47 protein-coding genes and 5 pseudogenes (1 of these 52 cut by a window edge) are annotated in these 56,783 nt (G+C 72.0%); 27 read left to right on the forward strand and 25 right to left on the reverse strand.

The genetic code is table 11. From position 1 onward, the window contains the following. A partial coding sequence (locus ACF059_RS04740; protein WP_392053152.1) for a hypothetical protein occupies positions 1 to 188 on the forward strand: 188 nt, incomplete at its 5' end. Positions 189 to 265: 77 nt separating this feature from the next. Here ACF059_RS04740 and ACF059_RS04745 read toward each other — a convergent pair. After that, a pseudogene (locus ACF059_RS04745) lies at positions 266 to 519 on the reverse strand (transposase); the annotation flags it as partial. 203 nt (positions 520 to 722) lie between these two features. Further along, positions 723 to 2,171 (reverse strand): argininosuccinate synthase, encoded by a 1,449-nt coding sequence (gene argG / locus ACF059_RS04750; protein WP_392051338.1) that lies wholly within the window; start codon positions 2,169 to 2,171, stop codon positions 723 to 725. A 171-nt stretch (positions 2,172 to 2,342) separates the two neighbouring features. On the opposite strand from argG, the gene ACF059_RS04755 reads away from it, so the two are divergent. Next, complete coding sequence (locus tag ACF059_RS04755; RefSeq protein WP_392051342.1) at positions 2,343 to 3,161, forward strand: hypothetical protein; 819 nt, start codon at positions 2,343 to 2,345, stop codon at positions 3,159 to 3,161. Positions 3,162 to 3,232: 71 nt separating this feature from the next. Here ACF059_RS04755 and ACF059_RS04760 read toward each other — a convergent pair whose 3' ends face one another. Then, positions 3,233 to 4,549 (reverse strand): LCP family protein, encoded by a 1,317-nt coding sequence (locus ACF059_RS04760; RefSeq protein WP_392051345.1) that lies wholly within the window; start codon positions 4,547 to 4,549, stop codon positions 3,233 to 3,235. Between the two features lie 191 nt (positions 4,550 to 4,740). Between ACF059_RS04760 and ACF059_RS04765 the strand changes: the two genes are divergently transcribed. After that, positions 4,741 to 5,988: a serine hydrolase domain-containing protein gene (locus tag ACF059_RS04765; RefSeq protein WP_392051348.1), complete on the forward strand. Its 1,248-nt coding sequence runs from the start codon at positions 4,741 to 4,743 to the stop codon at positions 5,986 to 5,988. A gap of 151 nt (positions 5,989 to 6,139) precedes the next feature. Then, positions 6,140 to 6,967, forward strand: a complete 828-nt coding sequence (locus ACF059_RS04770) for a dienelactone hydrolase family protein (protein ID WP_392051351.1) — start codon at positions 6,140 to 6,142, stop codon at positions 6,965 to 6,967. Positions 6,968 to 7,034: 67 nt separating this feature from the next. Here ACF059_RS04770 and ACF059_RS04775 read toward each other — a convergent pair whose 3' ends face one another. Next, positions 7,035 to 7,865: an IclR family transcriptional regulator C-terminal domain-containing protein gene (locus tag ACF059_RS04775; protein ID WP_392053054.1), complete on the reverse strand. Its 831-nt coding sequence runs from the start codon at positions 7,863 to 7,865 to the stop codon at positions 7,035 to 7,037. Positions 7,866 to 8,740: 875 nt separating this feature from the next. Further along, positions 8,741 to 9,319 carry a sigma-70 family RNA polymerase sigma factor gene (locus tag ACF059_RS04780; protein WP_360891964.1) on the reverse strand — a complete coding sequence of 193 codons (579 nt, stop codon included), beginning with the start codon at positions 9,317 to 9,319 and terminating at the stop codon, positions 8,741 to 8,743. Between the two features lie 486 nt (positions 9,320 to 9,805). On the opposite strand from ACF059_RS04780, the gene ACF059_RS04785 reads away from it, so the two are divergent. After that, entirely contained in the window at positions 9,806 to 11,710 is a 1,905-nt protein-coding gene (locus ACF059_RS04785) for a hypothetical protein (RefSeq protein WP_392051354.1), read from the forward strand. Positions 11,711 to 12,255: 545 nt separating this feature from the next. Here the strand turns inward: ACF059_RS04785 and ACF059_RS04790 are convergent. Further along, positions 12,256 to 12,894: a hypothetical protein gene (locus ACF059_RS04790; RefSeq protein ID WP_392051357.1), complete on the reverse strand. Its 639-nt coding sequence runs from the start codon at positions 12,892 to 12,894 to the stop codon at positions 12,256 to 12,258. 135 nt (positions 12,895 to 13,029) lie between these two features. Here ACF059_RS04790 and ACF059_RS04795 point away from each other — a divergent pair, with 135 nt between their 5' ends. Together ACF059_RS04795 and ACF059_RS04800 are read left to right on the forward strand one after the other, a co-directional pair. Then, entirely contained in the window at positions 13,030 to 13,707 is a 678-nt protein-coding gene (locus ACF059_RS04795; protein WP_392051360.1) for a response regulator transcription factor, read from the forward strand. A 133-nt stretch (positions 13,708 to 13,840) separates the two neighbouring features. Further along, the gene (locus tag ACF059_RS04800; RefSeq protein ID WP_392053057.1) at positions 13,841 to 15,202 is read left to right on the forward strand and encodes a sensor histidine kinase; all 1,362 of its coding nucleotides are present in this window, start codon (positions 13,841 to 13,843) and stop codon (positions 15,200 to 15,202) included. Between the two features lie 45 nt (positions 15,203 to 15,247). Here the strand turns inward: ACF059_RS04800 and ACF059_RS04805 are convergent, their stop codons facing one another. Beyond that, on the reverse strand, positions 15,248 to 16,135 hold the full coding sequence (locus ACF059_RS04805) for a thermonuclease family protein (RefSeq protein WP_392051363.1): 888 nt from the start codon (positions 16,133 to 16,135) through the stop codon (positions 15,248 to 15,250). 175 nt (positions 16,136 to 16,310) lie between these two features. Between ACF059_RS04805 and ACF059_RS04810 the strand changes: the two genes are divergently transcribed. The 3 genes from ACF059_RS04810 (at position 16,311) to ACF059_RS04820 (ending at position 19,361) form a co-directional block, all read left to right on the forward strand. Next, positions 16,311 to 16,445 (forward strand): hypothetical protein, encoded by a 135-nt coding sequence (locus ACF059_RS04810; RefSeq protein ID WP_392051367.1) that lies wholly within the window; start codon positions 16,311 to 16,313, stop codon positions 16,443 to 16,445. A 140-nt stretch (positions 16,446 to 16,585) separates the two neighbouring features. After that, positions 16,586 to 18,658, forward strand: a complete 2,073-nt coding sequence (gene fusA / locus ACF059_RS04815) for an elongation factor G (RefSeq protein ID WP_392051370.1) — start codon at positions 16,586 to 16,588, stop codon at positions 18,656 to 18,658. Positions 18,659 to 18,818: 160 nt separating this feature from the next. Beyond that, on the forward strand, positions 18,819 to 19,361 hold the full coding sequence (locus tag ACF059_RS04820) for an FABP family protein (protein WP_392051373.1): 543 nt from the start codon (positions 18,819 to 18,821) through the stop codon (positions 19,359 to 19,361). Here ACF059_RS04820 and ACF059_RS04825 read toward each other — a convergent pair. Further along, complete coding sequence (locus ACF059_RS04825) at positions 19,330 to 19,821, reverse strand: SRPBCC family protein (RefSeq protein ID WP_392051375.1); 492 nt, start codon at positions 19,819 to 19,821, stop codon at positions 19,330 to 19,332. The genes ACF059_RS04820 and ACF059_RS04825 overlap by 32 nt on opposite strands. Positions 19,822 to 20,181: 360 nt before the next feature. Here ACF059_RS04825 and ACF059_RS04830 point away from each other — a divergent pair, with 360 nt between their 5' ends. The 7 genes from ACF059_RS04830 to ACF059_RS04860 all read left to right on the forward strand — a co-directional run bounded on the left by ACF059_RS04830 (position 20,182) and on the right by ACF059_RS04860 (position 28,559). Continuing rightward, the gene (locus ACF059_RS04830) at positions 20,182 to 20,898 is read left to right on the forward strand and encodes a response regulator transcription factor (RefSeq protein ID WP_392051378.1); all 717 of its coding nucleotides are present in this window, start codon (positions 20,182 to 20,184) and stop codon (positions 20,896 to 20,898) included. 5 nt (positions 20,899 to 20,903) lie between these two features. Beyond that, positions 20,904 to 22,304 (forward strand): ATP-binding protein, encoded by a 1,401-nt coding sequence (locus ACF059_RS04835; protein WP_392051380.1) that lies wholly within the window; start codon positions 20,904 to 20,906, stop codon positions 22,302 to 22,304. Between the two features lie 198 nt (positions 22,305 to 22,502). Beyond that, positions 22,503 to 23,216 carry a DsbA family protein gene (locus tag ACF059_RS04840; RefSeq protein WP_392051383.1) on the forward strand — a complete coding sequence of 238 codons (714 nt, stop codon included), beginning with the start codon at positions 22,503 to 22,505 and terminating at the stop codon, positions 23,214 to 23,216. Between the two features lie 130 nt (positions 23,217 to 23,346). Further along, positions 23,347 to 24,240, forward strand: a complete 894-nt coding sequence (gene sigJ, locus ACF059_RS04845; RefSeq protein WP_392051386.1) for an RNA polymerase sigma factor SigJ — start codon at positions 23,347 to 23,349, stop codon at positions 24,238 to 24,240. Positions 24,241 to 24,681: 441 nt separating this feature from the next. Further along, the gene (locus ACF059_RS04850) at positions 24,682 to 26,682 is read left to right on the forward strand and encodes an RICIN domain-containing protein (protein WP_392051389.1); all 2,001 of its coding nucleotides are present in this window, start codon (positions 24,682 to 24,684) and stop codon (positions 26,680 to 26,682) included. Between the two features lie 181 nt (positions 26,683 to 26,863). Further along, positions 26,864 to 27,463, forward strand: a complete 600-nt coding sequence (locus tag ACF059_RS04855; RefSeq protein WP_392051392.1) for a hypothetical protein — start codon at positions 26,864 to 26,866, stop codon at positions 27,461 to 27,463. Between the two features lie 118 nt (positions 27,464 to 27,581). After that, positions 27,582 to 28,559, forward strand: coding sequence for an endonuclease/exonuclease/phosphatase family protein (locus ACF059_RS04860; RefSeq protein ID WP_392053059.1), 978 nt, complete (start codon positions 27,582 to 27,584; stop codon positions 28,557 to 28,559). 137 nt (positions 28,560 to 28,696) lie between these two features. Here ACF059_RS04860 and ACF059_RS04865 read toward each other — a convergent pair whose 3' ends face one another. Then, on the reverse strand, positions 28,697 to 29,971 hold the full coding sequence (locus ACF059_RS04865) for a glycosyltransferase (protein ID WP_392051395.1): 1,275 nt from the start codon (positions 29,969 to 29,971) through the stop codon (positions 28,697 to 28,699). After that, positions 29,968 to 30,612, reverse strand: coding sequence for a tetratricopeptide repeat protein (locus ACF059_RS04870; RefSeq protein WP_392051399.1), 645 nt, complete (start codon positions 30,610 to 30,612; stop codon positions 29,968 to 29,970). The genes ACF059_RS04865 and ACF059_RS04870 overlap by 4 nt, the downstream gene beginning before the upstream one ends. Before the next feature lie 390 nt (positions 30,613 to 31,002). On the opposite strand from ACF059_RS04870, the gene ACF059_RS04875 reads away from it, so the two are divergent. Both ACF059_RS04875 and ACF059_RS04880 read left to right on the forward strand, forming a co-directional pair. Further along, positions 31,003 to 34,806, forward strand: coding sequence for a hypothetical protein (locus ACF059_RS04875; RefSeq protein ID WP_392051401.1), 3,804 nt, complete (start codon positions 31,003 to 31,005; stop codon positions 34,804 to 34,806). Positions 34,807 to 35,303: 497 nt separating this feature from the next. After that, a complete protein-coding gene (locus tag ACF059_RS04880) occupies positions 35,304 to 35,549 on the forward strand; it encodes a hypothetical protein (RefSeq protein WP_392051404.1) in 246 nt (81 codons plus the stop codon). 105 nt (positions 35,550 to 35,654) lie between these two features. Here ACF059_RS04880 and ACF059_RS04885 read toward each other — a convergent pair whose 3' ends face one another. Next, entirely contained in the window at positions 35,655 to 36,629 is a 975-nt protein-coding gene (locus ACF059_RS04885) for a helix-turn-helix transcriptional regulator (protein ID WP_392051407.1), read from the reverse strand. A 79-nt stretch (positions 36,630 to 36,708) separates the two neighbouring features. On the opposite strand from ACF059_RS04885, the gene ACF059_RS04890 reads away from it, so the two are divergent. Both ACF059_RS04890 and ACF059_RS04895 read left to right on the forward strand, forming a co-directional pair. Continuing rightward, positions 36,709 to 37,443 carry an alpha/beta fold hydrolase gene (locus ACF059_RS04890; RefSeq protein ID WP_392051410.1) on the forward strand — a complete coding sequence of 245 codons (735 nt, stop codon included), beginning with the start codon at positions 36,709 to 36,711 and terminating at the stop codon, positions 37,441 to 37,443. Positions 37,444 to 37,469: 26 nt separating this feature from the next. Then, a complete protein-coding gene (locus ACF059_RS04895) occupies positions 37,470 to 38,546 on the forward strand; it encodes a winged helix DNA-binding domain-containing protein (protein WP_392051414.1) in 1,077 nt (358 codons plus the stop codon). 104 nt (positions 38,547 to 38,650) lie between these two features. Here the strand turns inward: ACF059_RS04895 and ACF059_RS04900 are convergent, their stop codons facing one another. The 4 genes from ACF059_RS04900 to ACF059_RS04915 form a co-directional block, all read right to left on the reverse strand. Beyond that, positions 38,651 to 39,640 carry an NAD(P)-dependent alcohol dehydrogenase gene (locus tag ACF059_RS04900; RefSeq protein ID WP_392051417.1) on the reverse strand — a complete coding sequence of 330 codons (990 nt, stop codon included), beginning with the start codon at positions 39,638 to 39,640 and terminating at the stop codon, positions 38,651 to 38,653. Continuing rightward, complete coding sequence (locus ACF059_RS04905; RefSeq protein WP_392053062.1) at positions 39,637 to 39,810, reverse strand: helix-turn-helix transcriptional regulator; 174 nt, start codon at positions 39,808 to 39,810, stop codon at positions 39,637 to 39,639. The genes ACF059_RS04900 and ACF059_RS04905 overlap by 4 nt, the downstream gene beginning before the upstream one ends. A gap of 53 nt (positions 39,811 to 39,863) precedes the next feature. After that, the gene (locus ACF059_RS04910) at positions 39,864 to 40,292 is read right to left on the reverse strand and encodes a hypothetical protein (protein WP_392051420.1); all 429 of its coding nucleotides are present in this window, start codon (positions 40,290 to 40,292) and stop codon (positions 39,864 to 39,866) included. Between the two features lie 100 nt (positions 40,293 to 40,392). Next, positions 40,393 to 41,334, reverse strand: coding sequence for an ArsR family transcriptional regulator (locus ACF059_RS04915; protein WP_392053064.1), 942 nt, complete (start codon positions 41,332 to 41,334; stop codon positions 40,393 to 40,395). A 112-nt stretch (positions 41,335 to 41,446) separates the two neighbouring features. Here ACF059_RS04915 and ACF059_RS04920 point away from each other — a divergent pair, with 112 nt between their 5' ends. After that, positions 41,447 to 42,385 (forward strand): oxidoreductase, encoded by a 939-nt coding sequence (locus tag ACF059_RS04920; RefSeq protein ID WP_392051423.1) that lies wholly within the window; start codon positions 41,447 to 41,449, stop codon positions 42,383 to 42,385. Here the strand turns inward: ACF059_RS04920 and ACF059_RS04925 are convergent. The 4 genes and pseudogenes from ACF059_RS04925 to ACF059_RS04940 form a co-directional block, all read right to left on the reverse strand. Further along, on the reverse strand, positions 42,379 to 43,122 hold the full coding sequence (locus ACF059_RS04925) for an SOS response-associated peptidase (RefSeq protein WP_392051425.1): 744 nt from the start codon (positions 43,120 to 43,122) through the stop codon (positions 42,379 to 42,381). The two genes, ACF059_RS04920 and ACF059_RS04925, sit on opposite strands and share 7 nt — an antisense overlap. 37 nt (positions 43,123 to 43,159) lie before the next feature. Then, positions 43,160 to 45,076, reverse strand: coding sequence for a helix-turn-helix domain-containing protein (locus ACF059_RS04930; RefSeq protein ID WP_392051428.1), 1,917 nt, complete (start codon positions 45,074 to 45,076; stop codon positions 43,160 to 43,162). Positions 45,077 to 45,159: 83 nt separating this feature from the next. Continuing rightward, entirely contained in the window at positions 45,160 to 46,551 is a 1,392-nt protein-coding gene (locus ACF059_RS04935) for an MFS transporter (protein ID WP_392051430.1), read from the reverse strand. Between the two features lie 471 nt (positions 46,552 to 47,022). Beyond that, positions 47,023 to 47,452, reverse strand: a pseudogene (locus tag ACF059_RS04940) (transposase family protein); the annotation flags it as partial. Between the two features lie 67 nt (positions 47,453 to 47,519). Between ACF059_RS04940 and ACF059_RS04945 the strand changes: the two are divergent. Beyond that, positions 47,520 to 48,122, forward strand: a complete 603-nt coding sequence (locus ACF059_RS04945; RefSeq protein WP_392051433.1) for a hypothetical protein — start codon at positions 47,520 to 47,522, stop codon at positions 48,120 to 48,122. Between the two features lie 584 nt (positions 48,123 to 48,706). Here the strand turns inward: ACF059_RS04945 and ACF059_RS04950 are convergent. From ACF059_RS04950 to ACF059_RS04965, 4 genes and pseudogenes are all read right to left on the reverse strand, one after another. Further along, positions 48,707 to 48,856, reverse strand: a pseudogene (locus ACF059_RS04950) (AraC family transcriptional regulator); the annotation flags it as partial. A 284-nt stretch (positions 48,857 to 49,140) separates the two neighbouring features. Further along, positions 49,141 to 49,440: pseudogene (locus ACF059_RS04955) on the reverse strand (hypothetical protein); the annotation flags it as partial. Positions 49,441 to 49,605: 165 nt separating this feature from the next. Beyond that, entirely contained in the window at positions 49,606 to 49,938 is a 333-nt protein-coding gene (locus ACF059_RS04960) for a hypothetical protein (protein ID WP_392051436.1), read from the reverse strand. Positions 49,939 to 49,984: 46 nt separating this feature from the next. Beyond that, a complete protein-coding gene (locus tag ACF059_RS04965) occupies positions 49,985 to 50,548 on the reverse strand; it encodes a dihydrofolate reductase family protein (RefSeq protein ID WP_392051439.1) in 564 nt (187 codons plus the stop codon). Positions 50,549 to 50,734: 186 nt separating this feature from the next. Between ACF059_RS04965 and ACF059_RS04970 the strand changes: the two genes are divergently transcribed. After that, positions 50,735 to 52,252, forward strand: coding sequence for an SDR family NAD(P)-dependent oxidoreductase (locus ACF059_RS04970; RefSeq protein WP_392051441.1), 1,518 nt, complete (start codon positions 50,735 to 50,737; stop codon positions 52,250 to 52,252). On the opposite strand, the gene ACF059_RS04975 is transcribed toward ACF059_RS04970, so the two are convergent. Further along, positions 52,224 to 54,794, reverse strand: coding sequence for a SpoIIE family protein phosphatase (locus ACF059_RS04975; protein ID WP_392051444.1), 2,571 nt, complete (start codon positions 54,792 to 54,794; stop codon positions 52,224 to 52,226). The genes ACF059_RS04970 and ACF059_RS04975 overlap by 29 nt on opposite strands. Positions 54,795 to 54,967: 173 nt before the next feature. Beyond that, complete coding sequence (locus tag ACF059_RS04980; protein WP_392051446.1) at positions 54,968 to 55,090, reverse strand: hypothetical protein; 123 nt, start codon at positions 55,088 to 55,090, stop codon at positions 54,968 to 54,970. A 170-nt stretch (positions 55,091 to 55,260) separates the two neighbouring features. On the opposite strand from ACF059_RS04980, the pseudogene ACF059_RS04985 reads away from it, so the two are divergent. The 3 genes and pseudogenes from ACF059_RS04985 to ACF059_RS04995 all read left to right on the forward strand — a co-directional run. Further along, positions 55,261 to 55,333 (forward strand): annotated as a pseudogene (locus tag ACF059_RS04985). A gap of 74 nt (positions 55,334 to 55,407) precedes the next feature. Next, on the forward strand, positions 55,408 to 56,544 hold the full coding sequence (locus tag ACF059_RS04990) for a gala protein (RefSeq protein ID WP_392051449.1): 1,137 nt from the start codon (positions 55,408 to 55,410) through the stop codon (positions 56,542 to 56,544). Continuing rightward, a protein-coding gene (locus tag ACF059_RS04995; RefSeq protein WP_392051452.1) for an ankyrin repeat domain-containing protein crosses the window boundary here: on the forward strand, positions 56,541 to 56,783 show its 5' end (the start). It continues 1,425 nt past the right edge of the window; the window shows 243 of its 1,668 coding nt (coding positions 1–243); it begins with the start codon at positions 56,541 to 56,543; its stop codon lies off the right edge, out of view. The genes ACF059_RS04990 and ACF059_RS04995 overlap by 4 nt, the downstream gene beginning before the upstream one ends.

A 56,783-nucleotide genomic window follows, 5' to 3' on the forward strand; every position in this document is an offset into this window, starting at 1 on the left:
CCGGCCTCGCCGACGGACAACTCAACGCGGGCTGGACCCACATCGTCGCCCTCGGCCGTGAGCTCTTGTTCTACCGCTCCGGCAACGGCGATATCGCCACCGGCCGCATCGACACCAACGGCATCTTCACCGGCCTCGCCGACGGGCACCTGGTCCCGCACTGGAAGATCATCACCGGCATCGCATGACCGCCGTTGCGGCGCTTGTGGATTTCGCTGTCGAAGCCTGTGGGCCGGCCGCCTTGCTGCCGCACCGTTTGCGGTTCGCCTGCGAGGTCGGCGTCGGCCTGGACGGCCCGCATGATCCGGTCCCACGTGCCGTCCGCCGACCAGTGTCGGTCTCGTTCATAGACGATCTTCTCAGCTGCCGAAACGCTCAGGAAGGTCCCGCCACGGCATGCCCGTTCGGACACGGAACAGGATCCCGTTGGTCCTTACGGTGATCGTTCCAACGTCCGCCACGCTGTCCCGGCGCCGGCAGATGCGGCTCCAATCGGCCCCACTCGGCATTCGTCACCACCCCGGCCCCACGCCGGGAACAACGAGCCGACAACCCGACAGTCACATGATCCGCCGGACAGTGCCTAAGCGCTCCTACGCGGACGGGTGACCGCGCAGGCGGGTACGACGGCGCCCCGGTCCGCGCCCGCCTGGTGCAGGCGGGGTGCGGGCCGGGGCGGCCGGGACGTGCGCGGGCGGTGCCGGTATCGGTCGGCAGCGAGATCAGTCGGTGCCGAACTCCATGGCCGCGCGGTCGAGCATCTCCTCGTCGCCGGAGACCTCGCCGCGCGAGGCGATGGCCTCGGCGCCGCCCTCCGGCATCGCGCCGATCAGGCCGGTGGAGGCCGCCTGGGCGGCGCCGATGGCGGGATGGGCGGCCGTGCCGATCAGGCCCAGCCCGGCGTACTGCTCGAGCCGGGCGCGCGAGTCGGCGATGTCGAGGTTACGCATGGTGAGCTGGCCGATCCGGTCCACCGGGCCGAACGCGGAGTCCTCGGTGCGCTCCATCGACAGCTTGTCCGGGTGGTAGCTGAAGGCCGGGCCGGTGGTGTCGAGGATCGAGTAGTCCTCACCGCGCCGCAGCCGCAGCGTGACCTCGCCGGTGACGGCCGAGCCGACCCAGCGCTGGAGCGACTCGCGCACCATCAGCGCCTGCGGGTCGAGCCAGCGACCCTCGTACATCAGCCGGCCGAGGCGCCGTCCCTCGTTGTGGTACTGGGCGAGGGTGTCCTCGTTGTGGATCGCGTTGACGAGGCGCTCGTAGGCGGCGTGCAGCAGCGCCATGCCGGGCGCCTCGTAGATGCCGCGGCTCTTCGCCTCGATGATCCGGTTCTCGATCTGGTCCGACATGCCCATGCCGTGGCGGCCGCCGATGGCGTTCGCCTCCATCACCAGGTCGACCGCGGAGGCGAACTCCTTGCCGTTGATCGTCGTCGGCCGGCCCTGCTCGAAGCCGATCGTCACGTCCTCGGTGGGGATCTCCACCTGGGGGTCCCAGAACCGCACGCCCATGATCGGCTCGACGGTCTCGACACCCGTGTTCAGGTGCTCCAGGGTCTTGGCCTCATGCGTGGCGCCCCAGATGTTGGCGTCGGTGGAGTACGCCTTCTCGGTGCTGTCGCGGTAGGGCAGGTCGTGGGCGAGCAGCCACTCCGACATCTCCTTGCGGCCGCCGAGCTCGGTGACGAAGTCCGCGTCCAGCCAGGGCTTGTAGATCCGCAGGTGGGGGTTGGCGAGCAGGCCGTAGCGGTAGAACCGCTCGATGTCGTTGCCCTTGAAGGTCGAGCCGTCGCCCCAGATCTGTACGTCGTCCTCCAGCATCGCCCGCACCAGCAGCGTGCCGGTGACGGCCCGGCCGAGCGGCGTGGTGTTGAAGTAGGCGCGACCGCCCGAGCGGATGTGGAAGGCGCCGCAGGCGAGCGCGGCGAGGCCCTCCTCGACCAGGGCCGCTCGGCAGTCGACGAGGCGTGCGATCTCGGCCCCGTACGCCTTGGCGCGGCCGGGCACCGAGGCGATGTCGGGCTCGTCGTACTGGCCGATGTCGGCGGTGTAGGTGCAGGGGACGGCACCCTTGTCGCGCATCCAGGCGACGGCGACGGAGGTGTCGAGGCCGCCGGAGAAGGCGATGCCGACGCGCTCGCCGGTGGGCAGGGAGGTGAGGACCTTGGACATAGGAAGAGTATGCATGACTACGCATGATCATGCAACGCCCTCCGGTAGATCGTCTCCGGTGGCGGCCCAGGGGCCACCCTGTGTGGAGCCGGTCCGAAAGGATTGGGCCACTGTCAGCCCTGCCCAATATGCTCTGGGGGAGAGCGAATTCAGCTCGAACAAGGGGTGGGGATGAAGAAGAACAAGGCCGTCACGGGTGTCGCCGCGGCGCTGGTCATAGCAGCCGGCTCGGTCGGCTGCTCCGCGACGACGGTGGCCGAGAAAGCCGGGAATTCGGCGCAGGCGCTGGTCGAGGCCCTCTCGCGCGCGTCAGACGAGGCCTCGAAGGCCGGCTCGGCCGAGATCAACATGGTCGTGACCTCCAGCGAGACCGCCGGGAAGCCCGTACAGATGAAGGGCGTCTACTCCTGGGGCGACGGGGTCGCGATGGAGACCGAGATGCCGGCCAAGGATCTCCAGATGGAGGAGCTGGTCGCGGACGGCACCATCACCATGCGGATGGTCCAGGGGGCGTACTACTACGGGGTGGACCCCAGCCCGGACGGACCGTTCAAGGGCAAGAGCTGGCTCAAGCTCGACGTGTCCGCCGTCCTCGGCGAGCAGGGCGCGGCGGGTATGAAGGGGGCCAACAGCGACCCGACGGCGGGCCTCAAGACGCTCAAGTACGCGAAGGGGGTCAGCAAGGTCGGCACGGAGAAGGTCAACGGCAAGACCACGATCCACTACCGCGCGACGGTCCCCGGGGACAAGCTGGGTGACGCCGCCGCCATGTACGGCAAGCTGGGGAGCGCGGGCGGCGACGTCGTGACGGACGTCTGGGTCGACGACAAGGGGATGCCGGCCCGCATGAACCAGACCTTCGGCACGACCAGCATGAACCTCGACTTCCTCTCCTTCGGCGGCGCGAAGCCCATATCGGCACCGCCCGCCGGTGACACCGCCGACATCACCGAGCTCTACAAGAGCGGGCAGGCCGGCGGCCCGGCCTGACGCCCGCCGTGGTCGGCCGACGCGGGTCGGCCGACCAGGGCCGCTCGGCCTTGCTACGGCTACGGCTACGGCTACGGCATGGCGCCCGACGGCCGGCCCGCCGCTCCGGCGCAGCTCAGGCGGTCGGAGGTCACGGGCGCGCCGTCGGCGACGTTGCGGTCGTAGGTGACGCTCTTGACCTGTACGGGCTTGCTGCCGACCGTGACCTCGAAGGTCGCGCCGTGGTGCGCGACGGGCCGCAGGCGCGCCCCGGGAAGGGCCGCGGCCAGGGTGGCCGCGTCCTCCTCGCGGCCCGGGGCGTACCGGATCACCGGCGGGCCCGCAGGACGGACGGCCGGCGCGGACGCCGAGGTGTCGGTGACCGCGAACCCGCCGCGGCGCAGGGCCGCGGCGACCGTCGCGTCGTCCACCCGGACGGCGATCCCCGACGGGCGGGTGGGAGTGGCATCGGCTCCGGCGGGCTGGATGCGGGTGTCGCCCGTGACGGGCCGGTCGGCGGCCAGTGCCTTCCAGAGTGCGGCGGAGCGTTCCTCGTGCCACAGCAGGGTGGAGCCGACACCCGGCACCCGGTGATCGAAGATCCGGATCGGTACGGTCACGAACTCCGCCTGTTGCGAGCGCAGCCTGCCGAGCGTGCGGCCGATGCGGACCAGGTCGAACACGTCCGTCCCGGCGTCGGTGCGCACCGACTTCAGCAGGGCGCGGGCGGTCCGGGCGGTGTTCACCGGCCCGGAGAGGGAACCGTCCGCGGTGAGGCGGGCCAGCAGGTCCCCCACCATGCGCTGCTGCCGCCGCATCCGGCCCAGGTCTCCGGCCCGGTTGATGTGGCGCGCGCGCACGTAGCGCAGTGTGGTGTTGCCGTCCGTATGGTGGACCCCGGCGGCGATGTCGAGGCCGGAGTTCTCGTCCTGGAGGGGCTTGTCGGTGCAGACCGTCGCGCCGCCGAGGTCGTTGACGGCCTGCTCGAAGCCGGTGAACCCGGTCTCCAGGTAGTGGTCGATGTGCAGACCCGTGGCCTTCTCGACGGTGCGCACCGTCATCGGGCCGCCGCCGAGGGCGTACGCCCCGTTGATCTTGCCGCGCTTGCCGGTGCCGTCCGCGTACTCCACGTACGAGTCGCGCGGGACGGAGACGACGCTCGCACGCCGCCCGTCCTCGGACAGGTGCAGGAGCATCATCACGTCGGTGCAGTTGCAGCCCTTGCCGCCGACGTGCAGCCTCCGCTTCTCGGCGGCGGACAGGCCGGCGCGGCTGTCGATGCCGACGACCAGGATGTTCGTACCGCGTCCGCCGCCGGGGGCGCCGTCCGCCGCGGTGTGCGCGTTCGCCAGCCAGGTACCGGAGGCGAGGGTGGCCAGCAGGGTCACGGCAACGGTGAGACGGTGCAACTCAGAACCCCCAGAATCGGGTCAATCGGGTCAATCCGGACGAAGGCCGACCGTACTGGCTCCGGACCGCAGCGCCGGGCTACACGCCGCACCGCGCCTCATACGGGCGCCGGATGGCTCACCGCGCGACGGGGCAGGCCCGCGCCTACGCTGGTGAGGCTGCCTTGTCCTCGACGACAGGAGGCCGTCTCGTGAAGCCGACCCGCACACGGCTGCGCCGGGCCTGCGTGGCCGCCGCCAGCGCAGGTGTACTCATCTCCCCCGTCGCGGCGGGCCCCACGTACGGGGCCACCCCTCCGGCGCCGTCCGCCACCGCCTCCCCCTCCACCTCCACCTCCCCCTCCCCGGACGGGGACTCCGACTTCCCCCAGCTCACCCCTGCCGTCGCGGCCAAGCTGGACGCAGCGGTGCAGCGGGTCATGCGCGAGGCGCAGGTGCCCGGCGTGAGCGTGGGGCTGTGGGCCCCCGGCAAGGGCAGCTACGTCAAGTCCTTCGGCGTGGCGGACAAGGCGACCGGCGCACCCATGACGTCCGATCTCCGCGTACGCATCGGCAGCGAGACCAAGACCTTCACCGTCACGGCCCTGCTGCGGCTGGTCGACCAGGGAAAGCTCTCCCTCGACGACCACATCGGCACGTACGTCACGGGCGTTCCCAACGGGGACCGCATCACCCTGCGCCAACTCGCGGGCATGCGCAGCGGGCTCTTCAACTACAGCGAGGACGACGGCTTCAACAAGGCGCTCGACGACAATCCGGTCCGGCCGTACACCCCGCAGGAGTTGCTGGACTACTCCTTCAAGCACCCCGTGCAGTTCCAGCCCGGCGCCGAGTTCGAGTACAGCAACACCAACCTGGTCCTGCTCGGCCTGGTGGTGGAGAAGGTCACCGGCCGGCCGATCAACGAGGTCATCCAGCGCGACGTCCTGGATCCGGCCGGGCTGCGCCGCACGGTCTTCCCCACGAACGCCGCGATACAGGCGCCCTACGCGCACGGCTACTCGGACGAGACCGCCTCCGGCAAGATCGAGGACGCAACCCACTGGAACCCCTCCTGGGCCTGGGCCGCCGGTGCGATGATCTCCGACCTGCAGGACCTGCGCAGTTGGGCCCGCACCCTCGCCACCGGCACCCTGCTGACGCCCGCGACCCAGGCCGAGCGCCTGAAGACGACCCCGATGGACATCCCGGGTGCCGGCTACGGACTGGGCATCTTCAACGTGCAGGGCTGGATCGGCCACAACGGCTCGCTGCCCGGGTACGAAACCCTCACCGTGTACCTGCCGCAGGAGCAGGCGACCATGGTCGTCGTCCTCAACACCGACGTCCTGCACGACGGCCAGGAGCCCAGCACGCTCTTCGGTGAGGCGATCACCGGCATCGTGACCCCCGACCACGTGTATCCGGGGCACAAACCGACCACCCCGAAGAAGAACTGACGGGACGCAACGGCGGACCCGGAGCCGGACCCGGGCAGCGACCAGCTGCCGCGGACCCGGCCACGGAGCGACCTTCGCATGCCAGACTCGCCTCGGTCGGTGAGGGCCTCTCGGCGACCGGTTCCGGTGCGCGAAGGGGTTGAGAAGAGTCATGGCGGACCACGACCTGACCGGCTACGAACAGGGCACGTTCACCCACGAGGGGACCCAGCACCGCGTCCTGCGGCGCGGCACCGGACCCGCCGTGATCGTGATGGCCGAGATACCCGGCATCACCCCGAAGGTGCTGCAGTTCGCGGACCGGGTGGCGGCGATCGGCTGCACCGTCGTGCTGCCGGTGCTGTTCGGCGAGCCGGGCCTGGACCCCCATCCCGATGCGCACGGGCGGCTGGCCACCGCGCGGTACTGGGCTTCCACGGCCCTCAAGGTGTGTGTGAGCCGGGAGTTCACGCTGCTGGCCACGGGCCGCAGCTCGCGGGTCGTGACCTGGCTGCGGGCCCTGGCGGCCCACGAGCACGAGCGGTGCGGCGGCCCGGGCGTCGGCGCCATCGGGATGTGCGTGACCGGAGGGTTCGCGCTGGCCATGGCCACCGACGACCGGCTGATCGCCCCGGTGCTGTCCCAGCCCTCGCTCCCGGTGGCCGTCTCGGCGGGCCGCAAGCGGACGATCGACATCAGCCCCGCGGAACTCGCCGTCGTACGGGGCCGCTGCGAGCGGGAGGGCCTGCAGGTCATGGGGCTGCGGTTCAAGGGCGACTGGTTCGTACCGGGAGACCGGTTCGCCCTGTTGCGGCGCGAGCTCGGCGACGCCTTCGTCGCCGTCGAGCTGGAGGACGGCGCCGCGAGCCCCGACGGCCTGCTCCCCCCGCACTCCGTGGTGACCGAGCACCTGATCGACGCCCCGGGCGAGCCCACCCGGGCGGCGCTGGACCAGGTGCTCGACCTGTTCCGCACGCGCTTGCTCGAAGAGAAGGTCTGAGCGTCCGTCATCCGGCCGGGACGGTCCCGCCGCACCGCTGTGCGGCGGGACCGTCCAACGACCGTCTCTAGACGGTGGTGGACAGGATGCCGTTCTCCGGCCGGCGTGCGGGCGGGTGGGTGCTGCCGGCGACGATCAGGGCGAGTAAGACCGCGGCCGCTTCGCCCTGCAGGATCCGGGCGGCCTGCTTCAGCCGGCCGGGATCGGGGACGGGGATGGACAGGGCCACGCACTCCGCGTTCGGGCCCGCGGTGATCGGCACGGCCGCGCACACCGTCCCGAGCGCGTACTCCTGGAGGTCGAGCAGGGGTGCGTTGGGCGGGCGGGTGTCGAGCTGGTGGAAGAGGTCCTGGTGGGTGGTGAGGGTGTGGGGGGTGAAGCGGGTGAGCTGGTGGCGTGACAAGTGGTCCTTGCGGTCGTCGGGGCCGAGTTGGGTCAGCAGGGCCTTGCCGACCGCGGAGGCGTGGGCGGCGTCGCGGAAGTCCACCCACTCCTCGACCACCGGGGTGGCCGGCCCGTCGGCGTACTGGGTGATGGAGACCTCGCCGTCGGTGTAGCGGGCGACGTAGACACAGGCGCCGACCGCGTCCCGCACCCATGCGAGGGTCTCGCGCAGGTGCCCGCGCCCCTCCCCGTCGCCGGCTTCGGTCAGCAGCAGGGCGTTGCCCGCGATGTAGGCGTCCGGTCCGATCGGGGTGACCAGGTTCGCGCGGAGCAGCTGCTCCATGGCCCTGGCCAGGACCAGTTGCGGCAGCTTCGTCTCGCGAGCGACCTGGGTCAGGTTGACGCCGGCCGAGTAGCGGTTGATGACTTCCAGGACGCGCAGTGCCTCGTGGACGGATTCCAGCGCGGCGGGTGCCGGGCGCCCCTCGGGCGCCTTCGGGACGGCATGGGTCACGCGGGGCCGTTCGAGGGCTTTGAGGGCGCCCACGGTCGCCTCTTCCGTGAGGTGGAGCGGGCTGAGCCTCGCGTTCTGCGCGACGGCGACCGCTACCTGGGGGCCGGGGGTGAAGACCTCCCCCAGGTCGGGGTGCTCCTTGCGGGGGTGTGCCATGAGGGCGTTACGCAGGCGCGCGGGGAGCCGGACGGGCGCCCGAACGCCCCGGCCCGGGCCGCCGCTGAGGGCCGTCAGGTCCTGCGTGGTGATGGGCGGGGTCGTCCAGATCACCGAGGCCCCCAGGGCCTCTTCGAGGCGTTCCGGCATCTGCGGCAGGACCGGCAGGTGTTCCTCGGCGGGCAGGGCCCGGGCCTGGCGTTTCCAGTAGCGGGCGGTGGCGACCTCGGCGCGGGACAGGTGGTGGAGGTAGAGGCAGCGGGCCGCGGTTTGCGAGCCCGCCCCCGCCGCGTACTGGAACCAGAACTGCGCGCCCTCCATCCGGTCCGCCAGGTGCAGCAGACAGCCGAATAGCAGGGCGGAGTCCGCGCCGTAGGGCCAGGACTCGGCGTCCAGGGCGATTTCGGCGAAGGCCCGGCTCTCCACCAGGGACCAGGCGAGGTCGTCCAGGCCGCGGGCGGCCCGTACGTGGCAGGCGGCGTCCAGGACGAGGTCGTCGGTCGCGGCCGACGCCGCCGCCGACCGGCCGCGGGCGGACGGGGCCGCGCCGGCGGCGCCGCCGGGTGCCGAGCGGGCGCGATCGGCCGCGATCCGGCGGGCGATGCGGCGCCGGGCCGCGCCCTCGTCGTATCCGGCGTATTCCTCTGCGAGCACCGTAGCCTCCTCCAGGGCCGCGTCGAGTTCGCCCAGCGGCATGTCGCGGTCACAGGGCATGTCGCTCACTGGTCCTTCTCCTCTCCGGGGATCCAGTCCACCCCGAGCTTGCGGGACAGCGTTCGGCGGGCGCCGCGGATGTGCGAGCGGACCGTCGCGGGGGAGATCCCCATCATCCGGGCGACCGTGTCGGAGTCGTTCCCCAGCAGGAACGCGAGCAGCACCACGTCGTACTGCCGCTCCGAGAGGCCGGCGATGGCCGCGTACAGGCCGAGCTTGGACTCCAGCAGCTCCAGCCGCTCGCGCGAGGTGCGGCGCAGCGCGGCGAACCAGGCCGTCTCCACCATCGCCACCTGCCGGCCCAGGACCGCGAGCCGCCGCTCGACGTGTTCGCGCAGCACCGCCCACGCGAAGCCGTGCAGGCTGGCCTCTTTGAGCGCCTGGCGCCACACCTTCAGCAGGAAGGTGAAGACGTCGTCGACGACCTCTTCGGCGTCCTTGGCGTTGCCGAGTTGCAGGTGGGCGTAGCGCAGGTAGGCACGGTGCTGCTGGGAGTGGAAAGCGGTGAACTCCACCGGCAGCACTCCGGCCAGCTCGCTGGAGACCGCCTGGTCCCCGGATGGGTCGAATTCTCCTTCACTCATACGCTCCCCCACGGCTGTTCGACGCCACCCATGGGAGCGGCGGGGACCTTGATCACGAGTAGACGGACCGCGGTGGTGACTAACAGCGCGAGGGCGACCGTCTCGGCAACATTCACGTCGGCGCGAAACCTTCCAAGTGGACTGTGCGTAAGCGGCGTGCCTGCCCCCGGACCGACAGCCGTGGAGCACCAGGAGCTCCCACTCACCACCCCATCGGAAAACGAGCCCGATCGTGCAAGCCGGTCCACGGGAATCTTCAGAACGAAGAGCATCCGCTCCCCCGCGCGCCCCGGACCGCCCGCGCACGCCCCCCGCACACTCGGTGCCGCTCCTCCTGTCACACGATCGGATGTCGCTACGACCCCATCCGGCGAGGCACGTCCCCACATGCCCCCGCCCGGGGCCGGATGCCTGCATGGTGGGTCCGGATCCCGGCGCCCGGCATGTCCGCCCGCGCGCCCGTCGAGTGGAAGGGCCTGTACCCCGATGGCGTTTGCGAGGACCCTGCTGCCTGCCCTGCTCACTGTGGCGCTGACCGGTGTTCCCGCCGCGGTCCCGGCAGCCGCGGTCCCGGATCCCGCGGCCGCGGACACCGCGGCCTACGACGGGCAGGTCCGCCACGGGACCGCCCTGTTCAGCGTGAAGTCCAGCAACAACGCGGCGGCCCAGGCGTTCACGGTCAACGACACCCGGCTCTCCCGGGTGAGCATCTGGCTCGGCAGCGCAGCGGCCACGGGCAGCGTGACCGTCCAGGTCCGCCGGGTCCTGGCGGACGCGGGGTCGGTGATCGCGTCGAAGACGCTGGATCTGGCCGCGCTCGGGGGTGCCGGCGCCGGCTGGGTCGAGTTCCCGGTCAGCGCCGCCGTCACAGCGGGCACCACGTACTACCTGTTCGTCCAGGCGACCACAGCCGAGAGCGGGCCGGTCGCCTGGTACGGCACGGTGGGGTCCGTGCCGGGCTCACTGAGCAGTTGGAACTATGACAGGGCGTACTGGGGCGGTTGGCACGCGGAGGACTCCAGGCCGGCCTTCCACGTCAATCCCACCGGCAGCGAGCGCTGCGGGGAGACCGAGCCCTGCTACGTACCCTCCACCGCGCTCGCCGCCCGCACCTCGGGCCTGCTGTCCAACGGGGTGGGCACCGAAGCCGTCCTGCCCTCCTTCGCCGTCGGCGCCTCCTACGTCGACGGGAGCAATGTCCTGCGGCTGCCCTCCGGCCGGTGGCGCTACCTGCCCGACGGAGCTTCGGCGTCGGCCGTGGTCGAGGCGGGCGACCCGGGGGCCTCGGCACAGATCGACGAGAACCGCGGCTGGCTGGCCGCGGGCGAAGTGCCCGGTGCCACCGCGGTGCAGCGGTCCGCGGCTCAGCGCGCCCTGCTGTCGATGCGTGCGCTGTTGCGGCCCAACGGGGCTTTCGCCGCGGCGTGGGCGCCGGCCTGGAAGTACTCCTGGCCCCGGGACGGCGCGTTCGCCGCGGCCGCGTTCGCCGCCACCGGGCACGACGAGGAGGCGTACCGGATCCTTGGCTATGACGCGCTCACCCAGCGGCCCGACGGGACCTGGGAGGCCCGCACCGAGCTCGACGGCAGCGGGCCGCCGGACGCGCGCAAGTGGCAGCTGGACGGCAACGGCTGGGTGCCCTGGGCCACCTGGCAGTGGTACCGGGCGGCGCCGCCCGGCGGACGGGACGAACGGCTGCGCCGGCTCTATCCGATGGTGCGCGCGGCGGCCGACCACGCGGCGCGGTCGCTGGGGCCCGACGGGCTGCCTCCGGCGTCCCCGGACTACTGGGAACTGGACACGACGACCGCCAACATCGGGACCGCCGCTCCTCTGCTGGCGGGTCTCAACTCCTCGGCCAACCTGGCCGCCCGGCTGGGCATGGGCGAGGACGCGGCACGCTGGGGCGACGCGGCCCGGCGGCTGTCCGCCGGGATCGCCACCGCCTTCGCCCCCCTCGGGTACCAGCGGACCGTCGACGGCAAGCACGGGCGGGACAGCGCCGTGGCGTTCATGGCGCCGCCCTTCAATGCCGCTCCGCCGGGTCTCGGTGAGGCGCTGGACTCCACCTACCGGGCGCTGCTGCTGCCCAACGGCGGAGTCTCGCCGGGCAACGACCCTTCCTTCAGCTGGGGGTCGTACGCCTGGACGGCCAGCACCTCCTTCTTCGCCCTCGCCTGGTCCGGTACGGGCGAGCACGCGAAGGCAGGCAAGGTGCTCGACTGGGTTCTGTCCAAGCGCAACCGGCTGGGCGAGTTCCCCGAGACCGTGAACGGGGCCGGGTCACCGTCCTCGGTCGCCCCGTTGGGCTGGACGGACGCGTTGGTGGTACTCACCGCGCTGGCCCTCCAGGGCTCCGCCCTCCCCACCCCGCCGACGGGGGTTCGGTAGCCTGGCACGAGCCGGAAAACCTGCGCGCGGGCGGGGCGCTGCCCGAGGGTATCGCGGCGCATTCCCCACCCTCTCAGGAAGGTCAGCCAGCTCGTGGTCTTCCCGATGCTCAGGCCGTTGTCCCGGAACGTCTGGGTCTGCCCGTTGACCTTGAAGGTGAACTCCGCCTCGGCGTTGCTGCCGGGATCGTGGATCTCGCTCACCGCGATACTGCGGAAGCGGACCTTTAGGTCGGTCACGGCCGCTGCCTGCGGGGTGGCGGACGACTGCTCGCTGCTGCATGGTGGTCCTCCTTGGAACGGCGAACAGCCCCGAGTTCGCACTCCACGGCCGAACGAGCGGTCCTGTGGAGAGGGGCCCCTTGCCGTCACGGCCCATGCCCCCTGTCTCCCCGTAGGTCAGTGCCTGGGCGACGAGGCATATCGAACTACTCCCAAGGGATGAATCGACGCCGGCCTGGTTGAGCGTCCCGAGGGGCCCGTCGTCGAAGCGGCGCCCGTCAGGCCCGCGGCGCCGGGCGCCGCGGGCCGCTTCGGGGACACCCGCTAACGCGACCTGTCCACGGGGGTGTTGCCCGTCACCGTGCCATCGGCGGACACCGTGACGGCGTGCCGGACGCCGTCCTGGCCGAGGACCACGGCCAGCCAGGCGCTGCCGCCGCCGTCCTGGGCGACCGGGCGCAGGCTTTCGACCTTGCCGCCCGGCACCGCTGCGGCGGCCTTGTCGGCCGCTTCGCCGATGGCCAGGGAGGGCAGCGGCGCGGGCGCCGCGGCTCCCGGGCCCTGGCGGCCGGCGCCGCCGTCGGGCCGGCCGAGACCCTCGGGGAGCTTGGGGAGCGCCGGCACGTCGAGGTCGCCCCGCTTGCCCTCGTGGTGCGGCTGCGGAGCGTGCCGGCCATCGCCACCGGGGCCGGGGCCGGGGCCGGGCACGGTCCAGTGGAAGCGCGGCCCCCGGTCCGCCCGGTGGTGGTCGTGGTGGTCGGCCACCGCGAGGGCCGCCACTCCCCCGCCGACGACCACCACGGCCGCGCCCGCCGCCGCCCACCGGGCGGCCCTGCTGCGGGGCACGAGGCGGCCCAGCGCCGCCCGCTGGCGGGCTCCGCCGCCGGGGGCCTTCTCGGGCTGACCGGGCTGCTCGGACGGGCCGGACTGCTCGGACGGGCGGGGCGGGACAGATTCAGACATACCAGAACTCCTCAGGACAACCAGGCGCTGCGCCCGGCTCGTTGCAGAGGATGCCGAGCGCATGCTGAAGCTCCGCTGAAGCCACCTGAAGACCTCTTCAGCCTTCCGCCGGGCGGCCCTGCGATCCTGTTCGGCATGCGCGTACTGGTGGTGGAGGACGAACGGAGGCTGGCGGTGGCCCTGCAGCGAGGGCTGCAGTCGGAGGGGTTCTCGGTGGACGTGGCCCATGACGGGCCCCAGGGCCTGTGGCTGGCCACCGAGCACGACTACGACCTGATCGTGCTCGACATCATGCTGCCCGGGCTGAACGGCTACCGGGTCTGCGCGAAGCTGCGCGCGGCCGGCAACGAGTCGGGGATCTTGATGCTCACGGCGAAGGACGGCGAGTACGACGAGGCCGAGGCCCTGGACACCGGCGCCGACGATTTCCTGTCCAAGCCCTTCTCCTATCTCGTCCTGGTCGCCCGGCTGCGCGCGCTGGGCCGGCGTACGGGCCGCCGGCGCCCTCAGGTGATGCGGTTCGGGGACCTGCTGCTCGACCCGGCCCGGCACGCCTGCTCGCGGGGCGGTGCGCAGATACGGCTGACCGCGCGGGAGTTCGCGGTCCTGGAGTACCTGGCGCGGCGCTCGGGCGAGGTGGTGTCCAAGCGCGACATCCTGGAACAGGTGTGGGACAGCGCCTTCGACGGCGATCCCAATGTCGTGGAGGTCCACGTCAGCGCCGTACGCCGCAAGATCGACGCCCCCTTCGGCCGTGCCGCGCTGGAGACCGTACGGGGAGCCGGCTACCGGCTGGCGGTCGACGGTGGCTGAGCGGCCGGATGCGCGCCGCCGCCCGGGGGCCGTACTGAGCGCCGTGCTGAGCCCCGTACTGGAGGCCGTACGGGGCTCCGTACTGGGCCCCGCCTCGCGCGCGGCCTTGCACCGGTGGCCCGTGCTGCGGCGGATGTGGCCCACCACCGTACGGGCACGGGCCACCGTGGGCGCGAGCGTGGTGGTGGCCGCGGCCCTGGCGCTCGCCTCCTTCGCCCTGCTCGGGCTGCTCGAAGCCAATCTGCTGCGCAACGCGGAGAACGACGCCCGGCGGCAGGCCGAGACGGTGGCCCAGCTCGCCGCCACCGGCAAGCTGGGGCGCGTCCGCCCGCCGGGGCGGAGCATCGAATTCGTGCAGGTGGTGGGCGCGGACGGCCGCGTGCTGTTCGCCAGTCCCGATCTGGCGGGCGTGCCCCCGCTCCCGCCGCCGGCCCCCGGCCCACCGGCCACCCGTCTCCACACGTGGAAGATCCGCCCGCTCGGCGAGGGACACCGCCAGCGGGTGGCCCAGGTCGTCACGAACACCCCGGACGGCATGGCCGTCGTCTACGCGGGCGCCTCGCTGCGGGACGCGGACGCGGCCGACGACACCACCACCGCGGCCCTGTTCATCGGCATGCCCTTGCTCCTGGCCACCGTGGCCCTCGTGACCTGGCGGGTCACCGGGCACGCGCTGAGGCCGGTGGAGGCGATCCGCGCCGAGGTCGCCGAGATCTCCGACCGCGACCTGCACCGGCGGGTGCCGGTGCCGGCCACGCAGGACGAGGTGGCCCGGCTGGCCGAGACCATGAACGCCACCCTGGACCGGCTGGAGGCCTCCGGCATCCGCCAGCGGCAGTTCATCGCCGACGCCTCCCACGAACTGCGCAGCCCCATCACCGTCCTGCGCACCCAGCTGGAGGTGGCCCTGGCCGTCCGCGACCCGGAGCTGTGGCCCGAGCTGATCGGCGGGGCCCTGGAGGACATCGAACGGCTCCAGCACCTGACGGCCGATCTGCTGCTGCTCGCCCGCATCGACGCCGCCCCGCCCGTGTCCGCCGCGCCGCTGGACCTGACCGCTCTGGTCCGCGAGGCGGTGGACTGCCGGCTCGGGGACCGGGTGCCGGTCCGGGTGCGGCTCGAAGCCGGTGTCGAGGTCACCGCCGGGGCCCTGTGGCTCGGCCGGATCGTCACCAACCTCGTCGACAACGCCCAGCGTTACGCGGCTCGTCGCGTGGAGGTCACCCTGCGCACGACCGCCGGGCCGGGGCCGCGCACCGCCGTCCTGGAGGTCCTCGACGACGGCCCCGGCATCCCCGCGGCGGACCGCGAGCGGGTCTTCGAACGGTTCACGCGGCTCGACGACTCGCGCAGCCGCGACCACGGCGGAGCCGGTCTGGGCCTCGCCATCGCCCGCGACCTGAGCACCCACCACGGCGGCACGCTGACGGCCGAGGAGCCTGCGGAGGGCGGCGCCCGTCTGGTGCTCCGGCTGCCGGTGACGCATCTGCCCTGACCGGTCATCTGGCGCGGCGCGGCCGGGGAATGGCCGCGCGGGTGCTCACTTGTCGTCGAAGACGATCTGTTCGCAGGGGTGGGTCATCCGCAGGGTCTGGCCGTCGGTGATCTCGATCAGACGGTGCATGCCGGTGACCTCGTCGTTGCCCGGCAGGATGCGGAACTTGTCCCCGGCCCCGGCCAGGAAGGCGGGGAACCAGGCCAGTGACTGGTTCCCCGGGTCGTAGTCGAGATAGTCCTTCAGCCGGCGGAACAGCTTCGGGAGGATCACCGCACCCGCGTCGGCGGTGATCGCGCACATGTCGGTGACCTTGACCCCCTCGACGGTCACGTCCTCGGCCCACAGCCCCTTGGGTGGCACGGCCTCCCTGGCCTGGAGGGCGGCGGCCTTGAGGACCCCGCGCAGGTCGGACGGCAGACCCGAGTAGAAGGTCGGGTAGGCCAGCCCGACCGCGAGCAGGTGGTGGTTGACGGTCTTGCGCAGCAGGTCCTCGCCGACACGGATCTCGTAGCCGCTGCATCCGGGCGGGAAGCCGCGGCCGACCAGGGCGATGCAGCGGCCGTAGGCGTCGGCGCCGCGGGTGAGGATGAATCCGGGCACGCTGTCGGGCGTGGTGGTGACGGTCTCGTCCGCGTGGCGCTCGATGTGGGTGAAGCCGAGCCAGGTCAGCAACTCGTCCGCGGCCCGGTGCGCGAACTTCAGCGGCTGGTGCCGCTCGGGCCCGTAACTGCCGTTGCTGTAGTGGGTCTCCAGCGTGTCGACGCCTTCCAGACGGACGCTGGCACGGCCGTCCGCCTTGGGCACGATCGGTGCCCGCCCGCCCACGAGTTTCCAGTCGCCGGGGTCCTCGGGGATGAAGGGGAGGGTGTCGCCGTCCGGTTTGGCACCGCCGTTCACCCGGAAGGACCCTCTGATCAGCAGCATGGACATGGCGACTCCCGGGGGGAGGCGGACAGGGCGTCACCCACCGTAGCAAGTGATCACCCAGAGTGCCCGGAGGGTGAAAAGGGCGTGCCTCGGGCCGGGCCGCTCGCTAGGGTCGGCGTACGCGCTGCCGACACGACACGGCACGCCCGATGCCAGTGAAGAGAGGGGGAGCCCGGCCATGCGCACGCACCGCACCGCCGTCTTCGCTCCCCGGTCCCGGTACGACGTGATCCCGGTGTCTCGTAGCGCGCGGTGCCGGCTGCGCGGCCGTCACCCCCTGCCCGTGACGCACCTCGGGGTCATCACCCTCTAGGTTCCGGGCCCTTCCGGGTCCCGTCCCCTCCCGCTCGCCGTACGCCCCGCGCCCGGATCCCTCCGGGCCCGGCGGCGGCGCCGCGGCCGCGTCCGGGAATCGCGCCGCCCTCTTCCTCATCACTCGAAAGGCCTCGGGCCATGCGCGCCACCAGGCGACCCGTCGACACCACTTCCCCGACCGCCGTCCGCAACCTGGGCATCCTCGCCCACGTCGACGCCGGCAAGACCACGATCACCGAACGCATCCTCTTCGCCACCGGCGCCATCCACAAACGGGGAGAGGTGCACGACGGCACGACCGTCACCGACTTCGACACCCAGGAACGCGACCGCGGCATCACCATCTTCGCGGCGGCCGTGAGCTGCACCTGGGGCGGACACCGCGTCAACCTCATCGACACTCCGGGGCACGTCGACTTCTCCGACGAGGTCGAGCGTTCCCTGCGGGTGCTGGACGGGGCCGTCGCCGTGTTCGACGCCGTCGCCGGGGTCGAGCCGCAGAGCGAGTCGGTGTGGCGGCAGGCCGACAAGCACGGGGTGCCGCGGATCGCGTTCGTCAACAAGCTGGACCGGGCGGGCGCCGACCTCGACACCGCGGTCGCGTCGATCCGGGAGCGGCTGGGCACCGTACCCCTGGTGGTGCAGCTGCCCATCGGGCAGGAGGACGCGTTCACCGGCGTCGTCGATCTGCTGGGCATGCGTGCGCTGCGCTGGCAGGCGGACGCCGACACCTATGAGTCGGGGCCGGTCCCCGAGTCGCTGCGGGAGGAGGCGCAGCGGCGCCGCCGGCTCCTGGAGGAGACGGTGGCCGAGCTCCACGCCGACGCCCTGGAGGAGTTCTGCACGGATGCGGCGCTGTCCGAGGGGACGCTGGTACGGGCCCTGCGCGAGCTCACGCTGCGCGGGGACGGCGCGGTGGTCCTGTGCGGTTCGGCGTACCGCAACCGCGGGATCGAGCCGTTGCTGGACGCGGTGCTGGCGTACCTGCCGTCCCCCGTGGACGTGCCCCCGGTGCGTGGGCTGGCGGGCGGCGTGGAGCAGGAGCGCGCCCCCGATCCGGCGGAGCCGTTCGCGGCCCTCGCCTTCAAGGTGACGGCGACGGCGACGGGACGGCTCACGTACCTGCGGATCTACGCGGGCACGCTGCGCAAGGGCGAGTCCGTACTGGACCCGGCGACGGGCCGTACCGAGCGGGTCGGCCGGATCCTGCGGGTGCAGGCCGACCGGCACGAGGAAAGGGAGGAGGCACGCGCCGGTGACATCGTCGCCGTGATCGGGCTGAAGGCCGCGCGGGCCGGTTCGACCCTGTGCGCGCCGGGGGCCCCGCTGGTCCTCGAACCGCCCTCGGTGGCCGAACCGGTGGTGTCGGTGGCGGTCGAGGCCCTGCGCGGCGTCGACACCGGACGGCTCTCCTCGGCCCTGGCGCGGCTCGCCGAGGAGGACCCGTCGCTGGTGGTGCGCTCCGACGCGGAGACGGGTCAGACCGTGCTGTCCGGGCTCGGCGAACTGCACCTGGAGGTCGCGGTGGAGAAGATCCGCAGCGGCCACGGGGTGGAGGTGGTCGTCGGCCGGCCGCAGGTCTCCTATCGGGAGACCGTCGTACGCGGCGTGACCGGCCTCGTCTACCGGCACGTCAAACAGGACGGCGGCGCCGGCCAGTTCGCGCACGTCGTCATCGACGTCGAACCGCTGGAGGAAGGGGGCTTCGAGTTCCGCTCGACGGTCGTCGGGGGCCGCGTGCCGCAGGAGTACGCGCGCGCCGTGGAGGCCGGCTGTCGCGACGCCCTGGCCGAGGGCCCGCTCGGCGGCCACCCGGTGACGGGGCTGCGGGTCACGCTCACCGACGGGGCGACCCACTCCAAGGACTCCTCGGAGCTGGCGTTCCGGGCGGCGGGCCGGTTCGCACTGCGCGAGGCGCTGCGCGTGAGCACGGTGGAGCTGCTGGAGCCGGTCGTGGAGGTCGTGGTGAGCGTGCCGCAGGACGGTGTCGGCGGCGTACTGGGTGATCTCGCCGCCCGTCGCGGCCGGGTCTCGGCGTCCACGGCCCGGGCCGGGACGGCGGTGATCACGGCGACCGTGCCGCTGGCCGAGCTGTTCGGCTACGCGTCCCGGCTGCGCGGCCGGACCCAGGGCCGGGGGACCTTCACCACCCGGCCGGCCGGTCTGGCGCCGGTACCGGCTTCGGTCGCGGGTGCGCTGCTCGCCCGCTGACGGTTGACGGCGGGCGGCTGACGGCGCGCGGTTGACGGCGCGCGCGGGCGCCGCGCCGTTCTCGTCCGCCCCGCCCCGCCCCGATCCCGGGGGCGGGGCGGGACACCCCCTAAGCTGCGGAGCCCGTGGGCCCGCAGACAAGCAAGGTGACGAAGTGGACATGTTCGAGTCCGTGCAGGAAAACCCGTATCCCGACACCCACACCGTGGGCGAGGGCCCCGAACCGCACCCGCTGCTGCGGCCCGTCCTGCCCCTGCTGGGGCGCTGGCACGGCCGGGGGCAGGGCCAGTACCCGACGCTGGAGGAGGACTTCCGGTACGAGCAGGAGCTCACCTTCAGCCACGACGGCCGCCCCTTCCTGCGCTACGAGGCACGGGCGTGGCTGATCGACGGCTCCGGCGCCCCGCTGCGGCCGGCGAGCCGCGAGGCGGGGTGGTGGCGGGTCACACCCGACGCCTCACTGGAGGTCGTGCTCGCCCATCCCACCGGGATCGTCGAGACGTACGTCGGGCGGGTCTCCGGTGCGGAGATCGAGATCGAGACGAAGGACGTGTCGCTGACCCCGCTGGCCAAGGAGGTCACCGCCACCCGGCGGCATTACACCCTCGGCGCCGGGGAGATGACGGTCGTGCACGACATGGCGGCGGTGGGACAGCCCCTGCAGCACCACCTCACGACCCGTCTGCGCAAGCGCCCGTCCTGAAGGCGCCGCCCTCGGCGAGCGCGCGGAGGCGGGTGAGGGTGGTCTCCATGTTGCGCCGGTTGCGGGCCTGGCGGTCCCACACTCCGGTGGTGAGCGGGGTCAGCGTCCGCAGGACCCGCGCGCGCTGGTCACGGGTGGACTCGGTGACGCGGCAGCCGTGGGGCGTCGCGGTGATGTCGTAACGCCAGACGGCCATGGGCCGGCCGAACAAGGTGACCTTGAAGGCGAAGCAGCGTCCGGGTTCGGCGACGACGACGCGGGACGTGGTGCGCCAGATCAGCGGGCCGTTGCGGTTCCAGGCCCGGAAGGTCGCTCCGCGGTCCGCGGCCTCCGGCGCGACGGCGGGGGGCCTGGTCTCGGCGATGAACTGCGCCCAGCGGCTGAAGTCGGTGAGCAGCTGATAGACGGTGCTCGGGGTGGCGGCGATCTCCGTACTGACGACCACGGTCTCCTCGCGCACGGCTACCCCTCCCCCGGGCCGGGCGCGGCGTGGATCCGACCCGCCGGCGGGGCGGGGAGGGGGAGGGGGAAGGGAGAGCGCCGGTGGGCCAGCGCCCGGCCGAGGGACGGCGGGATGCCACGGGGGTGTCCCTCGGCCGGACGTGGCGGCTCGGTGGAGGCGGATGCGGGAAGCACGTCTCAGACGGTAGGAACAGACGGTTCAACGGACCGTCAGGTGATGTTCAAGTGGACTGCAAAAGTCGGCCGTTGGCCGTTGGGCGTCGCCCGGCTGCCGGAGCGCCTGTTGCCGTGACGGCTGGCACCACCGCACGGGAGACGGCCTAGGCTGACCCGCAGACATAGCCATCTGGGGGGATCCATGCGCATTCTGGTGGTCGAGGACGACGCACACGTCCGCGATGCCCTGGGGACCGCACTGCGCCAGCGCGGTCATGCGGTCATCGAGGCCGCGGACGGCAGACAGGCCCTGACCCGGGCCGAAGAGGCCGAGTTCATCCTGCTGGACCTGGGGTTACCCGATCTGGACGGGCTCCAGGTCTGCAAGCGGATCCGGGAGCGCTCGGCGGTGCCCATCATCGCGGTGACCGCCCGGTCCGAGGAGATCGACCGGGTCATGGGCCTGCACATGGGCGCGGACGACTACGTCGTCAAGCCCTATTCGCTGCACGAGCTGATCGCCCGGATCGAAGCCGTCTCCCGCCGCACCTGCCGCTGCCGTCTCGGACCGGACGGGCACGATCCCGCCTGCCACGGTGAGGCGGGCAAGCCGGGGGCGGCCACCGAGGCCGGTCCGCTGCGGATCGACCGCAAGCAGCGGGCCGCCGCACTGAACGGCCGCGATCTGCAGCTGACCCGCAAGGAGTTCGACCTGCTGGCCATGCTCGTGGAGGACACCGAGGCCGTGCACACGCGGGAGGCGATCGTGGCACGCGTGTGGGACGAGAACTGGTTCGGCTCCACCCGCACCCTCGACGTCCATGTCGGGACCCTGCGGCGCAAACTCGGCGCGCACGGCTGGATCGAGAACATCCGCGGGGTCGGTTTCCGGCTCTGCCCGCCCGCCGAACAGGGGTAGCGCGGGTGCGCCGCAGACTGCTGGTCACCTATCTGACCCTGACCGCCGTCCTGTTGACGGTGCTGGAGGTCCCGCTCTGCTTCAACCTGGCGATGAACGAGTTCCACCACGCCGTCTTCGAGCGGACCGACGAGGCCGAGGTCCTGGCCGCCCGGATCTCCGCAGATCCGGCGGCCCTGTCCTGGCGGCAACCGGTGTCCGCGTACGAGGCCGCGCACCCCGAAGCGACGGTCTGGCTCTTCGACGCCTCGGGACGCCGGCTCTACACGGGCCACAAGGAACTGCACCCGTCCGGAGCCTGGCAGGGCAACGTCGACCGGGCCCTGGCCGGGGAACGCACCGCGCCCCTGGACTACCCCTTCAGCACGACCGGCGAGCCCCTGCTGGTCGTCGTACCCCTGGCGCGCGGATCCGAGCGGCTCGGCGCGGTCGCCGTGGTGGCGCCCATGAGCTCCCTGCGCGACCGGATGGCCGCCCAGGCCGCCCTGCTCCTCGGGATCGCGGTCGCCGGACTGGCGGCCAGCGCACTGGCGGCGATCCCGCTGGCCCGCTGGAGCGTCCTGCCGGTGCTGCGGCTCCACGCGGCCGTCCGGCAGATCACCAAGGGCCGGTACGGCGTGCGCGCGGCCACCGACGACGGTCCGGCGGAGGTACGGGAGCTGGCGCAGGGCGTCAACGAGATGACCCAGCGCCTGGTGACCCTGCTGGAGGCCCAGCGCGGCTTCGTCGCCAACGTCTCCCACCAGATGCGCAATCCGCTCGCCGCGTTGAGCCTTCGGGTGCAGGCACTCGAAACGGTCGTCCCCGCGGACGGCCGGCACGCCCTGACGCTGGCACTGGAGGAGACGGCCCGCCTGGGGCGCATCCTCGACGAGCTCCTCCAGCTGGCCCAGGGGACGGAATCGGCGTCGGGCACGATCGCGGTCAGCGTGCGCGAGGTGGTGGAGCAGCGGGCCCGCGCCTGGTCCCAGGCGGCCGAGGAGAAGGACGTGACGCTCGCGGTCACCGGCGACCGTGTGGTGGGCCGGTCCCTGCCGGGCGCCCTGGACCAGGTGCTGGACGTACTCCTGGACAACGCGCTGGGGTTCTCCCCGGCCGAGGGCCGCATCGTGATCCGTACCTCGTCGGACGGCGAGTGGGTCCGCATCGCGGTGGAGGACGAGGGCCCGGGCCTGCCGGCGCGGGACCGGGAGAACGCCCCGCACCGGTTCTGGCGGGGAGCCCAGCCCGCCGATCGGGAGGGTTCGGGCCTGGGGCTGGCGATCGCCACCGCGCTCTTGGAGGCCGGCGGGGGCCGGCTCACGCTGGCCGACGCCGTCCCGCACGGGCTGATCGCCCGCGCGGACCTCCCCGCCGAGCGGGCACTCCCCCAAGGGCCGCCGGCCGCGTCGCGGTTCACGACCTGACGCGCGGCGCCGCCCGGCCCGGGTCCGCGTGGGCGGCGCGACGGACGCCGCCCGGGCCGAGGAGTACGAGGTCGTGGGCCTGCGCGAGTCCACGCGGGAGCGCCCGCACGGCGGTGACGGCCGGCCCGCCGCCCCGGCGCGTGCCGCGCCTCGTGACCGCGTACTGTCTCCCTGTTCATGACGTGGGAGGGGACATCCATGCAGGTCAGATCCAGACGCGGCTTCCTGGCCGGGGCAGCGGCCATCGCCGCGGCGTCGTCCGTCGGCGCGTGCACCCGGCGGGGCGAGAGGGGCGACCTGCTCGACGCGTCGGCGAGCGCCGAACTGCCGGCGGCCGCGGAGTCGCTGGCCGCGGACGGCACCACCATCGTCCTGGGGGACCCGGGCGCCGCGCTGGCGGTGCGGCTGTACGAGGACCCGAGCTGCCCGGCCTGCGAGGAGTTCGAGACGCAGGGCACGGGCCCGTACCTGAAGCGGGCGGCGCGCAACGGCGGGCTGCAACTGCAGTTCACCCTGGGCTCCTTCCTCGGCCCGGGGTCGAAGCACGCGGTGAATGCGCTGCGCGCCGCCCTGGACCAGGGCAGGTTCGCGGAGCACCACGACGTGCTCTACCGCCATCAGGCGAGCGCCCGCAAGGGCGGGGGGTTCACGCAGGACCGGCTGCTGGCCCTGGCCGTCCTGGTCGAGGGCCTGCGCGGCCCGGAGTTCGACGCGGCCGTGCAGGAGACCACGCACCGGCAGTTCGTCGAGGCCTCCGACGAGGCGCTCGGGGCCTCTGTGAAGGGCACCCCCACCATGGCGATCAACGGGACCGTGGTGCCGACGGAGAACCAGGCCCTCTACACCGACCGCAGCCGCCTCTACCGGTACCTCAGGGCACGGACGGGTGGAGAGGACCGCGGGCCGCGCTGATCCGCTGGCGGAAGGCCCGGCCGGGAACCCGGCGTACCGGTTCAACTCCCTTCGGTCCTCAGGTCGTTGCGTTCGGCCGTCGGATATCGTCTTCCTCTCTGCTGACGATCAAGGCGGGGGGCCGGTACAGATGAGCGGGATGGAGCTGCTGGCGGGGCGTTTCGAGGAGCACCGTCCCCACCTTCGGGCGGTGGCCTACCGGATGCTGGGCTCGCTCAGCGAGTCGGAGGACGCCGTGCAGGAGGCCTGGCTCAAGCTGGGCCGCTCCGACGCCGCCGCGGTGGAGAACCTGGGCGGCTGGCTGACCACCGTGGTCGGCCGGGTCTGCCTGGACATGCTGCGCTCGCGGACCGCGCGGCGCGAGGATCCGCTGCACGACGAGGCCGGGCAGGTCCGGCTTCCCGATCCTGTCGTCAGCCGCGCGGACGGTCCCGACCCCGAGCGGGAGGCGCTGCTGGCCGACTCCGTCGGGATGGCACTGATGGTCGTCCTGGACACCCTCTCCCCCGCCGAGCGCCTGGCCTTCGTCCTGCACGACCTGTTCGCCGTGCCCTTCGAGGAGATCGCCCCCGTCCTCGGGCGCAGCGCCGCGACGACCCGTCAGCTCGCCAGCCGTGCCCGGCGCCGCGTCCAGGGCGCGGCGCCCGCGCCCGATCCCGACCGGGCCCGCCTGCGTTCGGTCGTCGACGCCTTCCTCGCGGCCTCGCGCAGCGGGGATCTCGACGCGCTCGTCGCCGTGCTCGATCCCGAGGTGGTGGCGCGCTCGGACGGCGGCACCCTGCGCCCGTCGCTGTTTCGTCGCGGCGCGGCCGCCGTCGCCTCCCAGGCGATCACCTTCGCCCGGATCGCCGAAGCCGCCCGTCCGGTGCTGGTCAACGGCACGCCCGGTGTGGTCGCGATGGCGCAGGGCCGGGCCGTGTCGGTCATGGCGTTCACCGTCCGGGACGGCAGGATCACGGCGCTCGACATCCTGACCGACCCCGAGCGCCTCGCCCGTCTGGACCTCGGCGCAGCCGAGGTCTGAGCCGCGGCCGACGCTCCCCGCCACGCCCCGCAGACCCCGCTGACGATCCGGCAGCGGGGTTCGGGGGCTGCGCTCTGACGGATCCTCACGGGTCGTGACGGAGGGAATTCGACAGGTAGTAATTAGGTGAATTCCTGACTGAATTCCCGTCAACAAGCACACTCGCTCTATCTCGATTTGATAACAACCGGCCATAAAAGGCCTGGACCATTGATGCGCGACGCGCGTAACTCCCTTTGTTTTATTACGAATTGACTGTTCGTCAAATCAAGCGAACAGGTAACGGAATGATTTCCCGGGCCGCGTCCCTCTTTGTCCGAATTTTCCGGCGCATTCGTCTGGCAGGCTTCCGCGCACCCAGTCACTCAACAACGATTTGAGGTGCCCATGACAGGACGGCGCAGACGGCGCACCACCGACCACCGCCGCAGACCGCGGCGGTTGATACTCCTCACCGCCGCCACCGCAGCGGCGGCGGTGATCGCCGCAGGCATCGCCTACTCCGGGCTCGGCGACGACGCCCAGGCCTCCGCCCCCGCGCAGGCCGCCGAGGCATCCGCCCCGGCCGCAGCCCCGGCCCGGGACCAGGAGCCGGAGCCCATCGCGGCCGCGCCCGCCAACGAGAGCGCGCGCGGCATGGTCTACGACGGCCTCGCGGTCGCGCCCAAGGGCGACAAGTGCGTCGGTGTCTACCGCACCGACGCCGGGCTGTGCACCCACGGTCCCGACGCCCCGCCCAAGGGCGTCGACATCGCCAAGGAGGTCGAGCCGGCCGTCAAGGAGACCGCTCCGGCGGCCGATCCGGCCCGCCCGGCGAGCGAGGACCCGGCCACCACGCAAGGCAGCGGGCGTCCTCAGGACGCGCCCGCCGCCGACGCCGCGGCCACCAAGTCCACCGCGCCCGAGCCCGCCGCCGCCTCCGGCGGCCAGAGCGTGGCCGCCGGCCCCGCGGGCCAGACCGTCCAGTGCGACGGCGACGGCAGCACCGGCAACCGCGTCCAGGTCGTGTACGTCCACGCTCCCGGCCGCGACCGCTACTCCGAGTACGTCGCCTCGTTCCGCAAGTGGGCGGCCGACGCCGACCTCATCTACTCGGCGAGCGCCCAGGAGACCGGGGGCGTGCGCCACATCCGCTACGTCACGGCCGCGGACTGCACCCCCACGGTGCTCAACATCGAGCTCCCGGCCTCGGCACTGGCCGAGTTCAGCGCGACCAACAACGCGCTCGCCGGCAAGGGCCTCGACCGCCGCGACCGCAAGTACATGATCTTCGCGGACACGCAGGTCTACTGCGGCATCGGCACCTTCGCGGGTGACGAGCGCCCCGGCCAGGCCAACCAGAGCAACTTCGGCCCCTCCTACGGCCGTACGGACTCCGGCTGCTGGGGCGGCCACACCGCCGCGCACGAGCTCGGCCACAACCTCGGGGCGGTCAACAACAGCGCCCCGAACACCAGCCGGGGCGCCCACTGCACCGACGAGTTCGACGTCATGTGCTACTCGGACACCCCGTACTACCCCCAGATGCGCAACGTCTGCACCAACCAGGCGTCGGAGAACATCCTGGACTGCAACCACGACGACTACTTCCACACCAGTCCCAAGGCCGGCAGCTACCTGGCCACCCACTGGAACATCGCCGACAACCAGTTCCTGATGAAGACGAAGGGCGGCACGGGCCCCGGTCCCAACCCGAACCCCACGCCGACCCCGACGCAGAAGCCCACGCCGACCCCCACGAAGAAGCCCACGGGCGGCCCGACCGCCACGGCCGGCGAGATCCGGTCGGACTCGGTCGTGGTCAGCTGGCCCAAGGTCGAGGGCGCCGCCTGGTACCAGGTCATGCTCAACGGCAAGCACCTGACCTGGGTGCAGTCCCAGGTGCTCCGCATCTACAACCTCCAGCCCAACACCTCGTACACGGTCACCGTCTCGGTGCGCGACAGCGCCGGCCGGGACAGCGGACCGGGCAAGGCCGCGACCTTCCGTACCACGGGGGCGGGCGGCGGAACGACCACCCCGAACACCAAGTACACGCTGGGCAACGGCAGCACCGGCATGGCCGCCGAGGTCTGGGGCGGGCGCACCGCCGACGGGACGGTGCTCGTCGGGGGCCGCGCCAACGGGTACGCGCAGCAGCAGTGGCTCTTCGACGACGCGGGCGGCGGTCAGGTCCGCATCCGGTCCGCGGTCAGCGGCAAGTGCCTTCAGCCGGGCGGCGCGCCCGCCGAGGGCATGTGGATCGCCCAGCAGCCCTGCTCCGGCAACGGCGCGCAGGCCTGGAAGCTGGCGTCGCGCGGGGGCGCGGTGACCGTCACGGACCCGAGCGGCGGCTTCGCCCTCACCGTGAGCCAGCGGCCCTACTACGGGTACTGGCTGCTCGACCTCCAGCGTGCGGACGGCCGCCCGGCGCAGCTCTGGACCGTCCAGAAGGCCGGCTGAGCGGCACGCGACCCCCTGCACCCCTGACGCCAGGACGCCTTGACGCCCTGGCGCGGGGAAACCCCACCCGGCGGGCGGCCCCCCCCCCCCGCCCGCCCCCCGGCCCCCCCCCCCCCCCCGGGGCCCCCCCCCCCCGCGCATACGAACCGCTGTCCCCGCCGCCTTGGCCGCACTCGGCCTGATGTTCCTGACGCCCGCCCCGGCCCACGCCCACGGCGACACCGTGAAGGTGGTGGTGACCGGGCAGCGGCAGGGCCACGTCACCGCCGACGTCACCTGGGAGAACGACGGGGACGCCGTCGACGAGGCGGTCGCCGCCACGGTGAACGCGGTCAGCGTCGACGGCTCCCGCACCCTGGGACCCTGGCGCCTGGTCCGTGACCCCGCCGCGGCGCCCGCGGGCTGGACCACGGCCGAGGCCCTGCCGCCGGGCTCCTGGAAGGTCAGCGTCGACGTGGGCTTCCCGGCGCTCGGACACGGCGAACTAGAAGTCGCCGTACCGGTGGTGGACCCGGCGCCGAGCACCGGCACTCCGGCCCCCGGAACCCCTGCCACCGGCTCGCCGGCCGCCTCCTCCCCCGCTCCGCTCCCGTCGTCCCCGGCGACCGCGTCGGCCGCGGCCCCCTCCGCGTCCACGGCGCAGGCACCGGATGCCGAGTCGGAGGCCGAGGGTGACGCCGTGTGGTGGACGACGGCGGGGGTGGCGGTGACCGCCCTGGCCGGAGCGGCCGTCGGCCTCCTGCTGCGCCGTCGGCGGATGCGCCGGGGCCGGCTCGGCTAGCCCACTGCACCGGGCGGGAACCCGCCCGCCGGATCCTGCGTCGTAGGAGGCCGGAGCAGTCGAGGGGCGGGGCGTGGTGGAGCAGGCGGACGGCGGTGGTCACCGCGGCATCCGGTGGATCCGGGGCGGGGGCGCGAGCGGCCGCTCGGCCTGGGCCGAGCGCGCCTGGGCGCGCGGGCGCGTGCTCGCGTCGCTGGCCGTACTGACCGCCGGTCTGCTGGCGTTCCACTCCGCGGTCCCCAACGGCGTGGGCCGCCTCGGGAGTCTGCTGGAGGCCTTCCTGCCCTGGCTCGGCCTGGCCGCCGCCGTCCTGCTGGCGGCGGCGCTCGTACGCCGATCCGCCACCGCGCTGGTGGCCCTGCTGCTGCCCGCGGCCGCGTGGGCCCACGCCTTCGGCGGGCTGCTCCTGCCCGCTCCCCCGGACCGCGGCGCACCCCGCATCACGGCGGTCCAGCACAACGTCAGCGACGAGAACCCCGACCCGGCGGGCACCGCGCGCACCCTGCTCGGGCCCGCGCCGGACCTGATCGCGCTGGAGGAGCTCACGCCCGCCGCCCTGCCGGTCTACGAGGCGACCCTGGGGCCGCACTACCCGTACCACGCGGTCGAGGGCACGGTCGGGCTCTGGTCGAAGCATCCGCTGACGGACGTCCGGCGGCTCGACGTCAAACCGGCGGGGATCGGCGAGGGCTGGAGCCGGGCGCTGCGGGCCGGCGTGCGCACGCCGAACGGCGAGATCGCCGTGTACGTCGCCCACCTGCCCTCGGTCCGCATCCGGTCGAGCGGTTTCGCCACCGGTTTGCGGGACGAGAGCGCGCGGCTGCTGGGCGCGGCCCTGGCCGCCGAGAGGACCGAGCGGGTGATCCTGCTGGGCGATCTCAACGGCACGGTGGACGACCGCGGGCTCGCCCCGCTCACCTCGCGCATGGAGCCGCCACGGCGCGGGCTCGCCTTCAGCTGGCCCGCGGCCGCCCCCCTCGCCCGGATCGATCAGATCCTGACCCGCTCGGCGAGGGCCACCGACGTCAGAACCCTGCCCGCCACCGGCAGCGACCACCTCCCGATCGCCGCCCACATCACCCTGGGGCCTTCCTAGTGCCGTGACCGTACTGGGGCGTGTCCGACGGGTCGGGTGACCGGTGCCCAACGGTCACTCTCCGGTCCCGTCAGCGGTCAACGGACGGGCCCGGAGGGTACCTGCGGCCCCTTGCACTCACCTTGTCGCCCAGGGCGTCACACCAGCAAGGGCCCGCCGCAGCGTTCGGCGCCGTCCTTCATCGCGATCAGATTGGCCTGCACATAGGAGATCTGGTTCCTGGAGTGCCAGTCGGTTGGGAAGTAGGTGACCAGCCGTGAGTTCTGGAATCGGGCCTGGATCTCCGGTACGAAGGCGCGGTACTGGTTGTCGGTGTAGTACCAGAACGAATTCTCGTTGTAGTAGGCGACATGCGTCGGGTCCTGGTACGCACCCCGGCCGTCGGAGCTGGGAGTCTGGCTGAGGAGCATGCCTCCTGGCGCCAGTAGCCGGTACAGCTCGTTGATCAGGGGAATCTTCGCGGGCACGTGCTCCAGGAAGTCCACCGCCCGGAGCAGGCCGACCGAGTTGTCGGGGAGGTCCAGCGGCTCGGGCAGCGTCGCAATGATGTCGACGCCGTCCCTTGCGTACTGGTCCACTCCCAGGTAGCCGGGCGGCTTGCGGTGCGCGGCGCCGAGGTCCAGTGCGAGCAGCCCGCGCCGCTTGGTCCAGGCGAGCGCGCTGCATTCGATGTATTTGTCGTAGAGGGCGACGGTCTCGCGCTGGATGTGTGCGTTGATCTCGGTGTCGCGCTGGGTGTTGTCGGGGTGCATTCGTTGCATGTACAGGCATCGGGGAATGCGGTGGAAGTCGCCCGCCTGGAAGAGACGGCACATCAAGTCCTGGTCGTCCAGCACTGTGCGTGTGGCGTCATACCCGCCGACCTGCTCGTAGGTGTCCCTGCGGAACGCCCGCACATGGTTGGGGGCGTACCAGATGTACGAGACGTTGTGCGGCGTCGGTGCCATGGCGATGGCTTGCAGGAGACGGCGGCCGTCGACGTCCACGTCCTCGTACTGCCAGCCGTTCGCCTCGTTGAAGCGTGTGTCGTCCCTGCTTCCGTCCTCGGTGATCTGAGCGGTGTGGCTGTAGACGAAGACGACGTCGGGATGCTCGTCGAAGGCCTTCGCCAGTTCCGCCAGGCAGTCCTTCGCCAGCAGGTCGTCGTGGTCGAGCTCGACGAGGATCTCGCCGCGTGCCACTTCGCAGGCACGGCGTTTGGCGGCTCCAACCCCCCGGATGTCGTCCGCGACCTCCAACCGCACGCGGTCGTCGGGGTGTTCCGGCCGCCATCGCGCGCCGTTGTTGAGGAGGACGATCCACTCCCAGTCGGAGCAGGTCTGCGCTTGCAGGGTCGCGAGGCATTCGTCCAGGAAACGCGGTCGGTGGCTGGGAGTGAAGACGGAGAACCTCGGGGTCGGGGAAGAAGTCATTCCGTGGTACCTACCTGAGTGGCTGTCGGTGCTGCGATCGCGGAATCCCGGAACTTCTCCGGGACGTGCTGGAGTAGCGATGGGTCGGCGCGGACGGCGAGGCCGAAGGCGTCCTCGGCCTCTTCGTCCCGGCCCTTCTTCGCCAGGGCCTGTCCAAGGTGCAGATGGGCCGTGGCGGCCTTCGGGTCGGCGCCCACGATGTGCCGCAGGATCGCTATCGCCTGATCGGGGTGGCTCGACTCGATCAGAAGCGCCTTGTTGTAGAGGGCGGATCCGAAATTCGAGTCGATCTTGAGGGCGTTGTCGTAAGCCGCGCGTGCGTCTGCTGTCCTGTTGTCGTGCTGGGCGATGACGCCGAGGTTGTACCAGGCGAGTTTGCTGGCGGGCTTCACGTTCAGGTCCAGGACCTGTCGGAAGCTGCGCGTCGCCCCGGAGAATTCCTTGTTCTCCCCCTGCTTGATGCCCGCTTGGAGCAGTGCCTCAGCCCGCGCGGCACGCTTCGCCGCAGGTGATTGGGGCCCGGACACCGTTGAAGGAGTGGTCTCGGGGTCTCCTGCGAGCAGCTGGACCCAGCCGGTGGCCGCATTGGCGACCACGACTGCCGCGGCGAGTCCGGTCCACAGCACGATCCGCTTTTTCACAGGGGTCTACCTCACCGATCCGGTAACACGAGGGAGTCGGGCGGCATGAGCTAGCACGGTTGGCTGCACGGACGATGCCCCGCGGACGTCGTTGACCAGTGCAGCCGTGCGCGCCGGCCGGCTGGTCAGGAGACTTCATGGCTCGGGGGTTCACGGCGCGCATACCGCGTAGACGGTGATTGTGCCCACGCCGTTGGAGGTGGCCTGCCAGCCAGTAGCCGGGGAACCCCCGACAGGACGGCTGCTGAGCATCTGGAGGCCGACGACCGACGTGGTCTGGAAGCCGCCGCCGACGGCGAATGTACCAGCGGGGCAAAGGACAACGGCTTGGCCTGTGCCGCTGTTGGAGACGACCGTGCTCTGCGCCCCTGGGCTCGCGCCCTGGTTGCCTTGGAATCCCTGGGTGCCCTGGAATCCCTGGGTGCCCTGGAATCCCTGGGTGCCCTGGAATCCCTGAGGGCCCTGCGCACCGGGGCCGCCCTGACTTCCCTGGGCACCGGCACCGCCCTGGAACCCCTGCGCGCCCTGCGGACCGACGTTGCCCTGGCTGCCTTGCGCGCCGGTGCTGCCCTGGGTGCCCTGCGCGCCCGCAGCTCCTTGACCGCCCTGCGCTCCGGTGCCGCCCTGGAACCCCTGGCTGCCCTGGATCCCCTGGCTGCCCTGCGCGCCGGTGCCACCCTGGAACCCCTGGCTACCCTGCGTGCCCTGCGCGCCGACGTTGCCCTGGCTGCCTTGCGCGCCGGTGCTGCCCTGGGTGCCCTGGGCCCCCTCGCCGCCCTGGCTGCCCTGCGCGCCGGTGCCGCCCTGGAAGCCCTGGCTGCCCTGGATCCCCTGGCTGCCCTGCGCGCCGGCGTCACCCTGGAACCCCTGGCTACCCTGGGCGCCCTGCGCGCCGACGTTGCCCTGGAACCCTTGGCTGCCTTGGACTCCGATGTCGCCCTGGCTGCCCTGGCTGCCCTGCGGGCCGATATCGCCTTGGCTGCCCTGGCTGCCGACTTCACCCTGGCTGCCCTGGACGCCGGCCCCGCCCTGGAAGCCCTGGCTGCCCTGGGACCCCTGGCTGCCCTGGGACCCCTGCACGCCGGTTTCGCCCTGGCTGCCCTGACTGCCCTGGAACCCCTGGACACCCGGGCTGCCTTGACTGCCCTGCGGCCCAGCTCCCGAACCACCCGGGCTGCCCTGCGCACCCTGGAAACCCTGCGGACCGATACCGCCCTGGGCACCCTGCACACCCGCGCCGCCCTGGACACCAGGACCACCCTGGGTGCCAGGAACACCCTGGGATCCTGGGGTACCCATGTCGCCCTGCGTCCCCTGACTCCCCTGACTGCCGAAACCACCCTGACTTCCCTGGGCTCCAGTGCCACCCTCGCTGCCCTGACTGCCCTGCGTACCGGTCTCGCCCTGGCTCCCCTGAGTTCCGATTCCCTGGAACCCTTGCGCACCGGTGTCGCCCTGGAACCCCTGACTGCCCTGGGTTCCTTGCGCACCGGTGTCGCCCTGGAACCCCTGGCTGCCCTGCGCGCCTTCGTCACCTTGGCTGCCCTGGCTGCCCTGCGCGCCGACGCCGCCCTGGCTGCCCTGGGCTCCGACGTCGCCTTGCGTGCCCTGGCTGCCCTGGACCCCGATACCGCCCTGGCTGCCTTGGACACCGATTCCGCCCTGGCTGCCCTGCGGCCCGGTGCCACCCTGGCTGCCCTGCGCGCCTTCGTCGCCTTGGCTGCCCTGGCTGCCCTGCGCGCCGACGCTGCCCTGGCTGCCCTGGACTCCAGCACCGCCTTGGCTGCCCTGGGTGCCCTGCGGGCCGATATCGCCCTGGGTGCCCTGGACTCCGAGACCACCCTGGCTGCCCTGCGGCCCGGTACTGCCCTGACTGCCCTGGGCTCCGGCCTCGCCTTGCGTGCCCTGGCTGCCCTGGACTCCGTCGCCGCCCTGGCTGCCCTGCGCCCCGGCATCGCCCTGGCTTCCCTGGAAACCCTGCGTCCCCATATCGCCCTGGCCGCCCTGGACTCCGGCGTCACCCTGGCTGCCCTGGCTGCCCTGACTTCCGGCAGCGCCCTGGCTGCCCTGACTGCCGACTTCACCCTGGCTGCCCTGGACGCCGGCCCCGCCCTGGAAGCCCTGGCTGCCCTGGGACCCCTGGCTACCCTGGGACCCCTGCACACCGGTTTCGCCCTGACTGCCCTGACTGCCCTGGAACCCCTGGACACCCGGGCTGCCTTGACTGCCCTGCGGCCCAGCTCCCGAACCACCCGGGCTGCCCTGCGCACCCTGGAAACCCTGCGGACCGATACCGCCCTGGGCACCCTGCACACCCGCGCCGCCCTGGACACCCGGATCACCCTGGGTGCCAGGGACACCCTGAGATCCTGGCGTGCCCATGTCGCCCTGCGTCCCCTGACTCCCCTGACTGCCGGAACCACCCTGACTTCCCTGGGCTCCAGTGCCACCCTCGCTGCCCTGACTGCCCTGCGCTCCGGTACCGCCCTGGTTTCCCTGAGCCCCGAGACTGCCCTGACTGCCCTGGCTTCCGGTGCTGCCTTCGGTGCCCTGGCTGCCCTGCGCGCCGGGGCCGCCCTGGCTGCCCTGGACGCCGGCTCCGCCCTGGAAGCCCTGGCTGCCCTGCGTTCCCTCGCCGCCCTGACTTCCCTGCGCCCCGGCGTCACCCTGACTTCCCTGCGCACCCGGACCGCCCTGACTGCCCTGGCTGCCAGTGTTGCCTTCGCCGCCCTGACTTCCCTGTGCCCCGGCGTCACCCTGACTTCCCTGCACGCCTGGGCCGCCCTGACTGCCCTGGCTGCCGACATCGCCCTGGCTGCCCTCGCCGCCCTGCGGGCCGATACCGCCCTGACTGCCCTGCGGGCCGGCGTCGCCTTGGCTTCCCTGGACTCCGGCGCCGCCCTGGACCCCCTGGCTGCCCTGGAATCCCTGGCTGCCCTGGTCCCCTTGGGCGCCCGTGCCGCCCTGGACTCCCTGGCTGCCTTGGCTGCCCTGGAACCCCTGGACACCGGGGCTGCCCTGACTGCCCTGCGGCCCAGCTCCCGAACCACCCGGGCTGCCCTGCGCACCCTGGAAACCCTGCGGACCGATACCGCCCTGGGCACCCTGCACACCGGCGCCACCCTGGACACCAGGACCACCCTGGGTGCCAGGGACACCCTGAGATCCTGGCGTGCCCATGTCGCCCTGCGTCCCCTGACCGCCTTGGCTTCCCTGGGTTCCGATCCCGCCTTGATTGCCCTGAGTTCCCTGGCTGCCGAGCCCGCCCTGACTGCCCTGCGAGCCCATACCGCCCTGGCTGCCCTGACTTCCGGCACCGCCCTGGCTGCCTTGGCTGCCCTGGGTTCCGGCGACCCCCTGACTTCCCTGCGGGCCGGCGTCCCCCTGACTGCCCTGCGCCCCGAGACCGCCCTGGCTCCCCTGACTTCCCTGCGGGCCTGCCCCGCCCTGGCTGCCCTGGGACCCGGTACCGCCCTGGTTGCCCTGCGCCCCGGCACCGCCCTGGCTGCCTTGGCTGCCCTGGGTTCCGGCGACCCCCTGACTTCCCTGCGGGCCGGCGTCTCCCTGACTGCCCTGCGCCCCGAGACCGCCCTGGCTCCCCTGACTTCCCTGCGGGCCTGCCCCGCCCTGGCTGCCCTGGGACCCGGTGCCCTGAGAACCCTGACTGCCCTGGGAGCCCTGACTGCCTTGGGAGCCCTGGGACCCGGTGCCCTGGCTGCCCTGCGGGCCCTGCGTGCCCTGAAAGCCCTGAGTGCCTTGGGGGCCCTGCGTGCCCTGGGTGCCTTGGGGGCCCTGGGGGCCCTGGGGGCCTGGTGGGCGGGGGTGCGGGCGCGGGTGCTCATCAGGCTTGCCATTGCCCGTCCCATCCCCGCCCGGTTCGTCACCGTGGTCACCGTCGTCACCGTCGTCACCGTGGTCAGCGTGGTCACCGTGGCCATCGTGGCCATCGTGGCCATCGTGGCCATCGTCGTCACCGGGGCCATCGTCGTCACCGGGGCCATCGTGGCCATCGTCGTCACCGGGGCCACCGTCGTCACCGGGGCCACCGTGGCCATCGTCGTCACCGTGGCCACCGTCGTCACCGGGGCCACCGTCGTCACCGGGGCCACCGTGGCCATCGTGGTCATCGTCGTCGCCGGCTTCCCGCGGTGGGCGGGGCTCGAAGTCGGCACTCACAGCACCGTTCGAGCCTGAAACCCCGATGGAGTAATCGACGGACATAGCCGTCGCGTCGGCTGGAGCGGTCGTTGACGAACCGAGATTGACAAGCAAGCCAAGAGTCCCCGACGCCGCGAGCGCAGTGACGGCCCGGACCCACGCTCTGCGAAGAGACTGACGCTTCATGACGGAACCTTCCCAAGGCTGAAAACCGATACGCCGTAGGGGTGACGGGTCACGTGGGCATGCCACACCATCACGTCGGACGGCATGAATGAGCGCCCAAGCTGTTGCGCAGTCGTGCCAGCAGCAGTGTGCCGGGACCCGATTCCACGCCGACGGTTGACAGCGAATGTCGCCGCACTTCATTCAATTGGCGTACGGGCCTGCATTCGGGCTGCTCGTCCTTCGCTCCTGGGGCCTGTCCGGGGCTGAATGACAGGAGTAGACGCCCTCCGCCAGGCACGCCTCGTACCGTTTGACGTTCAGTTGGCTTCTGGCGCCGTCGATTCATCGGCGATCAAGGCTTCCCGATGGACGACTGCTGGTGGGCGGCGTACGACTTCCCCTACCCCAACAGGGAGGGTGCCCCCCGCAACAAGATCGTCTTCTTCACCTGGTCCCCCGAAGACTCGCCGCTCAGGACCAAGATGGTGTACGTGAGTCACAGGGATGCCCTCCTGCGCGCACTCGCTGGCGGCGGTGTTGAAGTCCAGGGGACCGACTTTGACGAGATGTCTCACGATTCCGTCCTGGACGAGTGCCTGAAGGGGCGCTGACCAAGACTTGCGAATCATCGGTACAGCCGCAGCCCTGGAAGCCGGAACGGTCCGCCGCGGATCGCGACGATCACGGCCAGGGCTTCGTCGCGGTAAATCCGGCATTTACTGCGGTAGTTCTTCCGGTCTCCGCTGGGCGGCTGCTGCGAGCTCGGCGGCCAGATTCTTGAGCGCCTGCCGTAGTTCCTCGGGATGGTGGATGGTGAAGGGCCATTCCAGGGAGGCGAGCATGTGGGCCATGCCGTCCAGCCGTTCTGCCCGTGCGTGCATCAGGACGCCGGTGGGCTGGACGGTGAGGGTCACCGCTGAGCGGGGCAGCCGGCGGGCGATCTCATCGAGGGAGCCATGGATCGTCACCTCGACCTGCCAGCGGTAGGACCCCTGCGCGAGGGTCGAGGTCAGGTGGGCGACGGGGTCGAAGCCGTCGGGTGCGGTGAAGCTGTCGGCTCGGGAGGTGACGGAGGTGATGCGGTCGATGCGGAAGGTGCGCAGGCTGTCGCGGAGGTGGTCGTGGCCGACGACGTACCAGCGGCCGGTGTGGAAAACCACACCGTATGGGTCGATGTCGCGTTCGGTGTGTTCCTGGCGCCAGGACTGGTGGCTGATTCCGACGGTCGCGTGGGCGCGGGAGGCCTGGGCCAGTGCCAGAAGGACGCCGGTCCCGGGTGCCTGCCCGATCACGGCGTTGGCGGTGAAGAACAGGGTCTCCCGCATGGCGGCGAGCGGTTCGCGCAGGGCGTGCGGAAGCACCCGCTCGATCTTGGCCAGAGCACCGGCACTGGCCGGCGCGGCAGTGCCCATGCCCTGACGTTCTGCCGCGAGCAGGCCGAGAACGACTGCGAGGGCCTCGTCGTTGGTGAGGACCAGAGGTGGCATGCGGTAGCCGCGGGCCAGTCGGTAGCCGCCGTAGCGGCCGCGTTCGGCCTCCACGGGGATGCCCAAGTCGCGTAGGTGGGCCGTGTAGCGGCGCACGGTGCGGACGTCGGTGTCCAGGCGCTCTGCCAGCTCCGCCCCGGTGAGCCGGGCGTTCGATTGGAGGAGTTCCAGCAGGGTCAGCACGCGGGTGAGGGGATGCGACATGGATCACTCGGCATTTCAGGGCGGATTCTGTCCTGTATCGACTCTACGCTCCCCGCAGCACCTACTTCTGGGAGATCACATGGCCACCTTCGTACTCGTTCCCGGCGCCTGGCTCGGGGCATGGGCCTGGGAAGACACCGCCCGCGCTCTGCGGGAGCGCGGCCACACGGCGCTGCCGCTGACACTGACCGGCCTGGCCGAACGCGCCGACCAGGGCGGCCCTCAGACAGACCTGGACACGCACATCGCGGACATCACGGGATTCGTCGAAGAGCACGATCCGGGCGACGTCACGCTGGTCGCCCACAGCTACGCGGCTGCCCCGGTCACCGGGGCAACCGGGCGTCTCGGCGACCGACTGGAACGCTTGATCTACGTGGACAGCGCCCCGTTCGCCGCAGGCATGTGCATGCTCGACCTCATGCCCCCGCAGGCAGCGGACCAGCTGCGTCGGCAGGTCGACGCCTCTGGCGACGGATGGCGGCTGCCGATGCCGCCGTTTGAGGTCCTGGGCTTGTCCAGCAGCCTCGACGGGCTGGATGAGGGCCAGCGGGACGCTCTGCGCTCGCGTGCCACCCCTCAGCCGTTCGGCGCCTTCACCCAGCGTCTCGCCGCGCCGGCCGAGCCCGGTCCCGGTGTGGACCGTGTCCTGGTCGCGTGCCATGACTTCACGGGGCTGCTGGATGCCGGGGTGCCGATGCTGGCCTACCTGAACCAGCCGCCGTGGCGGCGCTTCGACCTGCCCACCGGACACTGGCCGATGCTGTCCGCGCCCGCCGAACTCGCCGACATCCTCGACAAGGCCGTCTCCTGACCGCGCCGGCTGAGAGGCACAGCCCGATGCTTGACCACGAGAGCGTCCGCCGGATGCGGGCCCACGCCCAGGCCCTGGTCGGCGGAGCCCGGGAGGGCTCTGCCGAGGCGGTCGTCCGACGGGTCTTCGCCATCCAGGCCCAGGACGCCACAGCCTCCGACCTGGGCATCCGGGTACGCGGCCGGGACATCACCGCCCAGGACATCCGCAGGGCATACGAGAAGGAGCGCAGCGTCGTCCGCGGCTGGTACATGCGCGGTACCCTGCACACCATCCCCAGCGACGACGCGCGCTGGATTCTGCGACTGCTCGGGCCTCGGTTCCTTGCCACAACGAGCCGTCGCTACCAGCAGCTGGGCCTGGATGACGATGTGCTCCAGCGCGCCGACCGTCTCATCCGGCGCGTTCTCGCCGTGCACGGCCCGCTTCCCCGGGCCGAGCTGACCGAGCATCTCACCACCCTCGGTATCCCGCCGGACGGGCAGGCGCCGTTCCACCTGATCCGCCACGCAGCACTCACCGGCATCCTCTGCCACGGCCCACAGTGCGCCGGTGAGGCCACCTATGTACTGCTCAACGACTGGCTGCCCACCACTGGGCTCCTCCGGTGGGAGGAAGACGCTGCCCTCGCCGAGCTGGCCCGTCGCTACCTTGCCGCACACGCCCCCGCCACCTTGGAGGACTACGCCGCCTGGTCCGGGCTGCCGGTCACCTGGGCCCGCAGGGCCTGGAAACTGCTGGCGGAATCCGGCGTGATCACCGAGTACGGCGGCTTTACCATGCTCGCCGGGCAGATGGAGGAACTCCCGGGCCCGTCTGACACTCCAGACGTTCGCATGCTGCCCGCCTACGACAACTACCTGATCGGCTACCGCACTCGCGAGGTGTCCGTCCCCCCTGTCCATCAGGCTCGCGTCTGGCCGGGAGGCGGTCTCATCCGGCCGACCGCCATCGCCGACGGCCTGGCCATCGCCACCTGGAGCCGCGGCTCCGGCTCGCGCTCCATCCAGGTGGATGCGTTCGAACCTGTCCCGCCTCAGATCGAGCAGGGCATCGACAGGGAGAAGGAGGCCGTCGTCGGCTTTCTGTGGCCCACCGCATAGCCGAACGGCCAGCCGGACCCACTCCGCGTCTGTCGGATCGCTGCGCCCCATGCGGGGCAGAACGATCCGGGAACATGCCCGTCACCTGACCCGTCGGACACGCCCTAGTGCTCGTCCGGGCCGCCCACCCGGATCACGAGCTTGCCGCGCACCTGTCCCTCCCTGAGATGGCGGATCGCATCGGGCGCCTCGGCCAGCGTGTAGGTCCGGTCGACGGCCGGGGTCACCTTGCCGGCCTCGATGAGGTCGGTGAGGACCTGCAGGTCGCTGTGGTGTTCCACGGAGGCGAGCGGGCGCAGGCTCTGGCTGATGAAGGGGGACAACACCAGTGCGGCCAGCTGCCGTTGGTTGCCGCCGATCCAGCGGCCGCCTTCCTCGCCCCCGACGATGACCAGGGTTCCGCGGGCGGTGAGGGCGCGGCGGAGCCGGGAGAGCCGGCGGTTGCCCGCGATGTCGAGGACGAGGTCGTACCGGCGGCGGCCGTCGACGGGGTCCTCGTGCAGGTAGTCGACCACCTCGTCGGCGCCCAGCGAGCGGACCAGGTCCGCCTTGGCGCCGCTGCAGACGCCGGTGACGTGGGCGCCGAAGGCCTTGGCCAGTTGTACGGCGTAGCTGCCGACGCCTCCCGAGGCGCCGAGGATCAGGACCCGCTGCCCGGCCTGGATCCGGCCGCCGTCCCGCAGGGCCTTGAGGGCGGTGCACCCGGACACGGGCACGGCGGCGGCCGCCTCGAAGCCGAGGTTCACCGGCTTGGGCGCGAGCCGGTCCTCCTTGGCGCAGGCGTACTCGGCGAAGGAGCCGGTGCCGCTGCCGTACACCTCGTCGCCGGGCCGGAAGCGGGTGACGTCCGGGCCTACGACCTCGACCCGCCCCGCGAGGTCCATGCCGGGGACGCGTGACTTGGGCGCGCGCAGGCCGAAGCCCGCGGCGCGTATCGCGTACGGCATGCCGGCCACGAGGTGCCAGACACCCTGGTCGACGGCGGCCGCGTGGACCCGTACGAGCACTTCCCCCATGCCCGGAACCGGCCGGTCGGTCTCTTCGAGCCGCAGGACCGCGGGCGGTCCGTAGATGTCCTGGACCATGGCTTTCATGCGTCGTCTCCCTCGGTCACGGCGTACTGGAACACTTGGTCGAGCGGTACCGAGAAGACCCGGGCGATCTCGAACGCCTTCTCCAGGGAGGGCGAGTAGCGGCCCTGTTCGATGGCGATGACGGTCTGCCGGGTCACGCCGATGCGGCGGGCGAGCTCGGCCTGCGTCATCTCGCCGTTGGCGAAGCGCAGGGCCCTGATCGTGTTGGTGACCTTCGTCGGCCTCACCACGGCTGGAAGCCCGAGCGGTAGGCGGCGACCTTCGCCATGGACCCGACGATCGCCGACAGGACGAAGGCCAGGTAGATCACGTTGGCGATCCAGAACTGGTCCGCCTCGGCCATCGCCAGGACGAGCCCGGCCACGCCGCCGATGGCGATGAACGACTGGCCGATGTACTCACCGAAGTGGTGGATCTCCCGGTCGCGTTGATCCTTGGTCTTGCCCTCCTCGGGCGACAGCACCGCCACGGTGATGTGGAGTGCGATCGACGCGACGATGGACGCGCCGACCGTCCACAACAGGGCTGCGACGTACGGCTGTTGCGCCAGCGGGCCGTCCCCGGAGCGCCCGAGGACCACGGCCAGGTAGGCGCCGTACGACACGATCGCGACCACGATCATGATCCAGGCGCGTTTCTCCTCGACTGCCACGGCCGCTCACCCTCATCCCGATGTAAAGAAAACCCGACACCTGGAGTGTCAAGCAACCAGGACACGGTGTCAAGATTTCTATACATCCCGCACCCGCGTCTCACTGCGCGGCGAGGAGGAACTCCGCCACGGTGGTGCGGGCGTAGAGCACCGAGCGGCCCGCCCGGTGGGCGCTGACCAGCCCCGCGTCGCGCAGGGCGGTCAGGTACTGGGACACCGCCGAGGGCGAGAGCCCCGTACGCCGGGCCAGTTCGGTCGTCGAGGCAGGGCTGTCGAGCTCGGCCAGCAGCCGGGTGCGCGAACGGCCGAGTACGGCGGCGAGCGCGTCGGTCGTGTGGGCGCTGCGGGTTTGCCACAGGGCCCCGATACCGCGCGCCGGGTAGGCCAGTTGCGGCGGCTCCGGCGGCGTCATCCGGGTGAAGGGGACCGGCCCGGCGAAGACCGAGGGGATCAGCACCAGCCCCGCGCCCGCCGCCTGCCGGGACAGCACGGCCGGCCGGCGCTCCAGCCGGAGCGCGTCGTCGTCCCAGCTCACCGAGGGGTGCAGTCCGTTGAAGAGGTGGGCCGGACCCTGCTCGGCGACCTGGCGGGCCCGGTGGAAGACGTCCGCGTCGAGCACGGCCCGCAGCCGCGCCCAGTAGGGCGCGAGCGCCAGCTCCCAATAGGCCCCGATCTCCTGCGCGACCCGGTCCAGGCGGGCCCGCGGCTCGGCGTACAGGGCGCGCGCACGGGGGCCGAGGCCGCCCTGCTCGTTTCCCAGGCGGTCGAGGTCCCGGCGTACGCGGAGGGCGGGGGCGGCCAGGATCCCGGCCAGCTCCTCCGCCAGCGTGGGAGCGGGCCCGGCGGGAGCCGGGTTGAGGAAGTCGGGCACGTAACCGGACGGCGGGATCAGCTCGGCGAGCAGGCCCCGGTCCAGCCCGGCCTCCGCCACCCGCGGCCGTACCTGCTCGATCCAGGGCCGGTGCACCGGATGTGCGGCGCCGGAGGCCAGGAGCCGGAAGCTGGGCCCCACTTCCCACATCGGCGAGACGGCGAACCGCATCTGCGCCAGGTCGCTCGTCGAGAACGCCAGCTCCGCCAGCACGGCCACCCCGAGGATTCACACATGTACGAATCAATTGCCCTCAGCCTACGGGAGGGACAGCATCCCCGGCATGACCTCACAGACGGCACAGACGATCACCGCGGCGGCCTCGGGCACCTGGCAGCTCGGCGACTTGACGATCAACCGGATGGGCTTCGGCGCCATGCGCCTGCCGCAGACCGGCGAGGCGCTGGTGCAGCACGCGGTGCCGCGCGACCGGGACGAGGCGATCGGCGTGCTGCGCCGCGCGGTCGAGCTCGGCGTGAACCACATCGACACCGCGGCCTTCTACTTCTCCCCCCTGCGCTCCGCCAACGAACTGATCAACCGGGCACTGGCCCCCTACGCAGACGACCTCGTCCTCGCCACCAAGGTCGGCCCGGGGCGCGGCCCTTCGGGCGCGTGGCTGTCCCACGCCACCCCTGAACAGCTACGCGGCCAGGTGGAGGAGAACCTGCGCCAGCTCGGCCGCGACCACCTCGACGTGGTCAACCTGCGCATCGTCGGCACCGACTCGATCGCGGAGCGTTTCGGCGCCCTGGCCGAGCTGCGGCAGGCGGGCCTCATCCGTCACCTGGGCCTCTCCAACATCCATCCGCACCACCTGGCCGAGGCCCTGGCCATCGCGCCGGTGGTCTGCGTGCAGAACCGGTACGGCATCGGCATCCGGCCCGACCACGACGCCTTCGTGCGCAGCTGCGGCGAACAGGGCATCGCCTTCGTGCCGTTCTACGCGATCGCCGGTACGGGTCGGGAGGCGGGCGCGAGCGGGGCCGAGCACGAGGAGGTACTGGCCGTCGCGCGGGCCCACGGGGCGAGCCCGGCGCAGGTACGGCTGGCGTGGACGCTGAACCGCGGAGCGCACGTCCTGGCCATCCCCGGCACGGGCGACCTCGGTCATCTCGCCGACAACGTGGCCGCGGGCGCGCTGCGGCTGTCCGAGGACGCACTGGCCGCCCTGGACGCGCTCCACCGGCGCGGGGTGGAGGGGGACCCGGGGGCTCAGTGACCCGGGGAAGGGGCGTCTTCGAGCAGCTCGGGGCCGTTGTTGGAGACGCTGTTGACGGCCGTCGACACGGCGCGGACGTCCAGGCGGCCGCCCGCGGGAGCGGCGAGCAGGGCGCGCAGTTCGTCCGGGTCTTGGTGGCTCGGGTCCAGCCAGGCCTCGTAGTCGGCGGGGTCCAGGGCGAGCGGCATGCGGGGGTGGACGCGTCCGGCCGCGTCGGTGGCCTCGGTGGTGATGATGGTGCAGGTGGCCCACCACGCCGCCGGGTCGTCGTCGGCGGCGACGGCAGGGTCGCGCCAGAACTCGTACAGCCCGGCCATGGCCATGACGGAGCGGTCCTCGGGCGCGATGAAGTACGGCTGCTTGTAGGCCTTCGTCGTGGCGGTGGCGGGGACGGACCGCCACTCGTAGAAGCCGTCCGCGGGCAGCAGGCACCGGCGGGTGGCGAAGGCGCGCCGGTACGCCGGCTTCTCGTGCACCGTCTCCACCCGCGCGTTGATCATCTTCGCGCCGCCGGACGGGCTCTTCGACCACGACGGCACCAGGCCCCACCGCAGGGTGCGCAGTCGCCGCTCCAGCACGCCGCTCTCGCGGTCGGCGCGCTCCAGCACCGCCCAGACCTCATCGGTGGGGGCGACGTTCCAGCTCGGCTCCAGGACGTGCCGGGGGTCGGGGGGCGCGGTCCGGAAGAGGCCGGAGAGGTCCTCGGGACTGCGGGTGGAGACGTAACGGCCGCACATGCCGTCCAGCTTGCCATCTGATCGCCCTCCGGGGCGGTTACGCACCGCCTTGACGGTTGACGCGGAGGATGCGCAGGGCGAGTTGGAGCTCCAGCGTCCGCTCGGGGCGCTGCCAGTCACGGCCGAGGAGCCTGCTGATGCGGTCCAGGCGCTGCACGACGGTGTTGACGTGCACGTGCAGGGCCTCGGCGGTTCTGGACTGGCTCGTGGCGGTGTCGAAGTACACCTGGAGGGTGTGGACGAGGTCCGTGCCGCGCCTGGCGTCGTAGTCGAGCAGCGGGCCGAGGGTCTGGCGCACGTAGCCGCCCAGGTCCGTACGGTCGCCGAGCAGCACGCCGAGGAAGCCGAGGTCGCACAGGGCGGCTCCGGTCCCTTCGCGGCCCAGCGCGCGCAGTGCGGTCGCGCAGCGGTGGGCTTCGGCGTAGGCGTCGGCGCAGTGGGCGGGGCCTGGCGCCGGTCCTGCGGCTCCGACCGTGACGGGGCCGGCAAGGGCGTGGCCCAGCTCGCTCGCGAGGCTCGCGGCGGCTTCGCTGGGGGCCTCGGAGGGCAGGACGAGGACCACGTCGTCGTGGTGCAGCCCGGCCAGTCCCCCGCGGGTCTGGGCGATGCGGGCGGCCGCGGCCAGCAGCCTGGGCCGGGGCGCGGCTTCGGTGTGCAGGACGAACACCGCGTGCGGCTGGTCCAGGTTCACGCCGAGCCGCCGTGCGCGCGCCGGCAGGCCGGCGGGGTCGGCGGCCCTGGTGAGGAGGTCCCCCAGCAGCTCACCCCGTACGCGGTCCTCGGTTTCGGCGACCGAGCGGCGCAGCAGCAGGAGCAGGGCGGTGACCACGCTCGCGCGCTCGAAGAGGCGGCGGTCGGCGTCGTCGAGGTCGGCGCGGCCGGTCAGGGCGATGCTGCCGAGCAGCTCCGGTCCGGCGAGGACGGCGCACACCCAGGTCCCGGCGACGGACACGGCGCGGCCGTCGGCCCGGGAGGCCGCGATGGAGGCGGCCACGGCCTCGGCGGAGGGGGGACGGGCGTCGGTGCCCGCCCGGGCGAGTTCGGCCCCCTCGGCGTCGTGGATGAGGGTGCCGCCCTGCAGGACGGCGCCGATGGCGGTCGCGACGTCGGTGATGTCGGCTCCCCGCAGGACCAGGTCGGTCAGCCGGTCGTGGGCGTCCTCGGCCCGGCGCATGGCGTCGCTGTGCGCCTCGATGGTCCGCGACGCCTCGTTGAGGTCGACGAGCGCGGTGCGCGTCTCGTCGAGCATGCGGGCGCTGTCGATGGCGATGGCGGCGTGGTCGGCCAGCGACGACAGGAGGGCGACCTCGTCCGGCGTGAAGGTGCGGGCGGTGCGGTCCGCGGCGTACAGGACGCCGATCACGCGGGTGCCCAGGCGCAGCGGTACGCCGAGGATGGCCCGCAGGCCCTCCTCCGTGACGGCGCTGTCGATCGTGGTGGTGTGCCGGAAGCGCTGGTCGTCGCGGTAGTCGCCGGTGGAGTACGGGCGGGCCGTCTCGGCGACGAGCCCGCCCAGGCCCTCCCCCATGCCCAGGCGGACCTGCTGGAAGGCGGCCGAGACGGAGCCGTCGGTCACCCGCATGTAGGTGTCGCCGGCCTCGTCGTCGTTGAGGGACAGGTACGTGACATCCGTGCCGAGGAGCAGCTTGGCCCGGTGCACGATCGCCTTCAGCACGGCGTCCAGGTCCCTGAGGCGGGCGAGGTCTCCGGCGGTGTCGAAGAGCGCGGCGAGTTCGGCCTCGCGCCGACGATGCTGGCTGAGCGTGCGGCGGATCCGGAGCGCGACCTGGGTGGCTTCCGCGACGGCCGCCGCCTCCTGCTCGGAGAGGCCGCCGGTGCGGGCCGCGTCGGCCGGGGGCTCGAACCGCTCGGCCGGCGCACCCCGGTCCAGCAGGTCGAGCAGGTCCCGCAGGTGGTCCAGTGCGGTCCGGGCCGTCTTTCCGGTGGTGGGCATCGGCGCTCTCCGTGGTGCTGGACGCGGACGTGGCGGCGCCCGCCCCACCGCGCGTCCGGCGGCGGTGGGGCGGGGCGGCGGGGTCAGTTGTCGGCCGGTACGGGGTCGTGCCCGGCTTGCCGGCGGGCCGGAACCGCGGCGCCGGCCGGGGCGTGCTCCTGGGTCAGGCTACGCCCGCGGGTCTCCTGGGCCAGCAGGACGGTCAGCGTGGTGACGACCGCGGCGGCGGCCAGATAGACGGAGACGGGCAGGGACGAGTCGTAGTCACGGAGCAGGGCCACGGCGATGATCGGGGCGAGCGCTCCGCCGATGATGGAGGCGAGCTGGGAGCCCATCGAGGCCCCGGAGTAGCGGACCTTGGTGTCGAACATCTCGGAGATGAAGGCCGCCTGCGGTCCGTACATCGCTCCGTGCAGGAGCAGCCCGATGGTGACGGCCGCGGCGATCACCGGGAAGGACTTGGAGTCCAGCATCGCGAAGAACGCGAACGCCCAGCCGATCATCCCCACCGATCCGATGAGGGTGACGACGCGACGGCCGATGCGGTCGGACAGCGCGCCCCAGGCGGGGATGGTGACGAAGTGGACGGCGGAGCCGATCAGGACGGCGTTCAGGCCGTCGCTCTTGGGCAGCCCGAGGTGGGTGGTGACGTAGACGAGGAGGAAGGCGGTGATGACGTAGTACGAGATGTTCTCGCCGAGGCGGGTGCCGATCGCGGTCAGGACCCCGCGCCAGTTCGTACGGAACACCTCGGCCACGGGCGGTCTCGCCCGCACGCCGGCGGCCGCCTCCCGTGCGGCCTTGGCCTGCGCCTCCAGGAAGACCGGGGATTCGGAGACCGACACCCGTATCCACAGGCCGATGACCACCAGCACGCCGGAGAGGAGGAAGGGGATCCGCCAGCCCCACGCGAGGAAGTCCTTGTCGGACTGGACGGCCGCCAGGAGGGCCAGTACGCCGGTGGCGAGCAGATTGCCGCCCGGTGCGCCCGCCTGCGGCCAAGAGGCCCAGAAGCCGCGGTTCTTGTCGTCACCGTGCTCGGAGACGAGCAACACGGCCCCGCCCCACTCGCCGCCGAGGGCGAACCCCTGGACCAGGCGCAGCAGGGTGAGGAGGATGGGCGCTTGCACGCCGACGCTCGCGTGGGTGGGGAGCAGCCCCATGGCGAAGGTCGCGCCGCCCATGAGGAGCAGGCTGAGCACGAGGAGCTTCTTGCGGCCGATCTTGTCCCCGTAGTGCCCGAAGACCAGGCCGCCGAGGGGACGGGCGGCGAAGCCGATCGCGTAGGTGAGGAAGGCGAGGAGGGTGCCAACCAGGGGTTCGCTGTCGGGGAAGAACAGCTCGTTGAAGACCAGTGCGGCGGCGGAGCCGTAGAGGAAGAAGTCGTACCACTCGATGGTGGTGCCGATAAGGCTGGCGGCGATGATGCGCTTGATGGAGCCGGGGGGTGTTGGAGCGGTTGCCGAGGCGGCCATGGTCACCACTTCCGAGCGGGTCACGGGACGTTGTCGTGTCGCCACACCTTAGGAACCAGCAGGTCACGAGCGTATGTGGCGGGACACCACAATTGCCCCCTCAGGCACCGCTACGACCACCACACCTAGGCCTGGGTGCGCCACCGAGGTCGGCCGACACCACCGGGTGCGGATGCCGGCTATGCCCTGCGCGCAACGGTTTGTGGCCCGCTCGCGTTCAAGCGGCCTTCCGACGGGCGGACAGGTAGGCGCCCGACTGACCGGACGCGTTGAGGCGAAAGGACTGCCAGATGGGCCAGTTGAGGGCGACACCGCCGGGTGTGTTTCCTGAACCCGGCGGGAACCGGCAAGCAACAGACGAGTCGAGCGAAGAAGTGGGCTAAGGGCTATCCCGGAAATGATCTCCGAGTCGGCTCGGGCGTGGTGGCCGTGGTGCGGGCCGCTCGTCTATCCGGCGAGGGTGAGGTTGGGCATGCGGGCGAAGACGTGCTCGACGCGGGCGCGGACCTGCTTGTGGGACTTGTTGTCCGCCTCTTTCCAGTCGGGCAAGTCTTCGCCTTTACGGCGTCAGTGGGGCATGACGAGCCCGGTGCCGGGATAGCCTCCGTCGGCGATCGTCATGGTCCAGCCGACGGCGGCTTTGGCACCGGATTCCTCCCACGCCTTGCAGTCGTTGTGGTTCCCGCGCAGGGGCTGGCCCACCACGACAACCAGGTTTTGCGCCAGTACGCCGCGACCAGCAGCGCCCGGTCCTCCAATGGAAGGCTCCAGGGTCGGCCCTTACGGATCGTAGCCGCACCCTCGCGCCGCAGCACGTTCACCAGCTTCCCGAACGCTCGCGGGCTCAGCCGGTGAACGGGGCTGTCCAGGAGGGCTCCGACGCCGTGATCACACCAGCCATATCAAGATCATCTCATCTGCGACCGGCAGCTCCTGGACAGCCTCTGTGCCGCCCCTAGAGTGCGGTCATGGATGAGATCACGTGGTTCGAGTATGACGAGGACGATCTGGACGGCGCGCAGCGCGCGTTCGTAGACGTTCTGGCCGAACGCGCGGGATCCTGGCTGGTGGACCCACTCGACACTGTCGTTCTGCCATCGGCACACACCTCCGACGGCCAGCTCATCGTCTATCTGGACATCGGTGACCCGCAACGCAATCGGGGAGTTCTGACCGTGGGCGCCCACTTCGACGGCTCCGTCGTCCGTGGCGGCGAACTCCACAACCAGGACTTCACTATCCAGCAGACCGCGAGTGAGTTCACCTTCGAAGCCGCAGGCAGCCCTACGGAGCTGGCAAACAGAGCGGCAGAGTGGTTCGAAGCAGTCCTCGCGCGACCGCTGGTTCGCTGCGAATGGCATCACGAGGGAAGGAGGTACGCGGTCCGCTACGAGTACGCAGACAAGGGGCGAGGACTCAGCGAGGGCTTCGAGACACCCCTAGCACCCGACGCACTGAGGCAGAGGCTGGCCGCTGACGGCGTGATCCGAGGCCGAGGCCGGATCAACCGTGCCGGCTTGGGAGAGCCAGATGTGATCGCACACGTGCGAGGCGCCCGGCCCGATCAGTAGTTAGGGGACAGCCCTTAGCAAGCACGTCCTACATCTTTTACGGGACGCCCTTGGCGCAATAGGAGCGGCAAACAGCTGCTGCCCACATCATTTCGAGTTGCCCGCGCACCGTAGCGACCTTACCTTTATAGGGGGACTTGCGCGCAGCGGTGGGTCAGGGCGGAGCAGCATCTTGACGCCCGAGATCGGCAAGAAATTGACGCCTCACCGTATCTTCGCGATCGATTGCGCAATCATCCGCGATAACGGGGCCATTACAGGACCGACCTTCCCATCGCTAAGGCACAGGGAGGTGTTCAATCATGGCAAAGGCTTACGAGCGAGAAGAAGCAACCCACATCGCCCACACGCGCCTACCCATCTGGGCAGTCTTTTGTCCTGAAGAACCCAATTTGCTCATCAATGTCTACCCCTTCAAGGACGAGGCCGAACGCGGAGCACAAGAGCACAACGCTGAATTCAATCCACCTCACCACGCCGAGGCGGAGAAATACATCCCTGATGACCCCGTACCCGGTCCTGATGGCCCCGCACCCAGTCACTGAGCACTTTTCAACGTGGCCACGATCGAGTGGCGCCGGGTCACGACGGCTCATGTACCCCCGCGCCGCCAGCGTCTCCACGTCGAACTGCTCGTGGAGGTGTTCCAGCACCCAGGCGACGACCTCGGCGAGCGGGTCGGTGGCGATCTCTTCCGGTAACGACCTGTCGAAGTAGCGCACCTGACCGCCCGACGGATCGATGCAGGCCCGGGTGAGGCTTCGCACTGACAGCGGTGGGTACATCCGCAAGCATGGACGCCGGCGCATGGATATCGCTGATAGCTACGGGGATCGTCTTGCTCATCGGGGCGGGGCTCATCTGCTACGAGCATTGGGGATCCGGCGCGAACCAGAGCCGGGAGTATGACCTCGGTCCGGACAACACCAGCGGCGGGGGCGGAGGCGGCTGACGCCCACGGTTCGGCCGAACCGCCTCAGCCCGAACCTGCCGCCGATCTCACGACCGCGCTGCAGTGCCGTGCGACGCCACGCTCGACCGGAGCCCGTGCCGCGGACAGCACGCGGTTGACGGTCTGTTGGGTGGGCGTGAGGCCACGGCCCGGTGGGCGTCACCCACGGCCCGGCGGCCTTGCGCAGGGTGCGCGGCAGGCCGGGCGCGTGGTCAGCCGGCATGTCGACGACGGCTGCCACGTAGGCGTGCGCGGTGCCGACGGAGATGCCGAGCGCGGCAGCGAGCTGGGCGAGAGTGTCGTGCCGCGAGGCCGACCAGGGCGCTGGTGCGGGGCGAGCTTGCAGCGGCCATCACCTGACTTCGAACACCTCCCCCAACGGCACGGGATCCTCGTGCGTAGCGCACACCGCCGGCATCACCCGATCAGTGGCGACTCTGAAACAGCTCCATGACTGGCTACGCTGAGCGACGAGCAGCCGAAACCGAAAGTCGTTTCTCGCTAAAAGGGATGGATGCGACCTTAAACGCCTCAAAGCCCCAGCCGCCGACCTTGAGTCGGCTGGTCGAGATGGAACGGTGAGCCCGGGCTCGTCGGCGTCCAGCCGGCGGTGAGTGCAGTGCGGATGCCGGCGGCCACCTGGCCGGGCAGGACCGGGCTGCCGTGGGTTCCCAACCAGTTGCTCGGGTGCGGCTGGTCGGTGGTGATCACCAGGGTGGTACCGGGGGTCTCGGCATGCTCGACCGCGTAGGCAAGGGGTGACTGGACCAGACCCCGGTCATAGGTGGGCCGTCCGCGCAGTCGCCAGCGGTAGGTCGTGCCGTCCACGGTGATGAGCCGCGATCCTTTTTTGACCAGTGCCATGTCCACATCCTCTCGCGCATCTGGATCCGGTGGCGTGGACGGGCGCTCAGCGCCTCGTCTCGTATCTGGTCAGGATCACGCCGCAGGGCAGCGTCCGCGTCTCCACCAGGTTCAGGTTCACCCAGCTGTCCAGCGCGGTGAAGAACGGCGTGCCGCCGCCCACCAGGACCGGCGCGGTGGCCAGCAGGTACTCGTCGATCAGCCCGGCGCGCATGGCCGCCCCGGCGAGCGTCGCGCCGCCGATGTCCATCGGGCCGCCGTCCTCGGCCTTGAGCCGGGTGATCTCGGCGACCGCGTCACCGGTGACCAGGCGGCTGTTCCAGTCGACCGTGTCGATCGTCGAGGAGAACACCACCTTCGACATGTCCCGCCAGCGGCGCGCGAACTCGATCTCCGCCGGGGTGGCGCCCGGCTGCTGGTCGCCGGTCGGCCAGTAGGAGCTCATCGTCTGCCACAACTTGCGCCCGTACAGCGACAGCTCGGTCGCCTGCAGTTGGTCGGACCAGAACTGGAACAGCTCGTCGCTCGGCACGCTCCAGCCGATGTCGTCGCCGGGCGCGGCGATGTAGCCGTCCAGGGACACGTTCATGCCGTAGATCAGTTTCCGCATGGGCCCAGCCTTCCGTGAGTCGGTCTCACACGTACAGACCGGCGCGCGGGAAGCTCGCGGCGGATCTGGGACCCGTGGACGGACGGTGGGAAAAGGCGCCTGACTTCCTGTCGGCGGCGGCCTATTCTGATCATCACCGACGGTCGCAGCCGACGTGCTGTGCGTCCATCAGACGTAAGGCACCCCGTGGACAGTGAGCTCATACAGACCTGCCTGGACCTGCTGCACCAGGCGCGGCAGCTACCCGTGGACGACCCTCGGCGCCGCCTGCTGGAACGGGCTGCCGGAGAGTTCGTCCGCGACGGACGGCATCGGCGCCGCGCCGAGGCGCGCGCGCAGCGGGCCGCCGCCGACGCGAAGGTGCTCGCCGCCACCGCGATGGGGGCGCTCGACCGCGTGATGGACGCGCCTCTGTCCGCAGGAACGTCCGCCGAAGCCTCCGCCGGACAGGGTCTTACCGTCCGCGCCTACGTTCAGCTTCCGGGCGGACCGTCCGCGGTGCGACCGGCACGGGACGGTTCCGCCCGCGACGGCGAACGCCTGCTGAACCGACCCCAGCGCTGCTACGTCTGCAAGGCCCACTACCGGCAGGTCCACGCGTTCTACCACCTGCTGTGTCCCCCGTGCGCCGGCGAGAACCTCGCCCACCGCACGGCCCGCACCGACCTCACCGGCCGACGGGCGCTGCTGACCGGCGGGCGTGTCAAGATCGGCTACCAGGTCGCGCTGATGCTCCTGCGGGACGGCGCCGAGCTCACGGTGACCAGCCGCTTCCCCCAGGACACGGCGCGCCGGTTCGCGGCCGCCCCCGGCGCCGCCGACTGGTGGCACCGGCTGCGGATCGCCGCCCTGGACCTGCGCGATCCCCGGCAGGTCCTGGCCTTCACCGACCACATGCTCTCCCGGGGGCTGCCCCTGGACATCCTCATCAACAACGCGGCGCAGACCCTGCGCCGCTCTCCGCACGCCTACAGCGCCCTGTCCGCCGCCGAATCCGCACCCAGCCCGGTCCCCGGGGCACTCGCCCCGCCGCAGACCTGGACCGCTCCGGGGTTCTCCGTACCCGGCCCCCGCACCCCACCGCTGCCGTGGACGGCGGAACTCGCCCCGCGGCCGCGGGAGTCCTACGCCCTGGCCGGCGCCGCGCGCACCGATGACGCCCCGGCGGCCGTGCTACCGCGGGAGGCGGTCGACGAGGCGGGTCTGCTGCCGGAGACGGACGCGGTCAACTCCTGGACCCTGCGCCTGGGACAGATCGACCCGACCGAGCTGCTGGAAGTCCAGCTGGTCAACGCCGTCGCACCGTTCCTGCTCGCCGACCGCCTGCTCCCGCTCCTCGACGCCTCCCCGCACCCCCACCGCTACCTCGTCAACGTCTCCGCGGTGGAAGGCCAGTTCACCGTCCGCAACAAGACCGGCGGCCACCCGCACACCAACATGGCCAAGGCCGCCCTGAACATGCTCACCCGTACCAGCGCCGCCGAACTGGCCACCCGCGGCATCCACACGTGCAGCGTCGACACCGGCTGGGTCACCGACGAGAAGCCCCTCCCCGCCCGGCAGCGGCACGCCGCCACCGGCTGGCGCCCGCCGCTGGACATCGTCGACGGCGCCGCCCGCGTCTACCACCCCATCGTGCGGGGCCAGGCCGGCGCGCCCCTCCACGGGATCCTCCTCAAGGACTACCGGCAGGTCCCGTGGTGACCCTTCCGGCGTCCGTCGCGGCCGCCACCGCCACCGTCAGGGGGAACTCCGTCCAGACGGTCTTGCCGTCCCGGGTGTAGCGGGTGCCCCACCGTTCGGTGAGCTGGGCGACGAGGAAGAGGCCGCGGCCGCCCTCATCGGTGGTGCGCGCCCGCCGAAGGTGCGGCGCGGTGCTGCTGTGGTCGGAGACCTCGCAGATCAGGCTGCGGTCGCGGATGAACCGCAGGGTGAGCGGCGCGCCGCCGCCGTAACGGTAGGCGTTGGTGACCAGTTCGCTGACGACCAGTTCGGCGGTGAAGGCCATCTCCTCCAGGCCCCACCCGGTCAAGGTCGTCTCGGTCAGGGCCCGTGCCCGGGCGGCGGCGGTCGGCTCCGCGGGCAGTTCCCAGGAGGCGACCTGCTCCGGCGCCAGCACGCGGGTACGGGCGAGGAGCAGGGCGACGTCGTCGTGTGGATGCTCGGGCAGCAGGGCCTCCTGTACCGCCGTACAGGTCTCCTCCAGCGAGCCGCCTGCCTCGGACAGGGCTTCGCGCAGCCGCTCGAGTCCCTCGTCGAGGTCGTGGCCGCGGGCCCGGACCAAGCCGTCCGTGTACAGCGCCAGCAGGCTGCCCTCGGCGAGTTCCAGTTCGGCGGACTCGAACGGCAGTCCGCCGAGGCCCAGCGGCGGGCCCTCGGGAAGCTCGGGCAGGCTCACCGTGCCGTCGGGAGCCACCACGGCCGGGGGCAGGTGGCCCGCCCGGGCCAGGGTGCAGCGGCGGGAGGTGGGGTCGTAGACCGCGTAGAGGCAGGTCGCGCCGACGATCTGCTGGCCCTGCGAGCGTCCCTCGGCGGGCTCCTGCTCCTCCGCCAGCCGGCTGACCAGGTCGTCCAGGTGGGAGAGGACCTCGTCCGGGGCGTAGTCGAGACCGGCCAGGGTGTGTACGGCCGTGCGCAGGCGGCCCATGGTGGCCGCGGCGTGCAGACCGTGGCCGACGACGTCCCCGACGACGAGGGCGACGCGCGCTCCGGAGAGCGGGATGACGTCGAACCAGTCGCCGCCGACGCCGGTGGCGGGATCGGCCGGGAGATAGCGGTGCGCCACCTCCACCGCACTGTGTTCGGGCAACTCCCGTGGCAGCAGGCTGCGTTGCAGTGTCAGCGCGGCCTGGTGCTGCTGCGTGTAGCGGCGGGCGTTGTCGATGCACAGGGCGGCGCGCGCGGCGCATTCCTCCGCGAGCCTGACGTCGTCCTCCTCGAACGGTTCGGGCCGCTCGGCGCGCCACAGGCTGAGCAGGCCGAGGAGCACACCGCGGGCGGTCAGCGGGACGACGATCAGCGAGTGGGCGCCCAGGCCGAGGGCGCGCCGGGTGCGCTCGGGATCCTGGAAGTACCAGCCGGGACTGCTGTGGAGCACCGGTTCGAGGATGGGCTGCTGTTCGGCGAGGCACCTGGCCTGCGGGGTGCGGGGGTCGAACTGGAAGACCTCTCCCGCGGAGTACATCACCCGCAGCGCCTCGGCCACGACCGAATGGACGGCCATCCTGCGGACCAGCCGGCCCCCTTCCCCGCTGTCACCGGCGCTCTCCCCGTAGGCATCCCGGCCGCTCTCCGCGATGGTCTCCTCGCCGCGGGCCACCGCCTCCAGCAGGTCCACCGAGACGGCGTCGGCGAGGTCGGGTACGGCGACGTCGGCCAGCTCCCGGGTGGTCTGGTCGAGGTCCAGCGTGGTCCCGATGCGGGCGCTGGCCCGGTTGAGCAGGGCGAGGCGTCGCCGGGCCCGGTAGCGGTCGGTGACATCTTCCACCAATTGGGTGACTCCGAGGACGGCGCCGGAGGGGTCCTCCATCCGGAACGCCGACACCGACACCACCCGCTCGTTGCCGGGGTCGCTCCTCAGCCGGCAGGGCTGCTCGGTGAAGATCAGGGGTTCGCCCGTCTCCAGTACCCGTCGCAGCCGGGTCTCGATGGTCTCCAGGTCCGGGCCGATGAGGAAGTCACCCGCACGCCGGCCCCGGACCTCGGCCGCGGGGAGCTGCGCGAACCGGGCCAGGGCCCGGTTGACCCGCAGGATGCTCAGGTCGGGGGCGTGGACGGACAGGCCGATCGGGGAGCGCCGGAACAGACCGTCCAGGACCGAGCGGTCCGTCTCCCACTGCAGCACCTCCTGCGCCGGGGCGACGACGAGGAACCACTCGCGGGTCGAGTCGGCGCGGACGACGGCGCGGGCGCGGAAGCCCAGCTCCACCCGCCGCCCACTGCGATGCAGCACGGACAGCACGGGCAGCACGGGCAGCACGGGCATCGCGGTCAGGTCACCGGAGCCGCCCCGGTCGCGCTCGTAGGCGGCCAGCGCGTCCCTGACCGCCTCACGGTCACGGGCATCGAACAGGAGATCGATCGCCGGCCTGCCCAGCACCTCCTCGGGCGGGTAGCCGAGGTGCTCCTGGGCGCGCTCGCTCCAGCCCACGATGATGCCCTGGTCGTCGAGTACCGCCGAGGCCGAGTTGTGCAGCGCGAACGGGTCCTCGGGCCCCTCGCCCAGACCCGGCGCCGGTGCGTCCATCGATACCGCCCTTCGACCAGCCGAACGGAACGCTCGGCGGGTATTCCCCTCGCGACTACCCAGGGTGATCCCAGCCCCGGGGTTGAGCGGTCGGCCTACGTTCAGTATCGCCGCGCCGCTGCACGTCGGCAGGGGGGCCGCGCCCCGCGTGCGGGCCGAAGGGGAGGCGGCCGTCACCCGTCCGCGCCAGGGGGCGGGGCGGTGGCGCCCAGGGTGCGCCGGGCGTCCAGCCACACCCCCTCGAAGTACTGCCACAGGCCTCGGGCTTCGTCATACGTGCGGATCCACATCACCATGGCACCACGCTCCCGCAGGCGGCAGGCTCCTCCGGTAGGGCACGCGTACGGCTGCGAACCGCTCACTCCGTCGCCGGGCACCGGGCCTGTCCCCCTCAGGGCAGTCCGGATTCCACGCCCCAAACTGGTGATCGATTTCTGGCCGCCGGGTGGGTATGATCCCCGGCAGCAAGGCCGTAGCGCAGAGGTCGTCGCGCCCACGCATCGAGCTGGAGGACGTCGGTTCGAATCCGACCGGTCTTGCGTCTACTTCTGCAGTTCACGTCTTCGAGTCGTGATGGACGCCGGGCACCGGCGAAGGAACCGGTGGAGTGGTGATGACACAGCCGACACCCGTACGGTGCCCCGCGATCGAGCACCCCGATCTGCCTCCGGCCGACCCGGCCGGCCTCGACCCGCTACTCGCCCGGCTCGCCGCGCAACGGCCCGTCGAGACCGACGAGACCTTCCCGCTCGGCACCCTGCGCAGCGACGGCCGCGTCGACCTCTGCAAGCAGGGACTCGGCCCGGTCGGCGCAGCCCGGCTGCTGCCGGCCGCGGCCGCTTCCGCGCACGCCGCCCACCTGCTCCTGGGTACCAATGCCATCGGCGACGCCGGCGTCCGCACCCTGGCCGGGGCCCTCGCCGGCGGCCACGGGCTGCACACCCTCTACCTCGGCTGCAACCGGATCGGCCCCGACGGGGTGAGCTCCCTCGCCGGCGCCCTCGCCGGCGACACCACCGTCCGCGCCCTCTGGCTCAAGCGCAATCCGCTCTTCGGGGAGGGGGCCCGGACCCTGGCCGTGCTGCTGCGCCGCAACACCGCCCTGCGCACGCTCGACCTGGTCAACACCGGGATCGGCGCCGGTGGCGTACGCCTCCTGCTCGACGCCCTGCTGGACCGCGAGCAGCCCCTGGAACGCCTCTTCCTCGGCGGCAACGGCCTCGGCCCCGACGCCGCACCCCTGCTCGCCGCCCTGATCCGGGAGGCCGGGGTGCACGAGCTGTACGTCCCGGCCAACCACCTCGGCGACGAGGGCGCGGCGACCCTTGCCGCAGCCGCGGCCAACTCCGCACGGCCGGTCCGCCTGGGGCTCGGCGGCAACGGCATCGGCGCCGCCGGCGCACGCTCCCTGGCCGCCTCCCTCGGTGGCATCGAAGCCCTCGACCTCGGCCGCACCATGTCCGAGCGCAGCCTCCGCGCCCCGGCCAACGACCCGGGTGACGAAGGAGCGTACGCCCTGGCCGCCGCGCTCCCCGGCAGCCCCCTGCGCCGCCTGGAGCTGCGCCACACGGGCCTCACCGGACGCGGCGCGAAGAACCTGCTCGCCGCAGTACCCGCCAACAGCCCCCTGGAGTACGTCGGTCTGGGACCCGGCCTGCCCCGCCGCGTCAAGCGCTCCTTCACCGAACGGCTCCGCCCCGCCCGGGCTGCCCACCCGGACCTGCGCGCAATCGGCAGTGTGTACCGGTGAGCCGGACGAACGCCGAACTGCCCGGCGGCTTCCGGCCGGAGGACGGCCCGGCATGGCAGCGGATCCGCCGCTACGCGGTGCCCGCCTGGATGATCGAGCAGGCCACCGCGCACCGGCTGGCCGGTGACTGGCGGGCGGCCTGCGCAGCCGCCGCCGTGGACGTCGGCTTCGAGCCGGCGGAGCTCGAAGGCCGCTACGGTCCCCACGTCGCCGAGGCCGTGGCGCAGGACCTGCGCCAC

Origin of the sequence: Streptomyces sp. NPDC016562, assembly GCF_043076955.1 — a bacterium.
Classification (GTDB): domain Bacteria; phylum Actinomycetota; class Actinomycetes; order Streptomycetales; family Streptomycetaceae; genus Streptomyces.

What these genes read in the sequence shown, in the direction of transcription:
- ACF059_RS04790 (WP_392051357.1), bottom strand. Translation starts at nt 12,894, where the DNA reads ATGTCTGAATCTGTCCCGCCCCGCCCGTCCGAGCAGTCCGGCCCGTCC.
- argG (WP_392051338.1), bottom strand. Translation starts at nt 2,171, where the DNA reads ATGTCCAAGGTCCTCACCTCCCTGCCCACCGGCGAGCGCGTCGGCATC.
- ACF059_RS04900 (WP_392051417.1), bottom strand. Translation starts at nt 39,640, where the DNA reads ATGAAAGCCATGGTCCAGGACATCTACGGACCGCCCGCGGTCCTGCGG.
- ACF059_RS04965 (WP_392051439.1), bottom strand. Translation starts at nt 50,548, where the DNA reads ATGCGGAAACTGATCTACGGCATGAACGTGTCCCTGGACGGCTACATC.
- ACF059_RS04865 (WP_392051395.1), bottom strand. Translation starts at nt 29,971, where the DNA reads ATGACTTCTTCCCCGACCCCGAGGTTCTCCGTCTTCACTCCCAGCCAC.
- ACF059_RS04930 (WP_392051428.1), bottom strand. Translation starts at nt 45,076, where the DNA reads ATGCCCACCACCGGAAAGACGGCCCGGACCGCACTGGACCACCTGCGG.
- ACF059_RS04905 (WP_392053062.1), bottom strand. Translation starts at nt 39,810, where the DNA reads ATGACGCAGGCCGAGCTCGCCCGCCGCATCGGCGTGACCCGGCAGACC.
- ACF059_RS04895 (WP_392051414.1), top strand. Translation starts at nt 37,470, where the DNA reads ATGCTTGACCACGAGAGCGTCCGCCGGATGCGGGCCCACGCCCAGGCC.
- ACF059_RS04975 (WP_392051444.1), bottom strand. Translation starts at nt 54,794, where the DNA reads ATGGACGCACCGGCGCCGGGTCTGGGCGAGGGGCCCGAGGACCCGTTC.
- ACF059_RS04920 (WP_392051423.1), top strand. Translation starts at nt 41,447, where the DNA reads ATGACCTCACAGACGGCACAGACGATCACCGCGGCGGCCTCGGGCACC.
- ACF059_RS04770 (WP_392051351.1), top strand. Translation starts at nt 6,140, where the DNA reads ATGGCGGACCACGACCTGACCGGCTACGAACAGGGCACGTTCACCCAC.
- ACF059_RS04810 (WP_392051367.1), top strand. Translation starts at nt 16,311, where the DNA reads ATGCGCACGCACCGCACCGCCGTCTTCGCTCCCCGGTCCCGGTACGAC.
- ACF059_RS04925 (WP_392051425.1), bottom strand. Translation starts at nt 43,122, where the DNA reads ATGTGCGGCCGTTACGTCTCCACCCGCAGTCCCGAGGACCTCTCCGGC.
- ACF059_RS04935 (WP_392051430.1), bottom strand. Translation starts at nt 46,551, where the DNA reads ATGGCCGCCTCGGCAACCGCTCCAACACCCCCCGGCTCCATCAAGCGC.
- ACF059_RS04830 (WP_392051378.1), top strand. Translation starts at nt 20,182, where the DNA reads ATGCGCATTCTGGTGGTCGAGGACGACGCACACGTCCGCGATGCCCTG.
- ACF059_RS04885 (WP_392051407.1), bottom strand. Translation starts at nt 36,629, where the DNA reads ATGTCGCATCCCCTCACCCGCGTGCTGACCCTGCTGGAACTCCTCCAA.
- sigJ (WP_392051386.1), top strand. Translation starts at nt 23,347, where the DNA reads ATGAGCGGGATGGAGCTGCTGGCGGGGCGTTTCGAGGAGCACCGTCCC.
- ACF059_RS04805 (WP_392051363.1), bottom strand. Translation starts at nt 16,135, where the DNA reads ATGTCCATGCTGCTGATCAGAGGGTCCTTCCGGGTGAACGGCGGTGCC.
- ACF059_RS04945 (WP_392051433.1), top strand. Translation starts at nt 47,520, where the DNA reads ATGGATGAGATCACGTGGTTCGAGTATGACGAGGACGATCTGGACGGC.
- ACF059_RS04880 (WP_392051404.1), top strand. Translation starts at nt 35,304, where the DNA reads ATGGACGACTGCTGGTGGGCGGCGTACGACTTCCCCTACCCCAACAGG.
- ACF059_RS04855 (WP_392051392.1), top strand. Translation starts at nt 26,864, where the DNA reads ATGTTCCTGACGCCCGCCCCGGCCCACGCCCACGGCGACACCGTGAAG.
- fusA (WP_392051370.1), top strand. Translation starts at nt 16,586, where the DNA reads ATGCGCGCCACCAGGCGACCCGTCGACACCACTTCCCCGACCGCCGTC.
- ACF059_RS04960 (WP_392051436.1), bottom strand. Translation starts at nt 49,938, where the DNA reads ATGGCACTGGTCAAAAAAGGATCGCGGCTCATCACCGTGGACGGCACG.
- ACF059_RS04800 (WP_392053057.1), top strand. Translation starts at nt 13,841, where the DNA reads ATGTGGCCCACCACCGTACGGGCACGGGCCACCGTGGGCGCGAGCGTG.
- ACF059_RS04980 (WP_392051446.1), bottom strand. Translation starts at nt 55,090, where the DNA reads ATGGTGATGTGGATCCGCACGTATGACGAAGCCCGAGGCCTGTGGCAG.
- ACF059_RS04840 (WP_392051383.1), top strand. Translation starts at nt 22,503, where the DNA reads ATGCAGGTCAGATCCAGACGCGGCTTCCTGGCCGGGGCAGCGGCCATC.
- ACF059_RS04890 (WP_392051410.1), top strand. Translation starts at nt 36,709, where the DNA reads ATGGCCACCTTCGTACTCGTTCCCGGCGCCTGGCTCGGGGCATGGGCC.
- ACF059_RS04915 (WP_392053064.1), bottom strand. Translation starts at nt 41,334, where the DNA reads ATGCGGTTCGCCGTCTCGCCGATGTGGGAAGTGGGGCCCAGCTTCCGG.
- ACF059_RS04785 (WP_392051354.1), top strand. Translation starts at nt 9,806, where the DNA reads ATGGCGTTTGCGAGGACCCTGCTGCCTGCCCTGCTCACTGTGGCGCTG.
- ACF059_RS04795 (WP_392051360.1), top strand. Translation starts at nt 13,030, where the DNA reads ATGCGCGTACTGGTGGTGGAGGACGAACGGAGGCTGGCGGTGGCCCTG.
- ACF059_RS04820 (WP_392051373.1), top strand. Translation starts at nt 18,819, where the DNA reads ATGTTCGAGTCCGTGCAGGAAAACCCGTATCCCGACACCCACACCGTG.
- ACF059_RS04780 (WP_360891964.1), bottom strand. Translation starts at nt 9,319, where the DNA reads ATGAGTGAAGGAGAATTCGACCCATCCGGGGACCAGGCGGTCTCCAGC.
- ACF059_RS04990 (WP_392051449.1), top strand. Translation starts at nt 55,408, where the DNA reads ATGACACAGCCGACACCCGTACGGTGCCCCGCGATCGAGCACCCCGAT.
- ACF059_RS04755 (WP_392051342.1), top strand. Translation starts at nt 2,343, where the DNA reads ATGAAGAAGAACAAGGCCGTCACGGGTGTCGCCGCGGCGCTGGTCATA.